Origin of the sequence: Streptomyces sp. P9-A4, from assembly GCF_036634195.1 — a bacterium.
Lineage (GTDB): Bacteria > Actinomycetota > Actinomycetes > Streptomycetales > Streptomycetaceae > Streptomyces.
Window position 1 is genome coordinate 574838 of sequence record NZ_JAZIFY010000002.1, and the last position, 56881, is coordinate 631718.

Below are 56881 nucleotides of genomic sequence, written 5' to 3' on the forward strand. Positions count from 1 at the left end.
TCGCAGATGCCGACGACCAGCCGGTCCCGCTCCGCCCCGGTCACCCCGGCGTCGAGCAGGTCCCGGAGACTGCACCGCGCCCGCTCCATGACCAGCACGATCGCACCGTCCAGGGACGGCTGCCCGGGGGAACGGAGCACGAGGGAGTCGAGGAGCCGGACGATCCTCGGATGTCCGGCCCGGCGGCCGAGTTCGACCTCGCGCCGGGCGGCCTCCGCCACACGGCGGGCCTGCAGGGGTGCGAGTCCGGCGGTCGGCATGACCTTGAGCGCGACCTCGGCGGGTGAGGCGGGCCCTTCGGTTTCAGCGGGTCGACCCGCGTAGACCGTGGCCCAGCCACCGGCACCGATCGGGCCGTCGACCACCCAGTCTCCCAACTGGTGTCCCTGGGGCAGCAGTTCCGTCTGTTCGCTGCCCCACGAGGTACTCCGGCCGCGTACCCGTGCCATGCCCACTACCGTCCCCGTACGGTCGGTTCGGCCCGGGGCGGTAACAGCGCGAGATGCTCCTCCCGGACGATGCCGAACCTCAGCGCGATGCCGACCACGGCCTCGCGCTTGCCGTGCCTGCGGTCTCCACGCCCGGCCTCGGCCGCGGCGGCGACGGCGACCCTCAGCTTCTCCTCGGCGAGGTAGTCGATGTGCGAACTCACCGCGCGGGCCGTCAGCCTGGCGCAGGCGGCGTGCCCCCTGAGCCGCTCGACGACCTGCGGGGTGGTGGGCACGGCGACCGGTGACTGGTCGCGCAGCCAGGGCTCGCAGAGCGCGGCGAGCACCAGGAAGTACGTGGCCGTCTCGTCGAGGGAGTACGCCGTGACCGTACGGCTCTCCCACGATCCGCCCGTGCCGTGCGGGTCCAGATAGACGTGGTCGGGCGCGAACACCTGGAAGGAGACGGCGGTGTCACGGCGGCTGGGCAGCACCACCCGGGAGAACTCGAACGGGATGGGCGCGCCGGCCCGCCGCGGCGGCACCCGCAGGTACTCCCCCGCGCCCTCCGGGTTCTCCACCAGATAGCTGTGGGTCGTGCTGTGGTTGCTCAGCTGCCAGTGGTCGTCGGTCACCCGGATCTCGCCCGCGAGCCGGGAGATGGCCGCGTCCGCGAGCCTCAGCTCGACCGGTGTCGTCGACGAGCCCCGCCCGAAACGCGCGCGTTCTCCCGGACCGAGCCTGAGGGTCACCGCGTCGCCGTACGGCTCTCCGTCGACGACGCCGCCGCTCCCCTGCGGAAGATGGACGACTATGCCGCTCACCGCTCCTCCTGTCCCACGCGTCGACAGTTGCCATGCACGCAGAACGCTACCGGTAGTACGCGGAGGTTTACCGTAGGGCATCGGTCACTTCCGCACCCGGCACGGCGGTGGGACAAGCGGTGGATCGGGTGGTGGAGCGGGGCTGTGAACGGTGGGCGGCCCTGCTCAGCCCGCCTGTGCGAACGCCTCCGCCAGCCGGGGGATGTAGTCGGCGAACGCGGCGGACCAGCATCCGTAGTTGTGCTCGCCGTTGCACTGCGGCGAGAGTGAACCGCCCCCGCCGTAGTTGACGAAGCGGCTCGGGATGCCGAGCTGGTCCAGGCGGTTCTTGACGTTCGTCGTGGCGACCGCCGTCCGGCTGTCGATCAGTCCCCGGTCGCCCGTGTAGAGGGTGACTCCGGTGTCGGCGAGCTTGCTCAGGTTGGCCGGGGAGGCGGGGTTGACCTCGTTCCAGATCCGGTCGTCGAACAGGGCGTACGGGGAGCCGAAGATCGCGTCGCTGTCCACCACGGGCCCGTAGTCGGCGCAGCCGGCGCCCGAGCCCGAAGTGCTGGCAGTGCACAGGGCGTTCGGCAGGTTCAGTTCCGTGGCGAGGACGACGGCGCGGATCTCCCAGAGGCCGAAGTCGATGCCGCCGGAGAGGGAGGCGACGTGGCCGAAGAGGTCGGGCCGGGCCTGGGCGTAGTGCAGGGCGCCGAAGCCGCCCATGGAGAGCCCGACGACCGCGCGGTGGTCGCGGTCGGCGACGGTGCGCAGATTGGCGTCGACGAAGGGGACGACCTGGCGGAGGTGGAAGTTCTCCCAGTTGGCCGCGCCCAGGGCGGTGTTCTGCATCTTCCAGTTGGCGTACCAGCTCTTGAGCCCGCCGTCGGGGACCACGGTGATCATCCGGTCGTCGTGCAGGGCGGGGGCCGCCGCCGCGTCGTCCACGTTGCCGGCTCCGCCGTGCAGGAAGTACGTGACGGGCCAGCGCTTGTCCGGGGCGGAGTAGTAGTCGCTCGGCAGGAAGATCCGGATCTTGTGACGTCCGGAGAGTTCGGGGGTGGTGACGGTGAGGGTGAAGTCCGTGGACGAGCGGACCTCGGTGGCCGTCGTGACCCGGGTCAGACCCTGTCCGTCGGTGAAGTCCGGGACGGTGGGGGTGTCGGCGGCTGCGACGGGGCCGGTGACGGCGGTCACCGCGACCGTGGCCGCCGCGGCGAGCGTCACCGCGGCCGTACGCAGCAGGGTGCGGACGCCTGTTCTGGACCGGATGGTTCTCATGGGGTGTGCCTCTCTTCGGGAACGTGTGTCGTCAGTACGCGGGAGCACCGGATCGGACCGGGGCGACCGGACGGTCGCCGAACGCGGTCCACGGGCCCCAGCCGCCGCTCGGCTGGGTCTGCACCCGGGTCCGGATCCGGCCGTCCGTGGTGACGGCGAAGACGTGCAGCCGCCCGGTGGCGTCGGCCGCCGCCGTCGGCGTGGCGGCGAGCGGGACGCCGGGCTCGCCGAAGTTCTCAGCGGGATCCCAGGTGCCGCCGGGCGTGTGGTGCCAGCGGTGGTCGAGGCGCGCGCCCCCGGGGGACAGCGAGAAGGCTTCGAGGCGGCCGTCGGCGCTGGGCGCGAGCCTCGGGGCGGCCGCCGCCCAGCCGAACAGCGGCTGCCAGTCGTCCCAGCCGCCGCTGGGCACGGTCTGCCGCCGGTGGAAGGCCCCCAGGCCGGACGGGCCGATCGCGACGACGGCGAGCCTGCCGCTGCCGTCGCGGGTCACGCGGGGCGCGGCGCCGGCCGCCGTACCGAACTGGTTCCACCCGCCCCAGGCGCCGCCCGGCGACAGCTGCCAGCGGTGGCGGATCGCGGCGCCGCCGGGCGCGAGGGCGAAGACCTCCAGGCGGCCGTCGGCATTGGCGGCGACGACCGGCGGGGCGCCCACGGGCCCGCCGAATCCGGCCTCCCACGGGTCCCAGCCGAGCGATCCCTGGGACCCTTGGCGCCGCCGGGCGACGGAGGCGCCGCCGGGGCTCGTCGCGAAGACTTCGAGACGGCCGTCGGTGTTGTGGGCGACGGCGGGGGCCGCGCCCGCCGGGCCGCCGAACTCCTCCCAGTCGTACCAGCCGCCGTCGGGCCGCTGTGTCCGGTGGTGCAGGTTCGCGCCGCCGGGGGCGAGCGAGAACACGTCGAGCCTGCCGTCGGTGTTGCGGCCGAGGGTGGGCACCGCTCCGGCCGGCCCGCCGAAGCTCTCCCAGGGCGACCAGGTGTCGGTGTACGGGTCGAGCTGGACGCGCCGGAGCATCGCACGGTCTCCGGCGTCGAGCGCGAAGACGTTGAGGCGGCCGTCGGCGTCGAGTGCGGCGACCGGGTTGTCAGGGCTCTGCCACGGCGGTGGGGTGTCCCGCCAGTCGAGGGGAGCCACGTACAGCCCCTGCCGGAACCATCCCGCCGCGCTCGCGTACCAGTTGTCGCCGTCCGCGAAGACCTCCACGGCGTGACCTGCGACATGACCCGCGTAGCCGCCCAGGTCGAAGCGGAAGGGGTCGCGCGAGGCCAGTACGTCGGTGCCCTCGTAGCCGTTGCGGGGCCCGATGAACAGGTAGTACCAGCCGTCCCGTTCGACGACGTACGGCGACTCGGTGACCGAGACGGTCGTGTCGGTGGCGGCGTCGGTGAACGCGACGCCCGGGGCGCTCCAGTGGACCAGGTCGGCGGACCGCCGGTAGGCGACGATGTGGTGGCCGCCGGTGCCGGAGACTTCGGTGTAGTACATGACCCACTCGCCGCCGGCCCGGACCACCATCGGGTCACGTGCGGCGAGACCCCTGAAGAGCGGGCCGGACGGCTCGCGGGTCCAGGTGAACAGATCGGTCGAGGTGGCGAGGTTGACGGCGGCGCCGCTCCGGCCGCCGGCGGCGTAGTACATCCAGTACTTTCCGCCCGCCTCGACGACGTGCGGCGCCCACAGGTGTTCCTCGCCGAAGTAGGAGGGGTCGACGGTGAGCGCGTCGGGGTGGGTGGTCCACGGCCCGTTCGGGGTCGGGGCGGAGGCGTGGGCGAAGGAGATCTCGGCCGTGCTGTCCGGGGCCTCGCCGGGCGGTGCGCCGTTCCCCACGATGCTGAACAGGTGCCACCGGCCCTGCGCCTTGATCAGCGTGTGGTCGTTGAGATAGCGGGGCCCTGCGGGGGTGGACGGGTCGTAGACGTGGGCGAAGGGGCCCGCGCCGATCCAGGAGGCGGGCGCCGTGCCCGTACCGGAAGCGGGCGGGGTGGCGGCGGCGGTTCGGCCGGTGCCCAGGAGCGGGAGCGCGCCCGCTCCCGCGGCGGCGCCCCGCAAGAGGTTCCGTCTGCTGATCGGAGGCATGCGTCTCTCCAGAGGGACCGCGCGGCCGGCCGTGCCGTACGGGCAGGGCCGGCCGCGGGTCGAGGACGGGTGGATGTCCGGGTGGTGGGTCAGTCGAGGGCGGGGCCCGCGGTGTTGTTCACCCAGCCCCAGTCGGACCAGGTCGCGAAGCCGGTCTGCCACTTGTGGAAGACACCGGCGTGACTGCTGCCGAAGACCTCGATCCGTCCGTCGGCGTTGGTGGTCGCGGCGACCTCGGTGCCACCGCCGCCGAACGTGTTCCAGCCGCCGTAGGCCGCGTTGACGCCGGTCTGCCAGGTGTGCGCGGCCGTGCTGCCGTTCATGGCGAACACCTCCACGCGGCCGTCGGGGGTGCGCTCACTGCTGAGCTGCGAGTCGGCGGGTCCGCCCGTCGGCTCCCATTCCGACCAACTCGTCGGGTTGGTCTGGTACTTGTGGAAGACCCCGACGGGTCCCGAGGCGAAGACCTCAAGGCGCCCGTCGGCGTTGTGGTCGACGGTCAGGTCGCGCCCGCCGCCACCGAAGTTCTCCCACGCCGACCAGCCGCCGCTGGGCGCGGTCTGGTAGAGGTGCTGGAAGGTGCTGCCGTTGAGGGCGAAGACCTCAAGGCGCCCGTCCCGCGACTTCTCCATCTCCACCCGGCTGTCGGCCGGGCCGCCGCCCGTGGCCTCCCAGTCCGACCAGCCGGCGTTCGGTCCCACCTGGTACTTGTGGAAGAGCCCGACAGGCCCGGAAGCGAACACCTCGATCCGACCGTCGGCGTTGACGCCCGCCGCGATGTCACGGCCACCCCCGCCGAAGGCCTCCCAGCCCGACCAACCACCCGACGGGGAGAGCTGATAGCGGTGCTGGAAGGTGTTGCCGTTGATCGCGAACATCTCCAGACGACCGTCCGCGTTCGGCGCGATGGCCAGCTCCGCGTTGCCCGGACCGCCCAGCGCCTCCCACGCCGACCAGTTGCCGTTCGACTCGGTCTGCCAGGCGTGGTGCACCCCGTCCGCCGCGGCGGCGAACACCTCCAGACGCCCGTCCGCCGACCGCGCCGACACCACCCGACCCGACTCCGCCGGGTACACCAGCGGACCGGGCCCGGGTTCGTGGTGGCCCAGGCGGTCCACCGCGGCACGGGCCTCGTCCATGTGCCGCCAGTGCGCGCCCTGGTTGTAGGTGGACCAGGGCTGCCAGTTGGTTCCCCCGGAGGAGATGTCGAACGCCGCGTTCGCGTTGCACTGGGGGTCGTAGGCGCAGGCGTCGCTGACCTCGGGGTGCCAGTAGTCGTTGATCTGCCACAGGCCCCGGTCGGTCGAGGGGGGCGTGTTGTTCGTGACGTTGTACGCCGACGGATTGCAGCTGGACTCCGCCAGGGCCACGGCGACGGCGGTCACCAGGCCGTCGCCCCGGAAGCCCGCGGTGTAGCCGGTCTGGGCGCACAGGTCGCTCGGCGCGGCGTACGCGGGCGAGGCGCCGACGAGGATGCCCGCCGCGAGGAGCAACGAGGCCAGGGTCGAAAGGATGACGCGATGCGGCGCTCTGGAGGAGCGCTGGGTTCTGCTCAACTGCTGTCCCCTTCGGAGTGGGTACCGGGTGGGTGCCGGGGGCGCCGGGGGCGCCCGTCTCTCGGGTCAGTTGACGGCGAGTCCGGTCAGTTGACGGCGGGGCCCGAGGTGTTGTTCACCCATGCCCAGTCGGACCAGGTCGTCGGCCCGGTCTGCCACTTGTGGTAGACACCGGCCTGACTCGTCCCGAAGACCTCGATCCGTCCGTCGGCGTTGACCGTGGCGGTGATCTCCGTACCGGCGCCGCCGAAGGTCTCCCACGTTCCGTACGGGGCGTTCACTCCGGTCTGCCAGATGTGCCGGGCCTCGCTGCCGTTGATCGCGAAGACCTCGACCCGGCCGTCGGCGGTCCGCTCACTGGTGAGCTGTGAGTCGGCGGGTCCGCCCGTCGGCTCCCAGCCGGACCAACTCGTGGGATTGGTCTGGTACTTGTGGAAGACCCCGACGGGTCCCGAGGCGAAGACCTCAAGGCGCCCGTCGGCGTTGTGGTCGACGGTCAGGTCGCGCCCGCCGCCACCGAAGTTCTCCCACGCCGACCAGCCGCCGCTGGGCGCGGTCTGGTACAGGTGCTGAAAGGTGCTGCCGTTGAGGGCGAAGACCTCAAGGCGCCCGTCCGGGGACTTCTCCATCTCCACCCGGCTGTCCGCGGGACCGCCGCCGGTGGGTTCCCAGTCCGACCAGCCGGCGTTCGGCCCCACCTGGTACTTGTGGAAGAGCCCGACCGGCCCGGAAGCGAACACCTCGATCCGACCGTCGGCGTTGACGCCCGCCGCGATGTCACGGCCACCCCCGCCGAAGGCCTCCCAGCCCGACCAACCACCCGACGGGGAGAGCTGATAGCGGTGCTGGAAGGTGTTCCCGTTGATCGCGAACATCTCCAGACGACCGTCCGCGTTCGGCGCGATGGCCAGCTCCGCGTTGCCCGGACCGCCCAGCGCCTCCCACGCCGACCAGTTGCCGTTCGACTGCATCTGCCAGGCGTGGTGGACACCGTCCGCCGCGGCGGCGAACACCTCCAGACGCCCGTCCGCCGACCGTGCCGACACCACCCGACCCGACTCCGCCGGGTACATCAGCGGCCTGGGCGGGTGACCGCCGCCGCCGGGCGTGCAGGGCAGCGTGATGCCGCCCTCCGCGAGGTAGACCTCGGGGTCGATGCCGTACGAGGCGGACGGGTCGCCCCAGATCCGCAGGTGCAGATGGGAACCGGTCGAGTTGCCCTCGGCGCCCATCAGGGCGATGCGCTGGCCGGCCACGACGTGGTCGCCGACGGACACGTCACGCTGGTACATGTGCCCGTACTCGGAGATCCGCCCGTCGGGGTGCTGAACGCGGATCCACTGGCCGTAGTCGCCGGTGTAGCCGGAGATGGTGACCTCGCCGTCGCCGACGGCGTAGATCGGGGTACCGATGTCGTCGGCGATGTCCACGCCGTTGTGACCGGCGTGGTAGGGCTGCGTGACGACTCCGGTGGTCGGGCACGCGGCGGCGGAGGTGGCGGTACGGGCGGCGGCCGGGGTCGCGGTCACCAGCCCCGGCAGCAGGGCGGCGATCACCGCCAGCACGCAGGTCATGGCACGTCGGGACAGTGGGGGCGGTCCGAGAAGCACGGGACGCTCCTCCCCTCGGTTCGGCTCGGGGTGGGTGGGACGGTCGTGGTACGCGAGGTGCGCGCGGGTCACGCCTTGCGGAGCCGCCCGATGATGCCGTCGATGTCGCGCTGCATCATGTCGTGACGGATGAAGTGGCCGCCGGGCAGTTCGTACCACTCGTGCGGAATACCCGCGTTGCCGAGGAGGGAACGGAACTCCCGCTGTCCACCGAGGACATGGCTCTCGTTGGCCGTGTCGAACCAGTTGATCGGATCCGGGCTGGTGCCCGCCACGAGGAAGACGCGCTTGTTGCGGTAGCTCTCGATCCGCTGCACCGGGTTGTCGGCGCTGACCCGGGCCTCGTCCCAGAGCGGCGCGCCGTAGATCGTGCCGCCGCCGAGGTCCAGGAGCGCGGAGGAGGCGTTGGCCCAGTGGGCGACGGCGCCGTTCTCGCGGCGCAGGCTGGCGGGGCCGGAGTGGGCGCTGACCGAGGCGAAGTGGCCGTAGTACTTGGCCGCGTACTTGAGCGCGCCGAAGCCGCCCATCGAGAACCCGGAGACGGCGCGGCCGTTGTACTCGGCGTAGGTACGGAAGTTCGCCTCGACCCACGGGAGCAGCTGGGCGATGTGGAAGTGCTCCCAGTTGCGGGGGCCGACGTTGGAGCTGACGGGGTTGGAGTACCAGCCCGCGTGGCCGCCGTCGGGCATGACGACGATGATCCGCCGGCCGGCCGTCCAGGCGCGGATTCCCTCGCGGTCGAAGGTGATGAAGTCCTGGTCGGTGCCGCCGCCGTGGAAGAGGTAGAGGACCGGGTAGGTGCGACCGCTGTAGTGGTAGTCGTCCGGGAGCAGGACGTTCACACCGGGGTTCCAGCCGATGGCGTCGGTCGCGAACCGGTAGTACCGCATCCGGGGGTCGCCCTCGTTGCGGTCCACGATGCGCAGACCGAAGCCGTCACCGACCGCGGAGGCCGAGGTCGCCCCCGCGAGGACGCCTCCGGCGCCCAGCGCCATCGCGGCCGAGAGCCCGCCGGCGGACCTGAGGATGCTTCTACGGGAAGGGTTCTGCGCGGTCAACGTGACCTCCTGGTGGGGAGCGTGACGGGAGGGATCCTGACCGTTGGGAAGCTAGCGACGGGCACCCGGCGGCGGCACCCGGAACGTTCCGGAGGGACAACCGGGGTCGCGGTGGGGTAGGGGTGACGTACGGGGCGGTAAGAGTCTGGTGGGACGCCCCCGGATCCCGGGCGCCCAGGGGTCGGTGCCCGGACACCGCCCGCCCTCGACAGCCGTTAGCGGCACGTTATCGAAACGACAGTCCGATGCGGGACGCTCACGAGAAACCTGAAATGCGTCAACGCTTTCTTGGAGACCTTACGTGCGACATCACACCGCGAAGAGAACAGGGCGGCGCAGAGTTGCCGCCCTGCTCACCACTCTCATGACCATGACGGGAATCCTCACCGTTCTGGCCCCCGGATCGGCATGGGCGCTGGATGACGACACGGACAACCCGGCATACCGGTCGCTGGGGAAGACGAACAATCCCGACTGGATGAAGGGTATCGACGGAGAGACGCCGCTCGGCTGGCTGTCCGTGCCCGGCACCCACGACACGCTGTCGATCCGCGGCGGCGACAGCACGTACACGCAGCAGAACGGCGGCCCCAGCGCCGAGACGCTCGCCGCTCAGCTCCAGGCGGGCATCAGGTCCATCGACATCCGCGTGCGGGCCATCGGCGGAAGCTTCACGATCCACCACGGCTCTGTTTTCCAGGACGCGAACTTCGGCGATGTCCTCAGGGTTCTGAACGACTTCCTGTCGGCGCATCCCAAAGAGACCGTCATGATGCACATGCGGGCCGAGTGCGACAACAGCAGTAATGCCGTCCAGGACTGCAATGACGAACCGAAATCCACGACCGAAGCGCAACGCGCCGATATCTTCCGTAATTACCTCGCCACCGACCCGAACGCCAAGAGGTTCTGGGATCTCTCGGTCAACGAGAGCGGTCAGGCGGACGTTCCCAAGCTGAGTACGGTACGCGGAAAGATCGTCCTGGAGCGCGTCCGCGGTATGGGCGATCTCAGCGGCAAGTTCGGCATAAAGGGCGACAAGCTCTCCATCCAGGACGACTGGAACGTGCCGACGATTCTCCCCGGTGACATCAACGCGAAGGTCAAGAAGGTCACCGACCACCTCACCGCGGCCGACAACGACGTCGACGCCCACCGCATCTACGTGAACCACACGAGCGGCTCCAGCGCTTTCGCCTATCCCAAGGCCGTCGCGGACCGGGTGAACGAGAAGGTTCTCGGGCCGCTGGGCGAAGTGAAGAACCGCACCGGCGAGATCATGATGGACTACCCCGGGTACGCCATGATCAATACGATCATCGCCGCGAACCGGCCGTGGGACGGTTTCACCTGGCAGGTGCCCCGGCTCACGGTCATGCCGCTGGGCGATTCGATCACCCTGGGCGTGGGCAGCTCCACCCGGACCGGCTACCGGCCCGCCCTGGCGGAGAGGCTCGTCAAGCGTTCGGGCGGCACGGTCCAGTTCGTGGGTTCACTGGTCGACGCCGATGGCGTGACGCATCACGAGGGCCATTCGGGCTGGCGCATCGACGAGCTGCAGGCGAACATCGAGACCTGGCTCGCGGCGGCGAAGCCCAATCTGATCACGCTGCACATCGGCACCAACGACATGAACCGCAACTACCAGGTGGCGACCGCGCCGCAGCGGCTGGGTACGCTCATCGACCAGATCCATACGGCCTCGCCCGACACCGTGGTCGTGGTCGCGACCCTGGTGCCGGCCACCGACCCCGCGGTCCAGGCCCGGATCAACACGTACAACCAGGCGATCCCGGGGATCGTCATGGACCGGTTCCAGCGGGGCTACAAGATCCAGCAGGTCGGTATGGACTCACTGACCACCGACGACCTCAACGACAATCTGCATCCCAACAACAGCGGCTACGCCAAGATGACGAACGCGTTCATGCGCGGCATCGGTGAGGCCGCCAACAAGGGCTGGATCAAGGAGACCGTCGAGGTCAAGCCCGCGCCGCCCCGTCAGGGAGCCACCTCCGGCGACTACGACGTGGACATCAACGGCGACGGCCGGGCCGACTACCTGGTGGTGGACGACAACGGTGCCGTCCGCGCCTGGCTCAACACCGCCAATCCCACCACGGGCGCCGTCGAGTGGACCGACCAGGGCTTCATCGCCTCCGGCTCCAACGACTGGTCGGCCAACCAGGTCCGCTTCGCCGACATCGGCGGCGACGCCCGCGCCGACTACCTGGTCGTGGACCCCGTCAACGGCGCGGTCCGCGCCTTCGTCAACACCGGCGGCGACGGCCGAGGCGGCTGGCAGGACAAGGGTGTCATCGCCACCGGCTCCAGCGGGTGGACCGGCGACCAGGTCCGCTTCGCCGACGTCGGCGGCGACGCCCGGGCCGACTACCTCGTCGTCGGGCCCACCGGCGCCACCCGCGCCCTGCTCAACACCACCGACGCCACCACCGGCGTCATCAAGTGGACCGACCAGGGCGTCATCGCCTCCGGCTCCAGCGCGTGGACCGGCAGCCAGATCCGCTTCGCCGACATCGGCGGCGACGCCCGCGCCGACTACCTCGTCGTCAGCGACCAGGGTGCCACCCAGGCGTACGTCAACACCGGTGGAAACGGCCGGGGCGGCTGGTCCGACCAGGGCGTCGTCGCCACCGGCTCCTCCACCTGGCTCGCCGGCCAGATCCGCTTCGCCGACATCAACGCCGACGGCCGCGCCGACTATCTCGTCCTCGACGACAACGGCGCCATCCACGCCTTCTTCCACACCCTCAGCCCGACCGGAACCGTGAAGTGGTCCGACCAGGGAGTGATCGCCACCGGCACCGGATCCCCCGGCTTCCGCGTCCGCATCTAGCACCCGCCCCCTCCATATGACTCGCCCCGCCGGCCGCCGGCGGGGCGAGTCATACTTCCCGGACGGAGACGCGAGCCGTGGAGGCGGCACGGCGTTGGCTTGCCGATCAGGGCGTCAGGCAGGTGCCTGACGGGTGGGTGAGCGACGCGAAGCCGGAGGCGCCGCTCACGGCCAACCAGCCGCGGCCTCCGGGCGAGCTTCCACGACCTCTACGGCGACCTGGAACCGGTCGCCTCCCTGGCCCTCCTCGACCGGCTGGATCTCCCCACGGACACCCAGCACCTCGCCGAACTCCGCCAGGTGCTCGCCGCGGGGCACAGCAACCACCACCGCAGTCCCGGCGCCTGGGACGAGGCGGTTCGCTCCTGCTCCTGAACCGTGGGCCCGGCAGACCGGCGAAGGACGCCGACGATGTGGAGTCGGGCCGGGTGGACGGTCACCGTCTTCCGGAAACGGTCCGGTCGGCACCTACAGAGAAGACCGACGCCGGGACCGCGCCGGCCACCGCCACCACGGCCGCGCGCCGGTGGTCCGTCCATTCGAGGAGTCGCAGACCGTCCTGGCCCGCCTTGAGGAGGGCCTCCCTGCGGACCCACAGCCGGAGCAGTGCCGGGCCGGGGTCCCGCTGCGCGAGGGCCTCCTCGATCTCGGCCTCCGGCAGCAGTCGCCGCAGCACCCGCGGGGAGCCGGGGCGGCGCGCGGAGGGCTCGACGTCGATGCCGACCGCGCCGGGGCCGACGGCCGCCGCGACGAGCCCGTCGGCATGGCTCAGGCTGACGCCGGCCCCGGGCCGGTCGCGGAGGTAGGGGCGCCCGTGGCCGTACCGCCCGCACGACGGGCAGAGCTGGGCCAGGGCTGCCCGGTCGGGCGGCAGCCCGGTGAAGCGGGCCACGCAGAGCCGTACGAGCAGCCGCGCCGCCAGGACGTCGTCACGGCGGTCCGGCACCCGGATCCCGTCCAGCCGCCGCCGCTCCCACGGGGCGAGCAGCCCTTCGTGCAGCTCCGGGTGGGCCAGTACCTCCGGGGTGGTCGCCACCACGGCCAGGGCGGTGGGTACGTCCCCGCCGGGCGCCGGGCCGCCGGTCACGGTCGGTGGCTCACCTGACGGCGCTCAGGAAACGTTCCTGGACGCGGCCGAGGGTGCGGAAGTCGTCGATGGTGACCTCCTGGAGGTCGATCGAGCTGCCGGAGAGTTCCTCCAGGAGGTCGATGAACTCCAGGAAGTCCATCGAGTCGATGAGACGGGCCTCGATGAGGTCCTCGTCGGTGTCGATCGGACCGTCGAGGCCGGGGTTCTTCTCGTGAAGCCACGCGGCGATGCGTTCCATGGGGAGGGGTCGCTCCTTGGTTGTCGGTTCGGTACGGCGTGAGCACGGCGGCGCCGGTCCGCCACGCTCAGGGGCGGGCGTCGTGGAGTCGGCCGCGCCCTAGCCGAGCGCGTCGTCGAGCCGTTCGAGGGCCTGCTCGGGGCTGCCGTGGGTGAGGATCATGGCGTGGACCCAGCGCTCGACGCCGAAGGCGACGCAGGCGCTGTACGCCGGTCCCTCCGAGCCCGCGCGGATGTCCAGCCGCTCGCCGAAGAAGTTGCGGTGCCGGTTGACGGACGCGATGGCCGTGCCGTCGGGCGCGCAGAACTCGTGCTTGACCGGGTCGAGGGCCATCAGCCGGGCCCGGGAGCCGCCCTTGTCGTAGAACGGGTCGTCGGCCACCGCCCGCTTCAGCTCCAGACCGAGCAGGCCGGCCGCCTCCATGATGAACTCGGCGCCCTGGTCCAGGTGCGCGAGCGAGCCCTGCTTGGTGCCGAGGTACAGGACTTCGCGCATGTGGAAGCCCCACAGGCGCCGCAGTCCCTCGTAGTGGGTCTCGTTGCGGAAGCAGCGGCCCGCGGCGGAGAGCCTGAGACCTTCCTCGCCGACGTCCCGGCCCTCCAGGGAGAGCAGCAGTCCGTAGCAGGTGGCGGACGGCAGCAGATAGCCGGTGGGGAGCAGCGGCAGCTCCCCCGGCGTCTCCCCGGCGGCGAGGCCGTCGAACGCGTCGGGGGCGAACCGCCCGGCGGACACGCCGAGATGGGGGAAGTTGCGGAAGAAGTCGAGCCGGGCGAGGCCTTCCGCGGACAGCAGCGGCGGCCCGACGACCTCGGGCGCGGACAGCCGGGCGGCCAGTCCGGTGAGCAGGTCGTCCAGACCGTGCAGCAGGGCGGTACGGACCGGATCCAGCGTGATCAGACCGGGACCGGGGCTCTTCAGGCCACCGTCCGGCAGGACCGTGGTACCGGGTGTGCTCATGGAAAACCGCTCCCTTTGAGGGTGGGCGAACAGTCAGGGGCGTCGGCCGGACGGGCGGAACGAATTCGCCGCGGGGGCACCGGGGTGCCACGTACGCGCTGCCAGGCGTCCGCGGGTCAGTGCGAACGTGCGGTCGTGTGGTCGCCGTTGACCGCGTGGCGCAGCGAGGAGTCCGGCTGGATCCCCGTCACGGGCCGGACCACGCAAGGGGACACTAGGCGAGCCCCTCGCTTGTTGTCTAGACCAAAGCCGCCGGGCCGGAGACCGCACCCCCCGCAGGCGTCTGATCTCGGCCAAAGCCCCGGTCCGACCCAACTCCGCATATCGAGATGACACTTGACAGCAGCTATGGTCTACACCAATTCTGCTGAATGACGTGGCCGACGCGCGTGCACCGCGGCACAGCCGTCCGTCCGTCCCGCCTGCCGTCCGCACCCCGGCCGCCGTCCACCGATCGCCGTCCCTACCGTCCGCCACCGGCCCCGCGCCGAGGGTCGCCGCGTGCTGCTCCGGGCGCCCGTACCCGACGAGCCGAACCCGCCTCCCCCGACTCCCGCTTTGGAGGGACCACATGATGACGACACCCGCTCCTCACCGCCCCCGCCGCCCCCATCTCCACCGGGCGGCCACGGAGCGGCCCTACTTCAGCGCGGACGGCGAGTCCTACCTCGCGCAGACGACGCTCCGCGAGCTGAAGAAGTCCCGGCCCCTGCGGGTCCTCTCCGAGGAGGACTTCGCCCACTGGCAGACGTACGGCTACGTCATCGTCCGGCAGGCGATCCCGGCGGAGGCCGCGAAGCGACTCCTCGACTTCACCTGGGAGTTCCAGGGCCTCGACCCGGACCGGCCGGACAGCTGGTACGAGGACCGTCCCTTCCGTTCCGAGCTGGACCAGCAACTGCACGTCTACGGCTTCGTGGAGGCGTACCACCACCAGCTGCTGTGGGACAACCGCCAGGCCCAGCGGGTCTACGACGCCTTCGTGGACGTCTGGGACTGCGAGGAGCTGTGGGTCACCCAGGACCGGCTCAACCTCAACCCGCCCAACACCGGGAACCGCGACCGCGCCCTGATCGAACCCACCGACCGGGGCTTCGACATCGACCTCCACTGGGACATCGACACCACGCTCGGCGTACCGCCGCAGCGGGTCCAGGGGATCATCGCGCTCAACGAGACCCGGCCGGAGTCGGGCGGCTTCCAGTGCGACCCGGAGCTGTTCCGGCGGTTCGAGGAGTGGAAGACCGCCCAGCCGGCCGACCGCGACCCGCTCCGCCCGGACGTCGACCGGACGGAGTACCCCGTCGTACGTCCCGATCTCCACCCCGGCGACCTGCTGATCTGGAACGGCCTCCTCGCCCACGGCGTGGCCCGCAACGTCTCCCGCGACCAGGTGCGCGCGGTCCAGTACCTCTCGATGATGCCGGCCCTGGAGGAGCACGAGCGGCTCAGGCGCTCCCGCGTCGACTCCTGGCGGCACCTGCGCACCCCGCGCTGGAACCGGACGCTGGTCGGCGACCCGGTGCTCCACGAGTCCAAGCGGTACCCGACGGCCACCCTGAACGAACTCGGCAGCCGACTCCTCGGACTGACCTCGTGGAAGGACACGGGCGAGACCGAGGCCAAGGGAACCGGCGTCGCGGCGGAATCGGGCAGCACGGCGGTCGCGAGCGGCGGGGACGCGGCGGGCGGCACCGCCGTCGTGGCCGGTCAGGGCGGGGAGCCGTCGTGCGCCGTGTCTGTCTGACCCTCCCCACCAACCGGGAATGCGCCGCGACCATCCGTGCCGTGGCCGAGGAGGCCGCCTACGGCGCCCGCCACTTCGGCGTCGAGGTGCGGCTGCTGATCCTGGACTCCTCCGACCCCGCCGTGCTCGCCGGACACCGCGCCGTGGTCGCCGCGCTGCCTCCGGTGCCCGGCGTGGTCACCCACCATCTCGACGAGGCCGAACAGCGTGGCTTCCTGCGGGAGGTGACCGCCGCTTCCGGCGTCGCGGAGCCGGACCGGGTGCTGGACCTCATGCTGCCGTCCGGCGTCTCGTACGGTGCCTGCACCAACCGTGCCTTCCTCATCGCGGAGGCCCTCGGCTGTGTGTCGGTGCACCGCCGGGACTCGGACAGCCGCTACCAGTCCCTGGACGGCGAGCCGGTCTTCCCCTTCCACCACGAACTGGCCGGGTTGGGACGGCGGGCCGCCGACCTCGCCGGGCAGGTGACCCGGAGCAGACTCGACCCGGCCTGCGCCGACCGGCCGGTGGCCATGGTCGGCGGCTCCTTCGTCGGTGAGATGTCCGTGGACGTCGCGGAGATCGAACAGCTCGACCCCGCCGTGTACGAGGAGGTCGTCGGCCTCTCGATCCCCGCCGGCTATCCGGAGATCTGGCGCAGGAACCTGATCGCGGAGTCCTTCCGGGGCGCCGGCGCCACCGCGTTCACGGGTGACCGCACCACCCTCACGGGCGTCAACCCGATGCGCGTGGACATGTGCAACATCGCCCTCGACCGCGAGGTGTACGCCCGGGTGCCGCTGCCGCCCGCCACCGACACCATCGGCAGCGACTACTTCCTCATCCATCTGGTCCACGACGCCCGGCTGCCCGGCATCCTGCACAACAGGCACATCGTCAATTTCCATACAGGAGAGCGGCGTTCCGATTCGGGCTTCCTCGCCTACCACGTGCGCCTCGCCAAGTACCTGCTTGCCGCACCGCACTTCAACGCCGTGTACGCCGACATGAAGGAAGCCGGTGGCGCGCTGCTCGACGACGAGGGACACGTCCGCCCCTCCGCCGTCGCCGGATTCGTCCGGGACAGCACTCGGCTCGACCGGGCGGAGAACGCCGAACGGCTCGACGTCGTCGACCGCTCCTACCGGAAGCTGGGCGGACGGTACGCCACCGCCGCCGACGTCCTCGGCGCCCGCCGCGAGCGACTTCTCGACGAAGCCGGGCAGGACATGACGGAGTTCGCCCGGCTGATCGACCACTGGGAGGCCCTGACCCGGGCCGCCCGGTCCCACCACTCCGGCTCCGCCGAACCCGGAGCGTTCCACGAGCCCGTGAAAGGCATCGCATGAGTGAGCGAGCACCCTCGCTCCCGAGGACCACCCACACCCTCACCGTCCGGTACTCGGGCGGCGAGGAGCGCCGGGGCCCCGTCACCATGGGGCAGGCCAACATGATCCGCTGCATGCTGCGGGACGAGCCCGCGCACATCAACATCCACGACGTGTGGCCGGTCCCCGAGGGGACCCGTACCGAAGCGGCGATCGACGCCCTCCGCGCGCTGGTGGTACGCCACGAGGCGCTGCGCACGACCTTCCCGCACGCGCCGGGCAGCGCGCCGGGCGAACAAGTGGTGGCGCCGGAAGGGGAGTTCACGGTCACAGTCGTGAACCACGGCCACGGCGACTCCACCGGCGAACCCGCGTCGCACGCCGAGTACGCCGAGTACGCCGAGTACGCCGAGTCACTGGCCCGCCAGGCCCGCGTCCACCGGTTCCGTCTGGACCGGGACTTCGCCCTCCGCGTCTCCCTGATCACCTTCGACGGCGCGCCCGTCTTCGTCGCCCTGGCGGCGAGCCACGCCCTGACGGACGTCAGCGCCCTCTCCGTGCTCAAGGAGGAGTGGCTGAGCCTCCTCGCGGGCGAGGAGCTTCCCCCGCTGACCTCCCTCGCCCCGCTCGACCTGGCCGCCGAGGAGGCGACCCCGGCCGGGGTCCGCAGGTCCGAGGCCTCCCTGCGGCACTGGGAGCGGATCATCCGTACCGGCCCCCAGGCGATGTTCGCCGAGCCGGGCGCCGAAGGGACCGAGACGCGGGTGCCACGGCTCACCCTGCGGTCGCGGCGCGCGGCGCGGGCCCTGGCGCTCGCGGCCGAGCGGACCGGCGGCCTGCCGTCCACCGTCCTGCTGACCGCGTGGTGCGCCCTGGTCGCGCACCGGGCGGGCCAGAGCGCCTGCGTGGCCGCCGTACCGACGTCCAACCGCTACCACCCGCGCCTCGCCCGCTCGGTGAACACGGTGTCCCAGGACGCGCTGCTCTCCCTGGACCTGCGGGTCGAGTCCTTCGACGCGCTGCTGCGCAAGGCGTGGGGAGCGGCGCTCAACGCTTACCGGCACAGCCAGTTCGACGCGCTCGGCCTGTGGGAGATGATCGACAGGACCACCTTCGAGCGCGGCAGCCGGTTCGCGCGCGATGTCGTCTTCAACGACGTCAGCACGCTGCCGTCGACCGTCGCGGACGCCACCGGCGCCCCCGCCTCCGCCTCCGCCTCCGCCTCCGCCTCCGACACCGAAGCCGACGCCGACGCCGACGGGCCGGAGCTGGAGCTGAGTTGGGGCCCGGATCAGGTGCTCCCGACCCGCGTCCTCACCTTCGTGTACGAGACCGACCCTGTCGTCCACCTCGCCACTTGGGCCGATCCCGCGCTGTTCCGCCGGGACGAGGCGGAGGACTTCCTCGCCGGGCTCGTACGGCTCCTGGAGGCGACCGCCACCGCCGACGTACCGCTGACGTCGCTCACGGACGTGACGGGGGTACGGCCGGCCCGGCGCGGGCCCGAATGGTGCCGGGTGGACGGCTCCTGGGTCTCGCCTCCCCTGGTGGCGGAGACCCTGGGCAAGGCCCTGCAGGGCCTGCCCGTCCATGTCGTCGCGGACGCTCCGGACGGGGAAGGGAACACACCGGCCCTGACGGCCTTCGTCGCCGCCGGGGACTCCCCCCTCACCCCGGCCGAGGCGCACACCGTGCTCATGGACGCCCTCCCCGGGCATCCGGGCGTACTGGCCCCGCACCGGTACGTGATCGTCCAGGACCCGCCGGCCGAGGCGGGCCGGAGCAGCGCGTGGCTCCGTCAGCAGATTCTCGTGGAAGGAACCGGCCGGGACCGGGATGTCACATGACCATCGATGGGGTAACCGCCGAGCGGGAGCAGAGCTCTCTTCCCAGCCCGTGGCGGTCGAGCCGCTTCCGGCTGTTCTTCACGGCCCGCAGCACCTCGCTGCTCGCCGACGGCATGCTGATGGTGTCGCTCACCACCGCCGTCCTCGGGGCGGGATACGGGGCGGCGGGCGTGGGGTACGCGCTGGCCGCGTGGATGGCGCCGATCGTGCTGCTCGTCCTCTTCGGGGGCGTGCTCGCCGACCGGTTCACCCCGCAGGTGATGATGGTCGGCGCCGATGTGGTGCGCATGGTCGCCATGCTGGCGCTCGCGGTGCTGCTGATCGGCACGGAGGTACGGCTCTGGCACATCATGGCGCTGCTCGCGCTCAGCGGGGCCGCGACCGCCATGTTCCAGCCGGGTCTGGCGAGCCTCGTCCCGCAGGTCGCCGAGGACATCCAGCGGGCCAACGCGCTGCTGCGGATCTCGGAGGCGATCTGCACACTGCTCGGTCCCGGTGTGGCCGGACTCCTGGTGGCCTACTGGGACGTCGCCGGATCCTTCGTGGTCATCGCGGCGGCGTACGCGCTCTCCGCGCTCGGCCTGGCGCCACTGCGGAAGCTCGGCACCGTCCGTGACGAGAGCGACGACCCGATCTGGCAGCGGCTCGCCACCGGCTGGCACGAGTTCCGGTCCCGTTCCTGGCTGTGGGGGGTCATCGCCGTCTGGGCGGTGTACGGCCTGTTCGTCTTCGGCCCGGCGCTGCCGCTGGGCGCGGCGCTGCTCACCGAGCAGCACGGGGCGAGCGGGTACGGGTGGATCGCCTCCGCCGACGGGGCGGGCACGATCGTCGGCGGCCTGCTCGGCATGCGGGTCCGCCCGCGCCGCCCGCTCGTCGCGGGGGCCTGTGCCATGTTCTTCTTCTCCCTCAACCCCCTGGCGCCCGCGCTGGGCTGGTCCTTCACGGTCACGGCGGTGACGGGGGTGGTGGCCGGCTGCGGCTTCGCCTTCTGGGGGGTGATGTGGGCGACGAGCGTGCAGTCCCACATCCCGCTGGCGGTGCTCAGCCGCGTGTCCGCGTACGACGTCGCGGGCTCGATCATGGTCATCCCCCTGGGCCGGGCACTGGCGGGCCCTGCGGCGGACTCCTTCGGCGCGGACCGGGTGCTGCTGTTCTCCTCGGTCATGGGCGTCGTGTGCATCCTGGTGATGCTCTCGATACCGGCGATCCGATCCTTGGGCCGAGCGCCGAAGGAACGAACGGGGGCGGACGGTCACGCCGGGAGCCCGGCGGGGGCCGGCTGACCGATACGGAAGGGCGGGGAGCGCGCGTCAGTCCGTACGCTCCCCCGGAGGCCGCTCACGCAGAAACCGTGCGGCCTCCTCGGGCGAGCGAGGGGGTGTCGACCCCGGCGAGCAGCGCGTCCAGACCCGCCTGGATGAGCCGGTCGGACCCGACGTGCCGCCCGAACGCTCTCTGGCGCCCGCGGTGGCTGAGCTGCTGGATCGCTTCGCCGTGGGTCATGGCGGGTCTTTCTCGTCGGTGGCCGGAAAGGCACCCTTCCACAGCGTCGAGGCCGCCACCACCGCGTTCCCGGCCCGGCCCCTCGTCGGGGCCGTGTGGTTGGCTGCTGTGCCGGAGGTGGACATGGGCGTGGGCGGGGAGCGTGAGGCGGCCGAAGGGGGCCGGGTGCCGGGGGCCGGGGTGGCGCCGCCCCTCGATGCCGAGGTCGGGCGCGTACGGGAGGGTGACCGGCGAGGGGCTCGTCAGTCGATCACCCCCGGCAATCTCGCCATGACGCAGGCGCGGGACGCCTCCGGGCGGCCTCGGCCCGGTGTCGAGGAGCTGCGCGACGGCGGTCGTTTCGACGTGGCCGAGCTACGGGTCCCCGGGCCGCCCGGCGCGCCCGAGGTCACTCTGGTGAGCGCCCGGCCGACGGGCCTCGCCGGGCCCCTGCCGCTGCTGTACTACCTGCACGGCGGCGCCATGATCATGGGCAACGCCTGGTCCGTGCTGCCGACGGTCCTCCGCGAGTGGGCCCACCCCCTGGGCCTCGCCGTCGTCTCCGTCGAGTACCGGCTCGCGCCCCACGTGCGCTACCCGGCGCCGCTGGAGGACTGCTACGCCGGGCTCGTCGGGGCCCTCGGTCACGCCGACCGGCTGGGCGTCGACCCGGAGCGGGTCGTCCTCGGCGGGAAGAGCGCCGGCGGTGGGCTGGCCGCCGCCCTCGCCCTGCTGGCCAGGGACCGGGGTGGCCCCGTACCGCTGGGGCAGCTGCTCCTGAGCCCGATGCTCGACGACCGGGGCACCTTCTCCAGCCACCAGATGTCGGGCCTCGACACCTGGGACCTCACCTCCCACACGACCGCCTGGCAGGCGCTGCTCGGTGACCGCCACGGGGCCGCCGACCTGCCGCCGTACGCCGCCCCCGCCCGTGCCACTGACCTGTCCGGACTGCCCCCGGCGTACGTGGAGGCCGGTTCGGCGGAGATGTTCCGGGACGAGGCCGTGGCGTACGCGAACGCGATCTGGCGGGCGGGCGGCGAGGCCGAACTGCATGTGTGGTCCGGCGCCTGCCACGGCTTCGACAGCCTGGCCCCGCACGCCGCCGTCACCGGCGACGCGCGCGGGGCCCGCACCCGCTGGCTCCGCCGCCTCCTCGCCCGGCCCGGTACGGGGGGTATGCCCGCCGGATGACGGGCGGCCGTCCGGCATACCCGGGGCGTTTCCCGGGAACAGGCGGAGAAGAGCCCCGGGCGCCATGACCGAGACCACCACGGCGACGGCATGACCCGGCGGCCGGACCGCTCGACGGGAGGCCGCCATGCACGACCCCAAGCTCACCCGCCAGGAACGGAAGATCCTCGAAGGCATCGAACAGGAGCTGCGGAGCGACGAGGCACTCGACCTGCGTGGCCTCGTCGACGACCGCCCTCGTCGGGGCCGCTCGTGGAGCGCGGCGCTCGGACGTCACCTCGGCCTGTGTACGGCCGGACTCGGCGCGATATCCGTACTGATGTTCGTCATCGCCTCGGCGTCCGCGTCCCCCGCACCGCTGTGGCTGTTCGCGGCGGTCTGGATGGTGACTGGCGTGTGCCTGATGCGCCTCCTGCTGGTCAGGGCGGGACGCTGGGCCGCGAGAAGGCAGCACTGAACGGCCTGCGACGATCACGCGCCCCGGCCGGGCGGTCACCCTCTTTCCCACATGCGCGGATCCGCCCCTGTGGACCGGCTACCCGGCGCCGACGGACGTACGCCTGGCATGATCCGCGCGCGTCGGGGCAGTAGCGCACCGAAGGGTGATGACTCGCCGTGAAGGACTTCGAACTGCTGGACCTCTCCCTGCACACCGAGGAGCACGGCCGCCTGGAGGTCCCCCTCCCGGATGCCGGTGGCCCCGGGGCTCCCCGGGCGGCGCAGCCCGTCGCGCTGCCGGAGGGCGCGGTGCTGAGCATCGGCCTCGTGTTCCGGCTGGGCCGGGAGATCGACGGGGTGACCTTCGAGGACACCCACCTCCGGGACGGGAGGGTGATCGCGGCCCGGACGACGGTGCTCGGCGGCTTCCGCGCCGGCGGCCCGTACGAGGTACGGCTGCCCCCGGAACGGCTTCCGGTGGGCCGGGCCCACTGCGGCGTCCACGAGATGACCGGCCGCTTCACCGACGCCGAGGGGCACGAGCTGGCCGTGGAGCACCACCGCCTCCGCATCGTGCACCAGCCGGCCGCGCACAAACGCTGGACCCCGGCCCCGGCGGCCCCGTCCGCGCCCCTGTGACCAGACGAGAGGAACCGATCATGCGCAAGAGCTCGGTGCAGAAGGGCAAGGGCAAGGTGAAGGAGACCGTCGGCAAGGTGATCGGCGACACGCGGCTGGAGAGGGAGGGCAAGACCGACCAGATGGCGGGCAGGGCGCGCGAGGCGATGGAGAAGGTGCACGAGAGCGCGCTGAAGGCCCGCGACGAGCTCAAGCGGCGGACCTCCCGCGACGAGCACAGGCGGCGGAGCTCCTAGTCCGTGTCCGGAAGGTCCCGCCTGGTCACCTAGCGATCCGGGTGCCACGCCGCCGGGACGGTGCCCGCCGGAAGGTCCGGGGTGCGCGCCTGCTCCCGTACCGCCCGGGGCGAGAGGCCGAACTCGGCCCGGAACACCCGGCTGAAGTGGCTGGCCTCGCCGAAGCCCCAGCGCGCCGCGAGGGCGTACGCGGGCAGGTGGGCGAGGGCCGGATCGACGAGGTCCCGGCGGATCCGCTCCAGCCGCCGCTGCCGTACGTGGTCCCCTACGGTCACGCCCGACTCCCGGAACAGGACATGCAGCTGCCGGACCGAGATGTGGTGCGCCGCCGCGACCGCGCCCGGTGACAGATCCTCGGCGAGGCGGTCGTCGATGTACGCGAGGATCCGCTCCAGGGTCCTCGTCGCCCCGCCCGGCCCCCCCGCCGTCGCCGTCCCGGCGGCGGCCGTCTCGCGCAGCAGTGTGCGCAGGATCCCCGAGACGTGCTCGCCCATCTCACGGCTGGCGAGTGGACCGAATCCCCGGTCGCGGGAGGCCAGTTCGCCGATCACCGCCGCCAGGACCCGGCCGCTCGGCGACCGGGGCAGTTCGGCGTTGGCGGTGAGGGCGCGGGGGGTCGAGAGGTCGGCGGCGCTCAGCAGTCCGGCCGTACCGGGGTCGAGGGAGAGCACGAAGTACCGATGGGCGGCGTCGAGCTCCAGCTGGAAGGGGCGCGCGCCCGTGTAGAGGACGAACTCGCCCGGGGCGAGGTTCGCCCGCCGCCCGTCCTGTTCGAGTGCCCCGCGCCCCGACACGAGGAATCCGAGGAGGTGGCCGGACCGGGGGGCGGCCGGGGAGGGCCGGGGCATGACCCGTACGCGCTGCTCGCCGCTGATGTGGCAGCCGCTCAGCGCGCCGAAGCGGCAGGGCCGCAGCTCGGCTGTGTAACCCTCCCGGCTTCCGCCTCCGATTCCGTTCCCGTCCCTGCTTTCCCGGTCACCACCGGAGCGACCGGACCCGCCGGAACCAGCAGCACCACCGGAGCCATCTGACCCACCTGCCCCACCGGCCCGGACCAGAACCGTGTCGAAGGCGCCCGCGCGGTCCTCCGACGTGGTGTCGAGGTACCCGAACACCAAGGTCCCGTCGTCCCGTCGTTCCAGCGGCATGCCGCATCACCCTCCGCTCCGTGCCAGGTCCACGCGCTACGGGCACAGAAGTCTGCGCTGCCGGACCAGTGTCCGCCGCGGGATTGCCAGATGCTCGCAGAGTCCCCGCCGACCCCGGAAGCACAGAGGCGATAACAGGTGGATGTACTTCTGGCAATTCTCGGCCAGTTCGGCCTATATGGGCTGCTCACCGTCGGTATCGCGGTGATCTTCGCGGCGACCCGTGTCGTCAATCTGGCCCAGGGCGACCTCGCCATGGCCGGCGCCTACGTCGCCGCCACCGTCACCGCGGCCCCCTTCGGCGTGCGCACCCTGATCGCGCTCGCGGTCGGTGCCCCGCTGCTGCTGCTCATGGAGCGGCTGCTGCTGCGGGGGGCCGTCCTCGACGGCCTGTCGTCGATGCTCGTCACCTGGGGTCTGGGCATGGCCCTGCGCCAGGGCGCCGAGCTGCTGTTCACCGGCACCTCACGGACGGTCGCCGTCCCCGTGGAGGGCACCGTGTCCGTCCTCGGCACCCCGTACCCCGCGTACCGGCTGGTGTGCGCGCTGACGGCGACCGCGGTCGTCTGTCTGGTGCTCGTCCTCGCCCGCCGGACCGGCTGGGGCCTGACCCTGCGTGCGGTCGCCGACAACCCGGACATGGCGGCGGTGCTCGGCACCGATCCGCGCCGGCTGCGGACCGCCGCGTTCACCGTCGGCGGCCTGCTCGCGGTCCTGGCGGGTGTCCTGTACAGCCCGGTCCTCGCCGTCAACCCCAGCATGGGTTTCGGTCTTCTCGTCCCCGTCTTCTTCGGCCTCCTGCTCAGCCGCCCGGGCGCGCTCGGCACCGCCGCCGGCGCTGCCCTGTTCGTCTCCGCGCTGTCGGTGCTGCTGCGCACCTGGCTCTCCGACACCCTCGCCGAAGCCCTGTTCTACGCCGTCGTCGTCGCGATCGCCGCCCTGCGCTCGCGTCCTTGGATCGGAAGGTTCTCCGCATGGTTCCGTCGTACTCCCGCGCCCCTCGGCACGGCCTGATGCGCGCGCCCCGGGCGGCGGCGCTCGCCCTGACCGGCGCCCTCGTCCTCGTTCCCTCGCTCACCGGATGTCAGGGGGCCGCCGTCTCCGACGACGCCCCGGCCGCGAACGGTCCGGTACGGATCGGGGTGATCGTGCCGCTGACCGGCCCGGTCTCCCAGGTCGGCACGGCGCTCCGCGACGGTCTCGAACTGGCCGTCAAGAAGGTGAACGCCGACGGCGGGATCGGCGGCCGGCCCGTCGAGTACGTCGTGGTCGACGACGCGGGCGACCCGGCCAACTCCACCCAGCTCGCCCGCCGGCTGGTCCGGCAGGACAAGGTGACGATGCTGTTCGGCACGATCACCGGCGACACGGCGGAGGCCGTCGGCCGGGTCGCCGACGAGGCCAAGGTGCCCTTCGGCACCGCGATCCTAGGCGACACCGAGCACTGCTTCCCGTACCAGTGGGGCTTCGGCGAGTCGACCCGGCAGATGCTGACCCCGGCGGTGCCCGCGCTGATCGCGAAGTACGGCAAGAAGGTCGCGGTCGTCGGCTCCGACTACAACTACCCGCGCTTCTACGCGGGCATCGCGGAGAAGCTGGTGAAGGACGCGGGCGGCACGACCGTCGCCTCCGAGTTCAGCCCGCTCGGCCAGACCGACTGGCAGCCCGTGATCAAGCGGATCGGCTCGGCCGACCCCGACCTCGTGCTCTCCATGGTCGTCGGCGCGGACGCCGTGACGTTCAGCAAGCAGGCGCAGCAGTTCGGCCTGCTCACCCCGGGCCTCGGCTACGAGGGCGCGCCGCTGGACGCCGACTTCTATCCGGCGCTCGCCCCGCTGGTCGAGGGCCGCACCCACACGGTCCGCTGGAGCGACGGCCTGGAGGACGCCGAGAGCCGCGCGTTCACGGCCTCCTACCGGTCCGCGTACGGCTGGAAGGCGCCGATCCCCGAGGTCGCGGGCAACGCCTACTTCGGTGTCCGCTTCTTCCTGGGCGCCGCGGCGAAGGCCGGCACGACCGACCCGCAGGCCGTCAACAAGGCGATCGGTGAGTTCCGCTACGACAGCCCGCTGGGCAAGGGGACCCGGTTCCACCCGGCGAACCACGTCCTCCAGGCCGACATGCAGGACGTCACCATCGGCGCCGGCGGTGCCTACAAGGTGACGAAGACCCACCCGATGGTCGCCGACGAGACCCCGAAGAAGGGCTGCTCGTGACCACCTCCACCGTGCCTCCCGCGGTGCCTCCCTCCGGCGCGGGGTCCGGTTCCCCGTCCGCCGCTCCCTTCGTCCCGCCCGGGGCGAAGGGAGCGGCGGGGGCCGGGGCCCGGGGCGAGCGGCTGCGGCGGATCCTGCGGGTCGTGCTGCCCGCCGCGACCGTCGCCGGCCTCCTGGCCGCTCCCTTCGGCCTCGACGCCTTCGCCCTCGCCACGCTGACCCTGGGCCTGTGCCACGGGCTCTTCGCGTACGGCCTCGATCTGAGCTGGGGCAGGGCCGGGCTGCTGAGCGTCGGACACGCCGCGTTCTTCGGTCTGGGCGCCTACGCGGTGGCCCTCGCCCAGGAGCACGAGCTGTCCGTGTCGCTGACGGTCCCGGCAGCGGTCCTCGCCGCGGTGGCCATCGCGATACCCGTCGTCCGGGTGGGGCTCGCCGCCCCCGTGCCCGACGCGCCGCTGATCCTGCTCACGATCGGCGTCGGTCTGCTGCTCCAGCGGGCCGCGACCACGCTCACTCCGGTCACCGGCGGCACCAACGGCCTGTCCGTCTCCGGGACCGACGTGGTCACCTCGTACTACTTCACCCTCGGCGCCGTCGCCTGTGTGGTGGGCGTGTGCGCGCTGTTCCTCGTCCGCGGCCGGTTCGGCGCCCGTCTCATCGCGGCGGCCCGCAATCCGGAACGGGCCGCGCAGAGCGGTGTCGACGGGCCCTGGGTCCGCTCGGTCGCCTTCGGTGCGAGCGCCGCCGTCGCCGCCCTTGCGGGTGCGCTGTACGCCCCTGTCGCCGGGCTCGTCTCGCCGACGGTCTTCGGCCTCGGTCTGTCGACGTCGGTGCTGATCTGGCTGGCGCTCGGCGGGCGTGAGTCCACGGTGGGGCCGTTCCTCGGCGCCGTCGCCGTCACCGTGGGCCAGCAGTTCCTGGGCGCCACCTGGCAGGGCTGGTACGTGCTCGCCCTCGCCGCGCTGTTCCTGCTGGTCGTCCGGCTCGCGCCGGGCGGGCTCACGGCGGCCCCGCGCCGCCTGCTCGCCGGCCCCGGCCCGGCTGTCCGTCTGCCGGCGTCGGCCCGGCGCGCGGGCAGGGGACGTACGCGGACGAGCGACGCGGAGGGCCGCGCGGGAGGCGGGGACGCCGAGTCCGCGCCCCCGCACTCCGAGGACGTGGAATCCACGGGTACGGATGCCGGGGTCGACCCGCTCGTCCTCTCCGGCGTCCGCAAGGCCTTCGGTCCCGTGGAGGTGCTCTCCGGGGTGGACCTGACGGTCGCCCCCGGGCAGTGCGTGTGTCTGATCGGGCCGAACGGCGCCGGGAAGAGCACCCTGCTCAGCGTCGTCGCCGGCCAGCTCGCATCGGACTCCGGCACGCTGCGGATCTTCGGCACCGACGCGGCCCGGCTGCCCGTCCACCGGCGGGTGCGGCTCGGAGTCGGCCGGATGTTCCAGATCCCCAGCGTCCTCGCCGAGCTGTCCCCGGCGGACAACCTCGACCTCGCCCGGATGGACGCCCCGGTCACCGCCGAACTGCCCGCCGAGTTCCTCGACCTGGCCGAGGACCGGGTGCGGCCCGCCGGCACCCTGCCGCTCGCCGACCGAAGACGACTGGAGCTCGCCATGGTGCTGGTCGCCGCACCCCGACTGCTGCTGCTCGACGAACCCGCCGCCGGACTCGGCCCGGACGACGCCCGCCGGCTCACCCGGGAACTGCGCGAGGTCAACCGCCGTACCGGCTGCGCGATGCTCGTCGTCGAGCACGACATGGAGATCGTGCGGGAGCTCGCCGACGAGGTCGTGGTCCTCGCCGGCGGCGGGGTCCTCGCCCGCGGCCCGCTCGACACGGTGGCCGCCGACCCGGCGGTCCGCGCCGCCTACCTGGGGGCATGATGAGCCTCGAACTGACCGCGCTGGCCGGCGGGTACGGACAGGCCGCCGTCGTCCACCCGACCGACCTCACCGTACGGGCGGGCGAGGTCACCGCCCTCATCGGCCGCAACGGCGCGGGCAAGACCACACTGCTCCGCACCGTCTTCGGTCTCGCCGACCGGCACGGCGGCACCGTCGTCCTGGACGGCCGGAAGCTGCCCCCGGGCCGACCGGACCTGCTCGCGGCGGCCGGAGGCACCCTGATGCCCGAGGACCGCGGAGTGTTCCCCTCCCTGACGGTCGCCGAGAACCTGCGGCTCGCCCGCCGCCGCGACTTCTCCCCGGCGGTGGACCCGTACGAGGTGTTCCCGCTGCTCACCGACCGGGCCGGACAGCTCTCCGGGAGCCTGTCCGGCGGGCAGAAGCAGCAACTGGGCATCGCACGGGCGATGCTGGCCGGCCGCAGCCTGATCGCGGTGGACGAACTCACCCAGGGCCTCCAGCCGTCCGTGGTCACGGACGTCCTGGACGCGCTCGGCGCGATCGCCGAGGCCGGGGTCGCCGTCCTCCTCGTGGACCAGCACGCGGGCGCGCTCCTCGACCGCAGCCACCACGCGGTGGCGATGGAGGCCGGGCGGGTCGTGCTCGACGCGCCGAACGGCCCCGGCCTGCGCGACCGCCTCGACGAGATCCTCGCGGTCCGCTGAGCCCCCGGGCCCCTCGCCCACCTCCCCTTTCTCTCCCCCCCTGCTCTCCTCCCTCCTCCGCACCCTCCCGCCTGGAGTCACCGTCATGGACCCCTTCTCCTCGGCCACCGATCTCGCGGCGGCCGTCCGTCGCCGCGAGTTGAGCCCCGTCGAGATCGTCGACACCTATCTCACCCGCATCACCCGTCACAACGACGAACTGGCCGCGTTCACCTGGATCGACGAGGAGGCCGTACGCGCCGCCGCCCGCCGTGCCGAACAGGCCGTCATGGACGCGGCCCGCGACGACCTGGCCGTCCTCCCCCCGTTCCACGGAGTCCCGGTCCCCGTCAAGGAACTGACCCAGGTCGAGGGCCAGCCCGCGACCTACGGCTCCTTCGGGGTCGACGACCGTCCCCGCGACCTCACCGAACCCGTGGTGAGCCGGCTCCTCGACGCCGGCTTCCTGCTGATGGGCCGCACCAACGCGCCCGACATGGGGCTCCTCTCGACCACGGACAACAGCCGGTTCGGCTCCACCCGCAACCCCTGGGACCCCGACCGCTCCTCCGGCGGCTCCAGCGGCGGCGCCGCGGCGGCCGTCGCGGCCGGGCTCGCCCCGGTCGCCCACGCCAACGACGGCGGCGGCTCGATCCGCATGCCGTCCTCCTCCTGCGGTGTCGTCGGGCTCAAGCCGGGCCGGGGCAGGGTCCCCCAGCACGTCCCGGGCTGGGAGCACGCCACCGTCGAGGGCGCCATCACCCGGACCGTCCGCGACGCCGCCGCGCTGCTCGACGTCATGTCCGTGCCCGACCGCCTCGCCATGTACCACGCGCCCGCGCCGGAACGGCCGTACGCCGACGAGCCGGGCCGCGACGGCGGCCGGCTCCGGATCGGGCTGCTCACCGAGGCGCCCACCGGCCTGCCCGTCGACCCCGAGTGCGTCGCGGCGGCCGAGCACACCGCCCGGCTGCTCACCTCCCTCGGCCACGAGGTCTTCCCCGCCTCGCCGTCCTTCTTCAGCGAGCGGGCCATCATCGGCTACACGCAGATCGTCCTGGACGCGGCGCTGTGGGCCGCCCCGTACGACCGTCCGGAACTGGCCGAGCCGCACCTGCGGTTCAGGATGGAGCGGGCCGCCGGCCGGCACTCCGGCGAGTACACCCGGGCGGCCACGCTGCTGGCCGAGGAGTCCCGCGCGGTCCGCGCGCAGTGGGGCCGGGACTTCGACCTGCTGCTCACCCCGACCATGGCCTGCCCGCCGCCGCCGGTGGACGCCCTGCTCAAGGAGGCCAACAGCGACCCGGGCGGCCCCCGTACCACCGAGACGCAGATGATCTCGTTCACCGCGATCTGCAACATCACCGGTCTGCCCGCCGTGAGCCTGCCCACCCACACCTCCGCGGACGGGCTGCCGATCGGCAGCCAGCTCGTCGCGGGTCCGTGGGACGAAGCCGCCCTGCTCCGGGTCGCGGCCGAGCTGGAGCTGCTCGACGGCTGGCCGGACCGTCACCCCGCGCGCTTCGCCGGCTGACACCGCCGCGAGCGCCCCTCTCGTCGGCGGTGGCACCCCGCCACCGCCGCTGCGGTTCCCCTCCCTCATGGAATCCCCAGGGAACCGTCCCCCCTTGGAAGGAGCCGTTCATGGCACGAACCGCACCGGCCCGCATGCTGCGCCGGATCGCCGCCGAGCACCTCTCCGCCCCGTCCCCCGCCGTCGGCGCCCCGCCCGCCGGCGGGCTCTCCCGCCGCACCCTGCTCGGCGGGCTCGCCGCGGGCGCGGGACTGGCGGCCGTGACGACGGTCGGGGCCGCCCGGCCGGCCGCCGCCACCACACCTCCCGTGGTCGCCGTCATCGGCGCGGGCATCGCCGGTCTGACGACGGCCCTGCGCCTCGCCGACCACGGCATCGCCTGCACCGTCTACGAGGCCGACAGCCGGGTAGGCGGCCGGATGTTCACCCAGCCGGCCGGGGCCTACTGGGCGGCCGGGCAGGTGTCCGAGTGGGGCGGTGAGCTCATCGACACCGGGCACACCCTCATGCAGCAGCTGGCCCAGCGGTTCGGGCTGCCGCTGGACGACCTGAAGGCCGCCGAGCCGGCCGGATCCACCGAGGTCTACCGCTTCGGCGGCGGCTACTACTCGTACGCCGCCGCGAGCAACGACTTCAAGGGGGTGCGCACGGCGATCCAGCGCGACCTGGCCTCCTTCGAGTGGCCGGTCGCGTGGAACGCCGCGAACAGCCCCGGTGCGGTCGCGCTGTCGAACATGAGCGTCTACGACTGGATCGAGACCCGGGTGCCCGGCGGTCACGGCTCCCGCTTCGGGAAGCTGCTGGACGTCGCGTACACCACGGAGTTCGGTACCGACACCCGCTCCTCCTCGGCGCTGGGCATCATCGGGATGCTCGGCTACCAGCCGGCGCCCAACACCTTCGCGCTGTTCGGGGAGAGCGACACCCGGTACCACCTGCGGGGCGGCAACCAGCAGCTCCCGCAGGCCATCGCCGCCGCCCTGCCGGCCGGCACGGTCCGCCAGGGCTGGCGGCTGAGATCCGTGACGGCCGCGGCGGGCGGCCGGCAGCAGCTGACGTTCACCGCCGACGGCTGTACGCGGACGGTGACCGCCGACCACACGGTGCTGGCGCTCCCCGTCGGCGTCCTCCAGCGGCTCGACCTGTCCGCCGCCGGTTTCGACAGCCGCAAGCTGGGCTCGATCAACGCGATGCGGATGGGCCGGAACGTCAAGATGTCGCTCCAGTTCGACGGCCGTCCGTGGAACACGGCCGGACCGTGGGGCCTGGCCAGCGGCAGCACCATGACCGAGACCGGGTACCAGACCTCGTGGGACTCCAGCCGGGCCCAGTCCGGTTCCCAGGGCATCCTGACGGTGTACGCGGGCGGCTCCCACGCCGACGACTTCACCCCGTCCACGCCGTTCCGTACGGCGGCGGACCCGCTGGTCGCCCAGTACGCGCGGACGGCCCTCGCCCAGCTCGAACCGGTCTTCCCCGGCATCACGGGGCACTGGACGGGACGGGCCACCCTGGCCGCCTGGCCGCTCAACCCGTACGCCTACGGCTCGTACTCGGGCCTGCCCACCGGGTACTCCCATGTGTACGGCGGCTACGAGGGCGTCCGGCAGGGCAACACCCACTTCGCCGGCGAGCACACCTCCGAGTACGCCGCGGGGTACATGGAGGGCGGCGCGGACTCCGGGATGCGCGTGGCGGACGAGGTCCTCACCGACCTGGGCGTCGTGCCGACGAGCTGACGGCCGCCCGATGACGAAGGCCGGGACCCCCTCGGGGGCCCCGGCCTTCATTCGTCCCTGTCTCTCACCGCGTGGCGGCCAACCGTCGCAGCAGCGCGAGGTCCACGTCCAGCAGACTGCGCACGACGGTCCGGCGCGGTGCCGGGGGGACAGGGGTGAGCGAGGGTACGGCGACCACATGGCAGCCCGCGGCCTCGGCGGAGGCGACGCCGGTCGGGGTGTCCTCGACGGCGACGCACGAGCCGGGGTCGGTGCCGAGGGCGGTCAGCGCGGCCCGGTACGGGTCGGGGAACGGCTTGGTGCGCGGGGTCTCGCCCGCGGCCACGGTGACCGTGAACCAGTGCCGCCCGAGCGTGTCGAGGACCGTGTCCACGACCGACCGGGGGGACGCGGACACCAGCGCCACCGGCACGCCCTCGACGCGGGCGGCGGCGAGGAGTTCCACGGCCCCGGGGAGGGGGACGACCTGCAGGCGGACGAGTTCGGCGAAGCGTCGTTCGAGGGACTCGCCGAGCAGGGCCTGCTCCGCGCCGCCCGGGGCGCGGTCGGCGAGGTGCGCGGCGCAGTCCTCGACGGCGCGGCCGAGGACGTACGAGAGGTCCGCTTCCGTCAGGGCGAGCCCGAGGGCGACGGCCTCCTCCTCGACCGTCTGGCGCCAGAGCCGCTCGGTGTCGACGAGCGTGCCGTCCATGTCGAAGAGGACCGCCTGGAGTTCGGTGTGCACGGGGTGTTCCTTCACTCCTCGGTGGCGCCGAGGTCGGGTGTGTCGCGCAGGTGGACATGGCGCGTGGCGGAGGCGTGGAGTTCGAGGACGGTGAGGTCGTTGGCTCCGGGCCTGAGCACGGGAGCGGGGACGTACAGGCTGGTCTGGGGGCCCCGGGACCAGTAGCGGCCCAGGGGGAAGCCGTTGATCCAGGCGAGGCCCTTGGTCCAGCCGTCGAGGTGGAGGAAGGTGTCGGCGGGCTCGTCCACGGTGAACGTGCCCCGGTGGAAGGACGGTCCGACCGGCGGCCTCGCGGGGTCGTGGGGCCGGTGGACGACGGCGTCCGGGTCGTCGAGGGGCAGGGCGCGGCTGTGCCAGACGTCCGGCGCCGTGCCGTTGACCGTGGTCCGTCCGAGCAGGCCCTTGCGGTCGCGGATCGCGGGTCCGTAGTTGACACGGCCCTGGTTCTCGACCAGGACGGACAGACGGGCTCCGGGGCGGGGCACGGTGAAGGCGAGGGCGTGCTCGTGGTTCTCGCGTTCCAGGACGCCTACCGGTTGTCCGTCGACGAAGACCTGGGCGCGGTCGTGGACCCGCTCGGCGTGCAGGAGCACCGGTCCCGCGGTGGGCAGGTCGGTCTCGTGGAGGACGAATCCGAAGGGGTGGCCGAGTTCTTCCAGGGTCAGCGGCCGGTCGGCGGTCCTGGGCGCGCCGAGGGCGTCGGCCTGTTCGAGGAGGCCGGCGGTGTGGGTGAGTTCCACGGGGCCGTACGCGGTCTTGGGGGCGACCGGGGGCGGGAGCTCCTCGGGCACGGGCGCGTGGCGGGCGATGACCTCGCGGAACGCGGCGTACTTGGGGGTGGGGTCACCGGCCTCGTCGAGGAGGGCGTCGTAATCGTAGGAGGTGACGGTGGGGCGGTAGGTGCCCTTGTCGTTGGCTCCGTTGGTGAAGCCGAAGTTGGTGCCGCCGTGGAACATGTAGATGTTGACGGAGGCGCCGGCGGCGAGGAGTTCATCGAGCGCGGCGGCGGCGTCGGCCGGGTCGCGGCGGGCGTGGATGCCGCCCCAGCGGTCGAACCAGCCGATCCAGAACTCCGTGCACATCAGGGGGCCCAGGGGCCGGTGGTCGCGCAGCGCGGCCAGCCCGGCGTCGACGCGGCTGCCGAAGTTGGCGGTGGCGAGGACGCCGTCGAGGCTTCCCCTGGCGAGGTCGGCGGGCTGGTCGCAGGTGAAGAGGGGCACGTCGACGCCGTGGCGGCGCAGCATGGCGGCGAGCTCGGCCAGATAGGCGGTGTCGTCGCCGTGGGCACCGTACTCGTTCTCGACCTGGACGGCGATGATCGGTCCGCCGTTGCTGCCGAGGTGGGGGCGGAGGGGCGGCAGGAGGGCGCCGAGGTACTCGTCGACGGCGCTCAGGTAGCGGGGGTCGTGGCTGCGCGGTACGAGGTCCTCGTCGGCGAGCAGCCAGGAGGGCAGTCCGCCGCCCTCCCATTCCGCGCAGATGTACGGGCCGGGCCTGAGGAGGACATGGAGTCCTTCGGCGGCGGCGGTGTCGAGGAAGCGGGGCAGGTCGAGGCCGCCGTCGAGGTGGAACTCGCCTCTGCGGGGTGCGTGGGCGTTCCACGGGACGTAGGTCTCGACCGTGTTGAGGCCGAGCAGCCGTGCCTTGCGGAGACGGTCGGCCCACTGGTCCGGGTGGACGCGGAAGTAGTGCAGGGCGCCGGAGATGATCCGGAACGGGCGGTCGTCTAGACGGAAGCCGTCGTCGGCGATCTCCAGTCGGGACATAGGGGTGGTGCTCCTAGGGGCGGATCGGTGGGTTCCGTCGGGGGCGTGGGGGGACATGGGGGGAGAGAGGACGTGCCGGTCAGGCCGCCGGGTGGCGGTCTGACCGGCACGACAGGTCAGGCTCTAGGCGAGCGGACGGCACAGCAGCGCGTCGGGGACGCCGCCGTGGTTCCACTTCCAGGTGAACGCGACACCGGCGATGTACTCGCCGTCGCCGCACTGGCCCTTGTAGTAGCCCGGCGCCCAGTCACTGGCGGTCGAGCCGCCGGTGGCGGGCCGGTTGTCGGCGCTGTTGAACCAGAGCGTGCGGCCGTTGGTGGGCAGGGAGGCCGTGGCGGGTGCGCAGAGCAGGGCCGACATGGCGTTGGAGCGCACGCTGTAGCCGACCGCGAAGGTGCGGTCGGGGCACTGGAGCTTGTTGTAGCCGCTCGCCCAGTCGCCTCCGGTGACGTACCGCTCGTCCGTCACGACGGTCCAGGGGCCGGTCGCCTTGGCCGGCTGGCCGGCGTCGGTGCACAGCCCTCGGCTGTCGCTGCGGGCGATGCCGACCAGGCGCTGGGTGTCCGGGCAGTTGCCCTTGCGGTTGCCCGGGGACCAGTCCGGCTTCGCCAGCATGGTGGCGGAGACGTTGTAGTCGGTGTGGTCGAGGTCGAGCATGTTCCAGCGGGAGACCGGGGCGACGGGTCCGGTCCTGCCGGTGGTGACGAGCCGGTTCCAGTCGTCGGCGCGCCAGTCGCCGCCGTCCTGGATGCCCTGGCGGGCGCCGTTGGCGCCGTATCCGATGAGGGCCCAGTTGTCCATCTGGGCGCCGGAGGCGTCGGTCCAGCCGACGAGCGGCCAGATCGCGAAGTCGGTGTCGTTGGCGACGAGGATGTCGGTGAACCGGTGGAACCAGGTCTGTTCCTTGGTGTCGGTCGAACCGCGGCCGGCCGCGCCGAACTCGCTGATCCAGACCGGGGCGGTGAAGTGCTGGCCGTCACGGGTGACGAAGATCGCCTCCGAGTCGACCACCTGGGCGAGCTGCTCGGGGGTGAAGTCCTCGTAGCGGGGGTCGCTGGTGGAGCCGGGGCCGCTGCCCGCGCCGGTGTTGGCGGGGCCGGTGTAGCCGTAGAAGTGGGCGGCGTACACGAGCTTGTCCGACCGGATGAGGGTGTGGGAGAGGTTGGCCACCGGCTTCAGCTGGGGACGGCCGTGCTCCACTCCGTCGAGCGGGATGCCGGACCAGTTGATGCCCTCCATGATGATGAGCATGTCCGGGTCGGCCTGGAGGATCTTGTTCCCGGCCTGCTCGTACGCGGCGTAGAGGTCGTGGTCGTCGTACCAGCCCCAGTTGGGGTTGTCCCAGGTGTCGCGGCGGACCTCGTTGCGCAGGTCGGCGCCGACGACGCGCTTGTTCGCCTTGTAGCGGTTCGTCAGGAACACCCAGTCGTCCACCCACTGCTGGGTGGTCTGGCTGCTGTTCCAGCGCTCGTTGCCGTCGAGTCCGCAGCAGAAGCGGGAGGTGGTGGTGTGGTTGTTGAGGATCACCGCGAAGCCGTCGGCGGTGAGTGCGGCGATGGCCGCGTCGAGCACCTGGAGGGGGGTCTTCCCCTTCAGCTGCGGGTTGGCGGCGACGGCCGCGTCCGGCACGGGGGTGGTGTTGTGGACGAGGGCGTTGGAGAACGGCAGCCGGATGCTGTTGAGGCCGAGGCGGTGGAAGTCGGCCATGATCGTGGCCATCGGGACCCGGTCGAGGCCGAGCGGCATGTCGTGGGCGTTGATGGCGTGGGTGTGGTTGGCGTCGTCGTTGATGTCGCCGCTGCCGTTCCAGGTGCCCTGGGCGCCTTCCCAGTTGCCCGACTTCAGCTTGAAGCGGTTGCCGTCGGCGTCGACGATCCAGCGGCCCCGGGTGCTGAGCGGTGCCGTCCAGGACGCGGCGAGCTGCGGCCCGGTCAGGGGGACGGGGGGTGCCACCGACTCGGCCGCTGCGGCCTGGAGGGGGGAGGCGGCGGCGGGGGTGCCGAGGAGCAGCGCGGACAGTACGGCCAGGGCCGAGGTCGCGCGTCGGAGCAGTGTGCGAGGTGGCACGGTGTCTCCTTGGTTGTGGAGGGGGGATGAGCTGTTCTCGTGGTGCGGTCCGATGGAGCGGCTTGGGGGCGTGGGGGGCCGGCCGCGGGGCCTCGGGCTCGCGCTCCGGCCCCGGACTGCCGGGGGGGTCAGCCCTTGAGGCCGCTGGTGGCGATGCCTTCGACGATGTAGCGCTGGGCGACCAGGAACATGACGACCAGGGGGGTGATGGTGACGACGGCCCCGGCGAACAGCCCCGGGAGGTTGATCGTCTGCGCGGTGAGGAAGGTGGACAGCGCGATCTGCGCGGTCCAGGCGGAGGGGTCCTGGCCGATGACCAGGGGCCACAGGAAGGAGTTCCAGCTGTCGATGAAGGACAGCGCGCCGAGCGAGGCCAGCATCGCTCCGGAGCTGGGCAGGGCGATCCTGCGGTAGAGGCCGAACCAGCCGAGGCCGTCGAGCCGTCCGGCCTCCTCGATCTCGGTCGGGAACTGCAGGTAGAAGTTGCGGAACAGCAGGACCGCGAAGGGGTTGAAGAGGCCGGGCACGATGATGCCCCAGAGCGTGTTGACGCCTCCCATGGAGCCGACGACGACGAACGTCGGCACGAAGGTGACCGAGCCGGGGATCATCAGGGTCGCCACCACCAGGGCGAGCAGGACGCCTCGTCCGGGGACGGGGATCCGGGCGAGGGCGTAGCCGGCGGCGGAGGCCAGGAGGGTGGAGACGGGTGCGGTGATGCCGGCGATCAGCAGCGAGTTGCCGAGCGCCCGGCCCATGGAGACGGCGGGGTCGCCGAACAGCTCGGTGAAGTTCTCGAAGTGCATGGTGGAGGGCCACCACGTCCACTCCGGAGCGGTCAGGCTCCGGGAGTCCATGAGCGAGTTGCGCAGCATCAGGTAGAAGGGCGCGAGGAAGGCCGTCATGAGCAGGCCGATGAGCAGGCCTCGGGTGAGGAGGCGGCCGGCTCGGGACAGTCCGGGCAGGGTGGTCATGCGCGTATCACTCTCCGCTCCTGCCGAATCCGGTGAACCGTCCCTGTACCAGCGTCACTCCGACGATGACGGCGGTGAGCAGGAAGGCTCCGGCGGAGCCGAGGCCGTAGTTCTGGCTGCCCATCGCGGTGTTGTAGAGGTGGACCAGTGGGGTCTGTACGGGGGCGGTACCGGCTCCGGAGAGCCCGATGCTGAACAGGTTGTAGAACTCGTCGAAGGCCTGGAAGGCGGCGATGAAGAGCAGCATCAGCACGGCGACGGAGGTGTTCCGCAGCATCGGCAGGGTGATCCTGGTCAGCAGTCGCAGTCCGGTGGCGCCGTCGAGCGCGGCGGCCTCGTTGACCTCTCGGGGGATGGCCTGGAGGCCGGCGAGGAAGAGCACCATGTAGAAGCCGACCTGGAGCCAGAGGCGCAGGGTGACGAGGACGACCCAGTAGAGCGGCGGCGATGTGGACTGGAGCCAGGCCACGGGCTCCGCTCCGAACCATCCGCCGATCGTGTTGGCGATGCCCGCCGGCAGACCGTTGAACAGCGACATCTTCCACAGCAGGGACGCGGCGACGTACGAGACGGCGGCCGGGATGAGGAAGGTGGTGCGCAGCAGGGCCCGGCCCCGCCGGACCCGGTGCACGAGGAGGGCGAGTCCGAGGGAGGCGGCGAAGGTGACCGGCACGATGAAGGCGGTGAACACCAGGATCTGGATCAGGGAACCCCTGAAGGCCTCGTCGGCGAGGAGCGTCCGGTAGTTCTCCAGTCCGACCCAGCTGCCGAGGGCGATGGTGCCGCGTGCGTCGCTGAGGCTGAGCAGGAAGCTCCAGCCGATCGCGACGTACTTGAAGACGCCGAGTCCGATCAGGGTCGGCGCCGTCAGCACCACGAAGGCGGTCCAGCCGGACCGTCCGACGCGGGGACGCGTCGGACGGGCGCCGCCGGAGCGGGACCGGCCGGAGCGGGTCCGGCCCTCGTGTGATCCGGCGGCGTCGGGTGACCCGCCGGCGTGTGGCGGACCGGAGTCCGCCGCCCTCCCGGGCTTCTGTGTCATGTCGGTCACCGGGTTCACGCGCCGCGCTGCTTGTCTATCTCGCCCTGGGCCTTCTTGACGGCGTCCGCGAGGAGGCCGGCCGGATCACCGTCACCGGCGACGATCTTCGCCGCGGCGGCGTTGAAGGTGCTGCTCACGGCGGTGTCCCAGGTGCCCGGGTAGTGCTTCCCGTACTTCTGGGAGAGCACCACGGACTCCTTGGCCGCGCCGGTGGAGAGCTTCTTCGCGGTGGCCGCGACGGAGACACGCGGCGGGACGTGGAAGCCGTAACTCTCGGCGAAGTCCTTCTGCAGGTCGGACTGCTGGACCCAGAGCCACTGGACGAACTTCTTGGCCGCCGCCATGTTCTTGCCCTTGGCGTTGACGCAGCTGGTCCAGCCGCCGACGCGGACGACGGGGGCCGCGCCGGTCTTGAAGGCGGGCCAGGGCACCACACCGAAGTCGTCGCCGAGCGCCTCGCTGATGGCGGGCATCGCCCAGAGGCCGCACCACTGCATCGGGACGACACCCTGGGTGAAGGCGGAGGGGTCACCCCAGTCCGTGGTGAAGCCGAGCAGCAGCGACTTGTCGTCGTGCAGGCGCTTCAGGCCGGTCAGCGCTTCGAGGGCCTGGGCCGAGCCGAACGCGACCTTGCCGTCGGGGGTCACGAGGTCGCCGCCGTTGGAGAAGACGGCGAGGGTCCCGGTGTCGCCGAGGCCGTCGTTGCCGACGAACAGGCCCTTGCTCTTCTTGGTGCTCAGGGCCTTCGCCGCGGCGACGAGTTCGTCGAAGGTGGTGGGCGGCTTGATCCCGGCCTTCGACAGGACGCTCTTGCGGTAGTAGAGCATCATGACGTCGTCGATCATCTTGACGCCGTAGAGCTTGCCGTTGACGCCGACCGATTCGACGGCGTTCTTGTTGAAGTCGCTCTTGGCGCTGCCGTACACGTCGTCGATCGCGGCGATCTGGCCCCGGCGGGCGAGGTTCTCGTTGAAGTCGCCGATCTCGAAGACGTCGGGGGCGGCCTCGGTGAGCAGGGTCGCGTTGAGCTTGCTCGAGTAGTCGCCGGGGACCCAGGTCACCTTGACGGCGATGTCGGGGTTGGCCTTGGTGAAGGCGGTGGCGTAGCGGAGCACGGCCTGCTGGGTGCCCGCCTCGCCGTAGGCGTGGTACCAGACGTTGAGGGTGGTCTTCGCCCCGGAGGCGGAGCCGCCGGTGGGGTCGGTGCTGCAGGCGGTGCTCAGGACGCTTCCGGCGGCGACGAGCAGAGATCCCGTGAGGAATCCTCGTCGGCTAAGCTCGGTTCTGCGTGCGCTCATGTCCCGTCCTTCTGTGAGGGTGTGTGCTGGGCGGATGTGCTACCTGGCCGGCGCCTTCGTCAGTGCTTGCCGGCAGAGGAGGGCGACGGCCAGGGAGTCGTACGTGACGGCTGTGGGGATTCAGCCGACGCCGACCGTGGGAGTGGCCGCGTACTGCGGGAAGAGTGCCTGGATGGCCACGGCCGCGCCGCCGCGGGCCCACTCCTCCCAGGGGAGCGGGCGCAGCGACAGCGGGCACCGGGCCGCGGTGCCGAAGACCTGTGCGGCGTACGCGTCCTGGATGTGACGGCCGACCAGGTCGTAGGCGTCGACCCCTTCACCGCTGACGACGACCCGTTCGGGGCCGACGACGTTGACCAGTGCGGCGATGCCGGCCCCGATGGCGTTCCCGGCTCGGGCGAAGGCCTCGCGCGCCGCCTCGTGGCCGTCGCGGGCCATCCGGACGACCTCGTCGAACGTGAGGTTCCCGTCCGCCGTGGCGCGGCGGACGGAGGCGAGGATCGCGTCGGTCGAGGCGATCGCCTCGACACAGCCGCGGGCCCCGCACCGGCAGCGAGGACCGGTCGGGTCGACGCAGATGTGCCCGACCTCACCGGCGACTCCGTAGGCGCCCCTGAGCAGGCGCCCGTTGACGACGAGGGCGGATCCGATACCGGCGCCGATGGTGACCAGCGCGAAGTATCCGGTGCCGATGCCTTCGCCGAACCAGTGCTCGGCGACGGTGAGGGCCCGGACGTCGTTCTCGACGGTGACCGACAGACCGGTGGCGGCGGTGAGCAGTTCGGCGAGCGGTACGTCCCGCCACCCGAGGAGTCCTGAGTGGCGGAGCCGGCCGCCGTCGCGGTCCACGTCCCCGTTGACCGCGACACCGAGGTGACGCGTACGGTCCCGGAAACCCGGTCCGCTGTCAAGGAGTTCGTCGACGAGCTCGGCGACGAGGGCGGCGACGGCCTCGGGGGTGCACGCGCCGAGGGGGCGTACGGCCGTGGCCCGGACGCCGGCCCGCAGGTCGCAGACGGCGCCGAAGAGCTGGTCGACGCTGATCTTCAGCCCGATGAAGTACTCCCGGTCGGGATCGACCGCGAGCGGGTTGACCGGCCGTCCCGCACCGGGTGCGGTGCGTTCCGGCGGCAGTTCGTACAGGTAGCCGTCGTCGATGAGGGGCCTGGCGGCCTTGGTGACGGCGGTCGAGGAGAGTCCCGTGCGCCGCGCCAGTTCCACTCGGCTGAGCGGTCCTTCGGCGAGGAGCAGGGCGAGCACCGCGGTCTCGGCGGGTGCGCTGACCAAGGGCTGCGGGGGAGGTCGAAACACGCTAGAAACGTAGAGCAAATAAATAACTTCTTCCAGTATTGATTTACGAGTTGGGTTCGCCCTACGCTCAAGGCCGCCTCCGTGCCCACTCCGGGACGCCGCCGCTCAAGGCGCCGTCATCGCCGCATACGGCCCCGGAACCAAGCCTGTTACTCCACCGCACGTCAGGGGACCATCCGTGCTCGCCACGCTCCCGCCCGTCACTTTCGACCCCGAACTCGGTCTCGCGGTCCTGCGTACCCCGAACAGCCTGTACGCGCTGCGCGTCGGCTCCGACGGCAGCCCCCGGCACCTGTACTGGGGTGCGCCGCTCGACACCCTCGCCCTCGCCGCGCTCCCCGAAGCGGTCTCCCCCGCCGACAGCAGCTTCGAGGCCGACGCCGCCCCGGACGAACTCGCGCCGCAGACCGGGGCGCGTTTCGGCCCCGCCGGGCTCCAGGTCCGCTTCGCCGACGGCACCCGCGGCGCCCAGTGGCGCTTCGCCGGCCACACCCTCGGCGACGGGGAACTCCGGCTGGTCCTGGAGGACCGGCACCGCCCCCTGCGGGCCGAACTCCACTACCGCGTACGGCCCGACTCGGACGTGGTGGAACGCTGGACGGTACTGACCCACACCGGGGAGGCGGAGGGCCCCGCGGACCCGGTCACCGTCGACCGGCTGGACTCGGCGTCCTGGACCGCTCCCCCGCTGCCCGACTACCGGCTCAGCCATCTGGTCGGCGGCTGGAACAGCGAGTTCCAGCTCCGGCGCGACCGACTCCCGGTCGCCGAGACCGTGTTGACGAGCCGGCGCGGGATCACCGGGCACCACGCGAGCCCCTGGCTGGCGGTCGACGACGGCACCGCGGCCGAGGACCGGGGCGAGGTGTGGAGCACCGCACTCGCCTGGAGCGGGAGTTGGCGCGTCACGGTCCACCGCGACCCGGTCGGCCGCACCACCTGGACCGGCGGCTTCGGCCACGAGGGGATCAGCTGGACGCTGCGGCCCGGCCAGAGCCTGCGCACCCCGACGTATGCGGGTCTGTACTCCCCCGACGGCTTCGGCGGGGCCAGTCGCGCCTGGCACCGGTACGTACGCGGGCACGTGCTGCCGGAACCCGAGCGGGACCGGCCGGTGCTCTACAACTCCTGGGAGGCCACCGGGTTCGACGTCGACGAGGCCGGGCAGATCCGGCTCGCGCACCTGGCCGCCCGCGTCGGCGCCGAACTCTTCGTCCTGGACGACGGCTGGTTCGGCACCCGCCGGGACGACCGCTCCGGACTCGGCGACTGGACCCCCCGCCCGGAGGCCTTCCCCAACGGGCTGCGTCCGCTCGCCGACGAGGTGCACCGCCTGGGCATGGACTTCGGGCTCTGGGTGGAGCCGGAGATGGTCAACCCCGACAGCGAGCTGTACCGGTCCCATCCTGACTGGGTCCTGAACTCCCCCCGGCTCGACGCGACGGAGCTCCGCAACCAGCTCGTGCTGAACTTCGCCCGCCCCGAGGTCGAGGAGTGGGCGCTGAAGACCCTGGACGGTCTGGTCACCGACTATGACGTCGACTGGCTCAAGTGGGACGCCAACCGGGCCTTCACCGAGGCCGGCTGGGAGGGCCACCCCGACCCCGACCGCCTCTGGATCGACCACACCCGGGCCGTCCACCGCATCATGGACCGGCTCCGCGCCGCGCATCCCGGTCTGCGCATCGAGGCGTGCGCGGGGGGCGGCGGGCGCGTCGACCTCGGCATGCTCGCCCGTACCGACCAGGCCTGGACCTCGGACAACACCGACCCGGTCGACCGGATCGGCATCCAGGACGGCTTCAGCCAGCTCTTCCCCGCGCAGGCCATGGCCGCCTGGGTCACCGACAGCCCCAACATCGCCACCGGCCGCCGGACTCCGCTGCGCTTCCGCTTCCATGTCTCCATGGCCGGCGCGCTGGGACTCGGCGGGGACCTCACGTCCTGGTCCGACGAGGAGCTCGCGGAGACCGCCGAACTCGTCGCCCTCTACAAGCAGATCCGCCCGCTCGTCCAGCGCGGACACCAGTACCGCGTCACCCCGCCGGGACCGGTGACCGCCGTCCACTACGCGGCGCCCGACGACAGCGAGCACGCGGTCCTCGTCTGGCGCCCCGCGACCCGTTTCGGCCACCGCCCCGTCCCGGTGCGGCTGCCGGCCCTCGACCCCGAGGCGCACTACCTCGACCTGGATCTCGACCGGGTGCACAGCGGAGCGGTCCTGGTCCGCCAGGGCATCGACCCGCGGCTTCCCTCGGGCGACTACGCCAGCGGCCTGATCCGGCTCCGCCGCGTCGCTCCCTGAGCAGGACGCCCGCCCACGGGTGTGCGGCGGCCGGGCCACCGGCCGCCGCACACCTCGCGAACCCCTGCCCCCGTAACGCCTCCCCATCCTCTCCCTACGACACTCTGGACCGGACCATGAACACCGCCACGGACACCGCTCGCGTACTGGTGATCGGCATCGACGGCGTACGCCTCGACCTGCTCCCCGAACTGGACACCCCCCACCTCGACGGCATCGCCCGCGCGGGGTTCCTCGCACCGGTCGAGGTGGACGCCGTGACCCCCACGATGTCCGGCCCGTGCTGGACCACGATCGTCACCGGCGTCGGCGTGACCAAGCACGGTGTGTGGGCCAACCGCCTCGACGGCAACCGGCTCGACGTCTTCCCCGACTTCACGACCCGCCTCGCCGCCGAGTGCGGGCTGCGGACCTTCGCCGTCGGAGGATGGGCGCCGCTCTTCATGGCGCAGCAGGGCGGACCGCTCTTCGTCGCCCCCACCCGGCTCGGCTATGTCGCTCCCCGCGAGGACACCCCCGAGGCGTGGGAGGAGGTCGACGAGCGGGTGACCGCCGAGGCGGAGCACCTGCTCGGCCTGGACGAGGAGCTGCACGCGGGCTTCGTCTACCTCGGCGCCGTCGACGAGACCGCCCACTTCCTCGGCTGCGACGTGGAGTACCGCCGGTCGATCGAGGCGGCGGACCGTCGTCTGGGACGCATCCTCGACGCGGTGCGCGAGCGCCCCGGCCACGCGGACGAGCAGTGGACGGTCATCGTGGTGACGGACCACGGCCACCGCGACGAGGGCGGCCACGGCGGACGCAGCGACGTGGAACGCACGGCCTGGATCGCCGCGTCCGGCCCCGGCCTGACGCCCGAAACGGCCCCGAAGACCCTCCACCACGCGGATGTCGCCGCGCACGTCTACACGGCACTCGGCATCGCACCGGACCCGCACTGGACGCTGGACGGCACCGCCTTCACGGCGTGACCCGCCGCTCAGGGCGGCCGGTGTCCTGACGGGGCCGGCCGCCCGCGACGGCGTTCCTCGGCGAAGCCACCGGAGGACGAGCGGCTCCACCTGTCCGAGAAGACGGTCAAGAGCCACATCTCATTCCCGGTCGGCGGGGAGCGGGACCCGCCATTCGAGGACCGTGCCGCCGGGTGGCCGGGGGCGCGTACGGACCGACAGGTCACCGCCGAGGCATCGGGCGCGTTCGGTCAGGTCGCGCAGCCCGCTGCGGGCTGCGCTCGGCGGCATGCCGACGCGGTCGTCGCTCACGTTCGGCCCTCCCCCGGTCGGCGGCGTTCGACGGATTGTGGTGGAGCGGGCGGCGCACCGCCGGGAGGGCGGCACTCGGACAGGTGCGCCCGTCGTCGACCGGGCGTCCGCGCCCGAGGACAGGACGGGACGGGACCCGTCCCGGTCCCTCCGCCCGCAGCGTCCACGAGTGCGCGCGGTGACCTCACAGACAGGACCGACTGTGTTGGCCGCCGCCTCCACCCGTACCCTCTGAAGTCGCTCGGCGAGCGATGCCGTGACCGCGCCGTCGAAGCACAACGCGCAGCCGTGGGCCTTCGTGCACCGCGCGGTCTCGGACGTCCTCGAACTGCACGGCGACCCCTCTCGCGAGATGCCGCGCGAGGACCCCGACCACCACGCGCTCCATCTCGGCTGCGGGGCCGCCCTCTTCGGCCTGCGGGTCGCCGCCGCGCACCGCGGGCTGCACGCGACCGTCCGGCTCCTGCCCGAACCGGAGGCCCCTTGGCACCTGGCACCTGGCACCTGGCACCTGGCGGACATACGGCTCATCGGCGCCCGCTCCGAGGAGTCGGCGACCGCCTGTTCACGCCCCTCATCGCCGGACGCATCGCAGCCGTCGTCGGCGTGGCCGGCCGCCACCCGTGTCGCGTGCGTCGTCGGCTTCACCGCGGCGCGGTACCGGCTGTGGGTGCGGCGCACCGCCGACCGGCCCGCCGAGGGCGGTGACACGGCCGCGCCCGTCGGTCGACACGTACTCACCCCACGGGCGCGACATCCGCCCACAGCGCGGAGGCGTCGGGTGAGAGGGGTGTGGCCGCTCGGTCCGGCGCGGCGTCGTCCGCGCCCCACCACATGCCCTGGCCGGCGGCCATGACCCGCCCCTCGGCCCCCGTCCGCCAGCGCCCGCGCAGTACGTGGAACACCCCGGCGTGCCCGACGGGCGGGTCGACCGGTCCGGCGACGCGCTCCACCCGGGTCGTCCAGCGGCCCCGCCGCACCATGATGTTGAGCACCCGGCATGCTCCGCCCGGCAGTTCGGCGGAGAGCGCGAGGTCGCCGGAGAACTCGAAGGGCTCGCCCGTGCGTACGAGCAGTCGGTCGAACGCGCCGGCGGAGGTCAGCCGCACGCCGTCGCCCGCCAGGAGGGTCAGCGTCCGGTCGACCCCGGGGAACTCCGAGAACGGCCCGCCCCGGTCGATGTCGGCGATGCTCGCCCGCCACTCGAACCCCTCGGCACCCACCGGCCACGAGACGATCTCCCGGGTGGCGCCCCCACCATTGCGCCACCGGCCCGCCGTCAGCGTCTCGACGTCGAAGTGGTTCATCCGGGGCTCCTGTGCTGCGTGCGATGGGGCGCGGACCCCACCCAGGCAGACCGCTTCAGGGGTGGGTCGCCCACGCCGGTGAGCGGCGGACGAAGTCTATGCGGCCTCGCCGAGGGCCGTGCCCCGCCGGGTGTCACAGGCCATGAGCGTCCTCGCGGGAGATCCGGTACAGCACACACGGGCGGAGCGGTCCCTCGGGCACGCTCGGATCCTGGAAGTCGTCGGCCGGGTCGCGGGTCATGCCGATCCGGCGCATCACCGCCTGGGAGCGAAGGTTGTGGACGGTCGTCGTCGCCAGCACCTCCGGCAGCCCGAGGGCCTCGAAGCCGAAAGCCAGGCAGGCCAGAGCGGCCTCGGTGGCGTAACCGTGACCCCACGCCGCACGCGTCAGTCGCCAGCCGACGTCCACCCCGGCGAACGGCATGTCCGTGCCCACCCGGTCGAGACCTGCGCGGCCGATGAACTCACCGGTCTCCCGCAGTTCCAGCGCCCACCACCCGAAACCGCGCGCCTCGAAGTCGGCCCGCATGGCAGCCACCACGGCATCGCTCCGCTCCCGGGTCAGCAGCTCCCCCAGGTGCTCCCGGACTTCGGGATCGGCGTTCATCGCCGCCCACGGTTCGCGGTCGGACTCCCGCCACCGACGGAGCAGAAGACGATCGGTTCGCAGCTCTGTCATGCCACCCAGCCAACCGGACCGGGATCAGCGTGTCGACCGAATACGACCGGCCGGAGGGTCAGCGCGCTCCCTCGCGCCTTCAGCTGGGTCGGCGGGACCTCCGGGGCGTCCAGCAGCTCACCGTCGTAGCCCTTCACCTCACCGAAGCGACCACCCGTCATCCAGGCCTCGCGCGCCACGCGGATCTCCTCGTCCGTGCGACCCACGAACCCTGACCGGAGATGCATAAAGGATTCATATAAAATCGCTATGCTTCAGGCATGAGTCGCCGAGACGCCGCGCACGGCGCTTCCGATGCCATCGGGTCAGCCCTCTACGGTCTGGCCACCAGGGCCGTGAGACGCCTTCCCCGCGACATGAGCCTGACGTCCGCCGCCACCTTGGCCACCCTGGACAAGACCGGCCCGCGACGGATCACCGATCTGGCGGTGGCCGAGGGCGTCACCCAGCCCGCGATGACCGTCCTGGTCCGGGTGATGGAGGAATCCGGGCTGGTCGAGCGGAAGGGCGATCCGTCCGACAAGCGGGTCACGCTGGTGTGCCTGACCGAGGCCGGCGCGTCGTACGTCCGGACGCGACGCCAGGCGGGCGTCGACGCGTACGCGCGGTTGGTCGACGAACTCACCGGTGACGAGGTCGAGGCCCTGGCAGCAGCCCTTCCGGCGCTGCTGCATCTGGCGGAGCTCGAAAGCCACGCCCGAGAGGAGTCGGACCGGTGACCGCGGCCCAGGCTCATGACCAGCCCATGAGCACTGCCCTGATACGTTCCGAGGCACGTCTGCTGGTCCCCGCCCTATTGTTCATCGCCCTGGTCGTGGCGGCAGTCGCCAGCCTCGGGACGCCGCTCATCACCAGCGTGGCGACCACGTTCCACGTCTCCCTCGACAGCGCGCAGTGGACGCTGACCATCGCCCTGCTCAGCGGCGCCGTCGCCACACCCGTCCTCGGCCGGCTCGGAGCCGGTCCGCACCGGCGGGCCACGATTCTCGCCACGCTGGCGATCGTCGTCGTCGGCAGCGCGCTCACCGTGCTGCCGCTGCCGTTCGCCTGGCTGCTCGTGGGCAGAGCGGCCCAAGGCGTCGGACTCGGTCTCACGGCGCTGATGATGGGCGTGGCCCGCGACCATCTTCCCGAGGAGCGCAGCGCGGCCACGATCGCCCTGATCTCAGTGGTGTCCATCATCGGAGCCGGCGTCGGCTACCCGCTGGCCGCGCTGCTCGCCGAGTTCGGCGGACTGCGGGCCGCCTACGGCCTCGGCCTGCTCGTCACCGCCATCGCCTTCGTGACCGCGTGGCGCTCCATGCCCGCAGCTCCCGAAGGCCGCTCCGCTCACGTGAACGTGGCCGGTGCGCTCGTCCTGGCGGGTGGACTGCTCCTCTTCCTGTTCCTGGCCGGCGAGAGGAGCCTGTGGAGCCGACACCTCGCCGTGGCGGTGACCCTTGCCGTCGCCGCCGTACTCCTGCTCTGCGTCTGGACCGTTTCCGAACTGCGAACCAAGACGCCCCTGGTCGACGTCCGGGCGGTACGGCACCCGGCCGTCGCCGGGGCGAACATCGCCATGTTCGTCGGCGGGAGCGGCATGTACCTCCTGCTCACGCTCATCACCCGCTACGCGCAGACGCCGCACAGCGCCGGCTACGGCTTCGGACTGACCACCTTCGTGGCGGGGCTGGTCCTCATCCCGTTCTCCGTGCTGGGGTTCCTCGCCGGCAAGCTCACGCCGCGGGTCCGCGAACGGATCGACGGCCCCCTGCTCCTGGCCGGCAGCGCCGCCATCGTCGGCGGCGGGTTCGTCCTGTTCGCCACCGCCCGGTCCAACCTGGCCGAACTGCTCGCGGCCATGGGCGTGCTGGGCTTCGGCGTCGGCAGCTTCTCGGCCGCCATGCCCGGCGTCATCCTGGCCGTCACTCCCAAGAGCGAGACGTCGAGCGCCATGAGCTTCAACTACGTCGTCCGCAGCGTCGGGTACTCCCTGGGCAGCGCCATCGGCGGTCTGGTCCTGGCCGCCGGCACCGCCACGGGCCGCCTCTTCCCGAACGACGACGCCTACACGACCGCGGCGCTGGTCGGCGTCGCCGCGATGGCGATCACGACAATGGTCAGCCTCGCCCTCGCCCTCCGACGCTCACCCGAGACCAATCCGATCACAGCCCCAGTCGGTGTCCCGGGCCTGGGCCGGTCGAGTCGAACCGGAACCTGAGGATCGAAGCCGTCCGACTTCGACGCCGTCTCCGTCGGCTCGCTGACCCACAGCGCGCCGGCCATGGATCTGAGCATGCCTCTGAGCATCAATTCCGAACAACACAGGAGGTACCGTGAGCAAGGGCTATTGGGTCAGCGCCTACCGCACCATTGCGGACCCCGACAAACTGGCTGCCTACAACAAGTTGGCTGGTCCAGCAGTCGAGGCCGCGGGCGGGCGGCTGCTCGCCCGCGACAGCCGGGTCGTCGCACACGACGCCGGAATCGCCGAGCGCACCGTCCTGATCGAGTTCGACAGCTTCGAACAGGCGGTCGCCGCACATGCGAGTGCGGCCTACCAGAAGGCGCTGGCCGCCCTTGCTGACGGCGTCGAGCGCGACTTCCGCATCATCGAAGGCCTCGACTGACGATCGAGGCCGCGTCAGCGACGAAGACGAACCCGACTGCGGGGATCACCCCGGCTCGTCAGCGCGCCGCACCGTCGCGAACAGCGTCAGGCCAGTGGCATCGGCGGTGCTGTCCAGTCCGGCGACGGTTCCCGGCGGCGCGGCGGCACGGACGTCGGCCTCGACGTCGGCGGGGGTGCGTTCGACGAGGTTCCAGCGGCCGATGTGGGTCATCAGGGCGGCGTGGGGGTTCGGGGTCGCGATGTTGGAGAAGCAGAACGTGCCTCCGGGGCGGGACGGAGTGGTGCGGATCAGGGCTCGGGCGAAGCGTTCTTCGAGGTAGCGGTCCCGATCTCCCCTCGCCGGGCAGCGAGTCGTCCGGTCAGGTACCGCAGGGTGCGACTGGACAGGTCGATCGACGACGGGGAGACAAGCACACGAAGCTCCTGGTGGCTGCGGGCGATCGTGGTCGAGAACCCGTCTACGAGAGAGCTTCGCCGTTCCGTAGATCCGTCCAACACGCGGCCAGAACCGTCAGGTCAGAAAAGGCTCAGGCTCCAGGGCGCGCTGTGGCCCTTGGGGCACAGCGCTCCGGGCTCCGCAGCAGTTCTCTGGCCTGCAGCAACAAGTGACGGTGTGACTCCATGAGCGGACTGCGGCATCCCGCTCTGGTTGGGGGCTGGTTGTTGCTGTCGGGAATCTGCCAGAGGATGGTGCCCGTTCCTGCTGGACTAGTGGTCACACTCTGCATGCGATGCCCAACTCAGGACGGGACTCATGTCCACAGCAACCACCACTTCTGTCCAATCTCCTGTACCGCCGGATCGCACGGCCTTGGCTTCTTGGCTGGCTGTGATTTCGGTGATGCTGGGGATCTTTTCGATCGTCACCACTGAAATTCTGCCGATCGGCCTGCTGACCTCGATCGGATCGAGTTTCACCATCTCGGACGGAATGGCTGGTCTCATGATGACCATGCCAGGATTCCTGGCCGCGGTTTCAGCACCCTTGGTCACGGTGGCCACTGGGCGTATCGACCGACGGGTCATGCTGGGTGTGTTCATCCTGTTGCTGGCGCTGGCCAATTTCCTGGCCGCCATCGCGTCGAACTATTGGCTGGTCCTGGTGTCCCGCGTCATGGTCGGGGTCACCATCGGCGGCTTCTGGTCCATCGGAGCCGGGCTCGCCGACCAGCTGGTGCCCGCCGAATCCGTAGGCCGCGCGACCTCGGTGATCTTCTCCGCGGTACCGCTCGGCTCCGTACTCGGGGTACCGCTGGGCACTTTCATCGGTGACATCGCGGGCTGGCGGACGGCGTTCCTCGTCATGGGCGGCTTCACGCTGGGCGTCCTCGCCCTGCTGCTCCTGGTCGTCCCGCCGCTCCCCTCCGCCCGGGCGACACGCCTCAACGTCCTCGGCGGCATGCTCCGGAGCGTCAACACCCGCTTCGCCCTGGTGATGACCTTCCTCGTCGTGCTCGCTCACTTCGGCACGTACACGTACGTCACCCCCTTCCTGGAGCAGGTGACCCATGTGAGTTCGGGTCTCATCACGGTCTATCTGCTCGTCTACGGAGCAGCCGGAATCGCCGGCAACTTCCTCGGTGGATCAGCTGTGGGGCGCTATCCGCGGGCCACTTTCACCGCGGCCGCCGCGTTGATCGCCGGTGCGACTCTGCTCCTCCCGGTCCTCGGCCGGTCGGACGTGGGAGCGGTGGCGCTGCTGATCGTCTGGGGCGTCGCCTACGGAGCCGTGCCGGTCTGCTCGCAGACCTGGTTCGCCAAGGCTTCGCCCGACTCCCCCGAGGCGTCCTCGGTCCTCTTCACCGCCTCCTTCCAGGCCACCATCTCCATCGGGGCCCTGGTCGGAGGGGCCGTCCTCGACCACTCCTCGCCCTCGACGGTCATGGTGCTGGGCGGACTGGCAGCCGGCCTGATGGTGCTGGTGGTCTGGGCCCACCGGGCGGGGAGGTTCCCCTGGCCCAAGGCTTCATAACCACACCGTGTCAGGTGCGGCCATCCTCCTCGGCACGTGACCCACGGCGTTTGCCCTCTCGTCCGGTCGCGCCCGCCTCGGCGGGCCGGCCCGGTGAACCCTTCGGGCGGCTGCTGCGGGCCTCGCCCGCATTGCCTGGTTCCACCCACGACCTGACCGCCGCCCGCACCCACGGCATCGTCGAAGCACTCACCGCGGTCGGCCTCGAGTGCTGGGCCGACAAGGCGTATCAGGGCGCCGGCGGTTCCATCCAGGTACCCATCCGGGGCCGTCGCCTCAAGCGGTGGCAGCGGTGGCACAACAGCACGCACGCCAAGATCCGCTGCCTCGGCGAGCAGGCCATGGCCACACTGAAGGGCTGGCGCCTCCTGCGGAAGCTCCGCCGCCGCACCAACCGCATCACCGCGATCGTCCAGGCCGTCCTCGTCCATCACCACGCGTCAGCGTGAGGTTGGAAAAGGCTCACAGAGCTCGCCCGCCCACCTGACCGCCGCCGTCCCGCGTCGGGCTGTCGGGACCGGCGCCGCCCGGCTTCATCGGCTCCCACCTCGCACACGCCCTCGTCCAGGCCAGCGCCATCGTCATCGGCGTCGACCGGCGCGACCCGGCCAACGACCCCACGGCCGCGGCCAACCTCGCCGCTCTGCAGGGCCTCCCTGGTTACATGCACGTCACCGCCGACCTGCTCAGCTGTGCGATCGAGCCGCTTCTCGTGGACGCGAACGCCGTCTTCCACCTGGCCGACATCCCCGGGGTACGCCCCTCCTGGGGACCGAAGTGCAGCGACTACGTCGCCTCGAACATCCTCGGGACCCATCGCGTCATGGACGCCGTCGCCCCCATGGGCGTTCCCCCGCTGGTGGTCGCATCGTCCCCCAGCGTCTACGGCGCCACCGACGGCGGTGCGAACGTGGGAGACGGACCGACCCCAGCCGGCGTCCCCGTACGCGGTCACCAAGCTCGCCGAGGAGCGGCTCCGCCTTGCACACTCCACGCAGGCCCACTGCCCGACCGGCGTCGTCGCCCTGCAGTACTTCACCGTCTACGGCCCCGGCAGCGGTCGGACATGTTCACACACCGTGCCCTCACGGGTGGCGCTCGTTCGACGACTCCGCCGGCACCGGGACAGCCCGGCACTGGGACAGCAGGACAGCCCGGCGTGGAGACGGTCGCCATGTGTGCGGCCCTCTTTGTGTGGGGCGGCTCCATGCCATGGGGTCGCCCCGCCCGCCTAGCGTGTGCTCACCCGGTGCCGGGACGGTATCGGGCGGCCGCGCTGAGGGCGCACGAGTGGGGAAGAGGCCGGAACATGGCCGGAAGACGGAGCCGGGGGCGGGGCTGGCGGGCGCGGGCCGCTCGGATCATGGCGGTGGCGGGGGTCGTCACGGCGGCCCTCGTGGTGCCGCCCGCCACTGCCAGCGGGCAGGAGAGGGGTGTCACCGCCAGTGCGCGGGCGGTGGGCGCCACCGTCGCGCCGCCCTCGTACCTCAGCCTCGAAGCGAGCTACGGAGCGGGGACCGTCACCAACGGCTGGACCAAGGTCGAGCGCTACGCCGACACGACCGCCGGATTCCGCACCGAGGGCTTCCCGGCGGACGGCCGCGGTGACCAGGACGGGGTGCGCGTCACCTACTTCGGCGGCGTCGCCCGGCCCTCCTCCGGCAAGTTCCTGCTCTACTCCGCCCCTGGCTGGGACACCGGCAGCCGCACCACGCCCGTGCTCCTCGTGCACGGCGCGAACGACACCGCGGACCGCGCCTGGGCCAACCCCGGCGAGTCCGGGGGCTACGGCTGCGGCGCCCTCACCTGCCCGTCCACCGGTCTCATGCAGTACCTGTCCGCGCGCGGCCACCGGGTCTTCGCCGTCGGCTTCGCGCACAAGCAGGGCGACAACCTCATGCAGGCGCAGGTCGTCGGCGACGCCGTCGCCGTCATCAAGGCCCGGCTGGGCGTCGCCCAGGTGGACCTGGTCGGCTGGAGCAAGGGCCAGATGTCGACCCGGGCGTACGTGTCGTCCGTGAAGCCGAGCTGGGGACGCGCGTACGCCGGTGACGTACGCCGGCTCGTCACCGTCGGCGGTCCGAACGGCGGCTACGACTACCCCTACGCCCACGGCTGGGCCCACGACTTCTCCATCTGGCCCGAGTGCGGCGGCAAGATCAACGCACCCTCCCCGCACTCCCACATGACCTGCTATGGCCTGTACACCGCCCACCCGGAGTTCTCGTTCACCCCCTCCGGCGGCCAGGACAACTATCCCGGCCAGCGGCAGATGCTGGCCCGCTGGGACGGTGCGTACGGAGTCGACGGCGCCGCCCAGGACTGGTACACGACCTACTACGGCGGCCAGGGCTTCTACACCGCGGGCGGCGGCATCCAGGCCGCCATCGACGCCGGGTCGCTCATCGCGCCATTGCACAGCGCCGGCGTACCCGCCGCCGTCACCACGTACCTGCTGGCCGGCGGGTCCGCCGACATCGTCGGCATCTTCAACGAGAACCGCGGCCCCAGCGACGGTGTCGTCTTCACGGCCAGCGCGCTCGACACCACCGGCATCCCCACGGTCGGCGGCAAGGCCACCATCGTGAGCGCCAACCACCTCGAGCTGGGCTGGAACAGCTCGGCCGCCGCCCAGATCGCCACCTGGCTGTCCTGAAGGACCCGACATGAACACACTCCGCACCCGCCACGTCGCCACCGCCCGGCTGACCCAGCGGATCACCGACGTCCGCGACGAGGGCGAGGTCGTCCTCTTCGTCCACGGCAACGTCTCGTCCTCCGCGTTCTGGCACACCACCCTGACCACGCTGCCGGACCGCTACCGCCCCATCGCCGTCGACCTGCGCGGCTTCGGCGGCACCGACCCGCTGCCCGTCGACGCCACCCGGGGCGTACGGGACTACGCCGACGACCTCGCCGCGCTCCTGGAGGCACTCGGTGTCGACCGGGCGCACCTGGTCGGCTGGTCCATGGGCGGCGGCGTGGTGATGCAGTTCCTCCGCGACCACCCGGCCGCGGTCCGCTCCCTGACCCTGGTCAGCCCGGTCTCGCCGTACGGCTTCGGCGGCACGCGCGGCGTGGACGGTGTCCTCAACTCGGCCGATGGCGCCGGTTCGGGCGGCGGCACCGCCAACCCCGAGTTCGTGCGCCTGCTCGCCGAGGGCGACCGCGGCGAGGACTCCCCGCTCTCCCCGCGCTCCGTCCTCGCCACCTGCTACGTCAAGCCGCCGCTGCGCCCCGCGCACGAGGACGCGTATGTCGAGGCCATGCTCACCACCCGCACCGGCGACGACCACTATCCGGGTGACAGCAAGCCGTCCGAGGCCTGGCCCGGCATCTCGCCCGGCACCCGCGGGGTGCTCAACTGTCTCGCCCCGACCCACTTCCGCGTCGACGACCTGCACCTGATCGGCCCCAAGCCGCCGATCCTGTGGATACGCGGTGAGGACGACGTCATCGTCGCCGACGCCTCGATGTTCGACCTGGCGCACCTCGGCGCGGTCGGCGCCGTACCGGGGTGGGACGGGACCCCGGCGCAGCCGATGGTCGCGCAGACGCGGCACGTCCTCGACCGGTACGCGGCGGCGGGCGGGAACGTGCGGGAGGTCGCCGTCGCCGGTGCGGGGCACTCGGTCCACCTGGAACGCCCCGAGGAGTTCGGCGCGGCGCTGATCGAGGTCCTGACGGCATGACCGTACGCACCACCCGGCAGGGCGCGGTCCGCGGCCGCGCCCTGCCCGACGGAGTCACCTCGTTCCTCGGCATCCCGTACGCGGCCCCGCCCTTCGGCGACCTGCGGTTCCGCGCGCCGGCCCCGCCCGAGCCCTGGACGGGCGTCCGCGACGCCACGGCGTACGGCCCGACGCCGCCGCACGCCCCCTATGCGCCCCCGTTCGACGCCCTCATTCCGGACGACGTCGCCGAGGGGGAGGAGTGCCTCAACCTCAACATCTGGACGCCGGACCCGGAGCGGGGCGCCGGGCTGCCCGTGATGGTGTGGCTGCACGGCGGGGCGTTCACCAACGGGGCGGGCTCGGTGTCCGCGTACGACGGCGGCGCCTTCGCCCGCGACGGCGTCGTCTGCGTCACCCTCAACTACCGGCTGGGCGCCGACGGCTTCCTGCGCCTGCCCGGCCGCCCCGACAACCGCGGCCTGCTCGACCAGATCGCCGCCCTGCGCTGGATCCAGGAGAACATCGACGCGTTCGGCGGCGACCCCGAACGGGTGACCGTCTTCGGCGAGTCGGCCGGCGCCATGAGCATCGGCGTGCTCCTGACCGACCCGGCGGCCCGGGGGCTGTTCCGGAGGGCGATCCTGCAGTCCGGCGCCTGCCACCACTTCCTGCGCCCGGCCTCCGCCGAGCTGGTCACGGCCCGGCTGGCGGCGAAGCTGGGCATCGACCCGACCCCGGAGGCCTTCGCCGCCGTCCCGCTGCCCGAGCTCCTCCCCGCACAGGCGGAGTTGCGCGGCGAACTGAACGCGCGCCCCGACCCGGCGCTCTGGGGCGAGGCGGCACTCAACATGATGCCGTTCGAGCCGGTGGCGCCCGGCCTCGCCCTCCCCGGACCCGACTGCGGGATCGACCTGCTCATCGGCAGCAACCGCGAGGAGTACCGCCTCTTCCTCGTCCCGACCGGGCGCCTGGACCTCGTCCCCGCCGCCACCCTCGACGCCCTCACCGCGGCCTACGGCCTCGACCCGGCCGAGGCCCTCCCCGTCTACGCCGCCGCCCGGCCCGGCGCCACGCCGGGCGAACTCCTCGACGCGGTGGCCACCGACTGGTTCTACCGCATGCCGGCCGTCCGGCTCGCCGAGGCGGTCCCGGGCTCGTACCTCTACGAGTTCTCCTGGCGCTCCCCCCGCTTCGACGGGGCGCTCGGCGCCTGCCACGCCCTGGAACTCCCCTTCGTCTTCGACCGCCTCCAGGACCCGGCCTACGCCCCCCTGCTCGGCGCCGACCCGCCGCAGGCGCTCGCGGACGCCCTGCACGGGGCGTGGGTCTCCTTCGCGAAGACGGGCGACCCCGGCTGGCAGTCGTACGAACCCGCGACCCGTACGGCGATGGACTTCACGATGCCGGGCCCCGCCCAGGTCAGTGATCCGCGAGCCCACGAACGGAGGCTGTGGGACGACGTGCGCTGACATGAATGCGCCCCGCAATGCGCGCGCCGCACGCCTTCTCTGCGCGGTCGCGCAACAAGGTGGCACAACGGACCCGTGCGCTCGCCGAATCAAGTGAATCCGGCGGCGCGTGTGTTGATAGGACTATGACGTCGGGGCACGCTCCCTCCCAGCGGTTCTCACCCGTTGAGAGGGATGGGCATGACGACCCAAGTCACCGAGTCCGAGCTGGAAACCCTGCTCCATGGCGCACTCCGCGCCAAGGGGGCGGGCGAGCGCTGGGCCACCGAGTCGAACGAGAGCTGGTGCCGGGTGGCGCCACGCTCCGGGACCGGGCCGGCCCAGGGCTGGAAGCTGCACGTGTCGGCGACGGCCGCCTCCGCCCCGGCGGTGCTCGAGAAGGCCCTGGACGTCCTG

At 72.2% G+C, this 56881-nt stretch carries 52 protein-coding genes and 3 pseudogenes (2 of these 55 cut by a window edge); 28 read left to right on the plus strand and 27 right to left on the minus strand.

Features of this window, described 5'->3' with window-relative positions:
- From V4Y03_RS33245 to V4Y03_RS33275, 7 genes are all read right to left on the minus strand, one after another.
- Positions 1-449, minus strand: partial view of a serine/threonine-protein kinase gene (locus tag V4Y03_RS33245; protein WP_332437668.1) — the beginning only. The gene continues 1060 nt to the left of window position 1, outside the view; 449 of the gene's 1509 nt are visible here — the first part of the coding sequence; the start codon lies at positions 447-449; its stop codon lies off the left edge, out of view.
- A 5-nt stretch (positions 450-454) separates the two neighbouring features.
- Positions 455-1252, minus strand: coding sequence for a serine/threonine protein kinase (locus V4Y03_RS33250; RefSeq protein WP_317877031.1), 798 nt, complete (start codon positions 1250-1252; stop codon positions 455-457).
- Positions 1253-1417: 165 nt separating this feature from the next.
- A complete protein-coding gene (locus V4Y03_RS33255; RefSeq protein ID WP_317877032.1) occupies positions 1418-2515 on the minus strand; it encodes an alpha/beta hydrolase in 1098 nt (365 codons plus the stop codon).
- Positions 2516-2546: 31 nt separating this feature from the next.
- The gene (locus tag V4Y03_RS33260) at positions 2547-4589 is read right to left on the minus strand and encodes a family 43 glycosylhydrolase (RefSeq protein WP_332437669.1); all 2043 of its coding nucleotides are present in this window, start codon (positions 4587-4589) and stop codon (positions 2547-2549) included.
- An 89-nt stretch (positions 4590-4678) separates the two neighbouring features.
- Positions 4679-6145, minus strand: coding sequence for a transglycosylase SLT domain-containing protein (locus V4Y03_RS33265; RefSeq protein ID WP_332437670.1), 1467 nt, complete (start codon positions 6143-6145; stop codon positions 4679-4681).
- Positions 6146-6231: 86 nt separating this feature from the next.
- Positions 6232-7719, minus strand: coding sequence for a peptidoglycan DD-metalloendopeptidase family protein (locus V4Y03_RS33270; protein WP_332437671.1), 1488 nt, complete (start codon positions 7717-7719; stop codon positions 6232-6234).
- 104 nt (positions 7720-7823) lie between these two features.
- Positions 7824-8750, minus strand: a complete 927-nt coding sequence (locus V4Y03_RS33275; protein ID WP_442809837.1) for an alpha/beta hydrolase — start codon at positions 8748-8750, stop codon at positions 7824-7826.
- Positions 8751-9183: 433 nt separating this feature from the next.
- On the opposite strand from V4Y03_RS33275, the gene V4Y03_RS33280 reads away from it, so the two are divergent.
- Positions 9184-11670 carry a phosphatidylinositol-specific phospholipase C domain-containing protein gene (locus tag V4Y03_RS33280; RefSeq protein WP_332437672.1) on the plus strand — a complete coding sequence of 829 codons (2487 nt, stop codon included), beginning with the start codon at positions 9184-9186 and terminating at the stop codon, positions 11668-11670.
- Positions 11671-11835: 165 nt separating this feature from the next.
- Here the strand turns inward: V4Y03_RS33280 and V4Y03_RS33285 are convergent, their stop codons facing one another.
- The 4 genes from V4Y03_RS33285 to V4Y03_RS33300 all read right to left on the minus strand — a co-directional run bounded on the left by V4Y03_RS33285 (position 11836) and on the right by V4Y03_RS33300 (position 13955).
- Positions 11836-11997 (minus strand): hypothetical protein, encoded by a 162-nt coding sequence (locus V4Y03_RS33285; RefSeq protein WP_332437673.1) that lies wholly within the window; start codon positions 11995-11997, stop codon positions 11836-11838.
- Positions 11998-12106: 109 nt separating this feature from the next.
- Positions 12107-12757 carry a 4'-phosphopantetheinyl transferase family protein gene (locus tag V4Y03_RS33290; protein ID WP_332437674.1) on the minus strand — a complete coding sequence of 217 codons (651 nt, stop codon included), beginning with the start codon at positions 12755-12757 and terminating at the stop codon, positions 12107-12109.
- Positions 12758-12767: 10 nt separating this feature from the next.
- A complete protein-coding gene (locus V4Y03_RS33295; RefSeq protein ID WP_317875852.1) occupies positions 12768-12998 on the minus strand; it encodes an acyl carrier protein in 231 nt (76 codons plus the stop codon).
- Between the two features lie 99 nt (positions 12999-13097).
- Positions 13098-13955: a hypothetical protein gene (locus V4Y03_RS33300; RefSeq protein ID WP_332437675.1), complete on the minus strand. Its 858-nt coding sequence runs from the start codon at positions 13953-13955 to the stop codon at positions 13098-13100.
- A 574-nt stretch (positions 13956-14529) separates the two neighbouring features.
- Here V4Y03_RS33300 and V4Y03_RS33305 point away from each other — a divergent pair.
- From V4Y03_RS33305 to V4Y03_RS33320, 4 genes are read left to right on the plus strand one after another with little or no spacing between them, the layout of a single operon-like run.
- Complete coding sequence (locus V4Y03_RS33305; protein WP_332437782.1) at positions 14530-15702, plus strand: phytanoyl-CoA dioxygenase family protein; 1173 nt, start codon at positions 14530-14532, stop codon at positions 15700-15702.
- Complete coding sequence (locus V4Y03_RS33310) at positions 15684-17030, plus strand: DUF6271 family protein (protein WP_332437676.1); 1347 nt, start codon at positions 15684-15686, stop codon at positions 17028-17030. The genes V4Y03_RS33305 and V4Y03_RS33310 overlap by 19 nt, the downstream gene beginning before the upstream one ends.
- Positions 17027-18856, plus strand: a complete 1830-nt coding sequence (locus V4Y03_RS33315) for a condensation domain-containing protein (RefSeq protein WP_332437677.1) — start codon at positions 17027-17029, stop codon at positions 18854-18856. Before V4Y03_RS33310 ends, V4Y03_RS33315 begins: the two co-directional genes overlap by 4 nt.
- Entirely contained in the window at positions 18853-20139 is a 1287-nt protein-coding gene (locus V4Y03_RS33320) for an MFS transporter (protein WP_332437678.1), read from the plus strand. The genes V4Y03_RS33315 and V4Y03_RS33320 overlap by 4 nt, the downstream gene beginning before the upstream one ends.
- Before the next feature lie 55 nt (positions 20140-20194).
- On the opposite strand, the gene V4Y03_RS33325 is transcribed toward V4Y03_RS33320, so the two are convergent.
- A complete protein-coding gene (locus V4Y03_RS33325; protein ID WP_332437679.1) occupies positions 20195-20359 on the minus strand; it encodes a hypothetical protein in 165 nt (54 codons plus the stop codon).
- Between the two features lie 18 nt (positions 20360-20377).
- Here V4Y03_RS33325 and V4Y03_RS33330 point away from each other — a divergent pair, with 18 nt between their 5' ends.
- From V4Y03_RS33330 to V4Y03_RS33345, 4 genes are all read left to right on the plus strand, one after another.
- Positions 20378-21532, plus strand: coding sequence for an alpha/beta hydrolase (locus tag V4Y03_RS33330; RefSeq protein WP_443079912.1), 1155 nt, complete (start codon positions 20378-20380; stop codon positions 21530-21532).
- Positions 21533-21659: 127 nt separating this feature from the next.
- A complete protein-coding gene (locus V4Y03_RS33335; protein ID WP_332437681.1) occupies positions 21660-21989 on the plus strand; it encodes a hypothetical protein in 330 nt (109 codons plus the stop codon).
- A 158-nt stretch (positions 21990-22147) separates the two neighbouring features.
- Positions 22148-22609 (plus strand): hypothetical protein, encoded by a 462-nt coding sequence (locus V4Y03_RS33340; protein WP_332437682.1) that lies wholly within the window; start codon positions 22148-22150, stop codon positions 22607-22609.
- 20 nt (positions 22610-22629) lie between these two features.
- Positions 22630-22845: a CsbD family protein gene (locus V4Y03_RS33345; protein WP_317875859.1), complete on the plus strand. Its 216-nt coding sequence runs from the start codon at positions 22630-22632 to the stop codon at positions 22843-22845.
- Between the two features lie 29 nt (positions 22846-22874).
- Here V4Y03_RS33345 and V4Y03_RS33350 read toward each other — a convergent pair whose 3' ends face one another.
- The gene (locus V4Y03_RS33350; RefSeq protein WP_332437683.1) at positions 22875-23993 is read right to left on the minus strand and encodes a helix-turn-helix domain-containing protein; all 1119 of its coding nucleotides are present in this window, start codon (positions 23991-23993) and stop codon (positions 22875-22877) included.
- A gap of 138 nt (positions 23994-24131) precedes the next feature.
- On the opposite strand from V4Y03_RS33350, the gene V4Y03_RS33355 reads away from it, so the two are divergent.
- The 6 genes from V4Y03_RS33355 (at position 24132) to V4Y03_RS33380 (ending at position 32024) form a co-directional block, all read left to right on the plus strand.
- The gene (locus V4Y03_RS33355) at positions 24132-25007 is read left to right on the plus strand and encodes a branched-chain amino acid ABC transporter permease (RefSeq protein ID WP_332437684.1); all 876 of its coding nucleotides are present in this window, start codon (positions 24132-24134) and stop codon (positions 25005-25007) included.
- On the plus strand, positions 24968-26209 hold the full coding sequence (locus V4Y03_RS33360) for an ABC transporter substrate-binding protein (RefSeq protein ID WP_332437685.1): 1242 nt from the start codon (positions 24968-24970) through the stop codon (positions 26207-26209). Before V4Y03_RS33355 ends, V4Y03_RS33360 begins: the two co-directional genes overlap by 40 nt.
- Complete coding sequence (locus V4Y03_RS33365; protein ID WP_332437686.1) at positions 26206-28086, plus strand: branched-chain amino acid ABC transporter ATP-binding protein/permease; 1881 nt, start codon at positions 26206-26208, stop codon at positions 28084-28086. Before V4Y03_RS33360 ends, V4Y03_RS33365 begins: the two co-directional genes overlap by 4 nt.
- On the plus strand, positions 28083-28772 hold the full coding sequence (locus tag V4Y03_RS33370) for an ABC transporter ATP-binding protein (RefSeq protein WP_332437687.1): 690 nt from the start codon (positions 28083-28085) through the stop codon (positions 28770-28772). Before V4Y03_RS33365 ends, V4Y03_RS33370 begins: the two co-directional genes overlap by 4 nt.
- An 85-nt stretch (positions 28773-28857) precedes the next feature.
- Positions 28858-30285 carry an amidase gene (locus V4Y03_RS33375; RefSeq protein WP_332437688.1) on the plus strand — a complete coding sequence of 476 codons (1428 nt, stop codon included), beginning with the start codon at positions 28858-28860 and terminating at the stop codon, positions 30283-30285.
- A 110-nt stretch (positions 30286-30395) separates the two neighbouring features.
- A complete protein-coding gene (locus tag V4Y03_RS33380) occupies positions 30396-32024 on the plus strand; it encodes a flavin monoamine oxidase family protein (RefSeq protein ID WP_332437689.1) in 1629 nt (542 codons plus the stop codon).
- 64 nt (positions 32025-32088) lie between these two features.
- Here V4Y03_RS33380 and V4Y03_RS33385 read toward each other — a convergent pair whose 3' ends face one another.
- From V4Y03_RS33385 to V4Y03_RS33415, 7 genes are all read right to left on the minus strand, one after another.
- Positions 32089-32748: an HAD family hydrolase gene (locus V4Y03_RS33385; RefSeq protein ID WP_317875766.1), complete on the minus strand. Its 660-nt coding sequence runs from the start codon at positions 32746-32748 to the stop codon at positions 32089-32091.
- Positions 32749-32759: 11 nt separating this feature from the next.
- Complete coding sequence (locus V4Y03_RS33390; RefSeq protein ID WP_332437690.1) at positions 32760-34514, minus strand: glycoside hydrolase family 35 protein; 1755 nt, start codon at positions 34512-34514, stop codon at positions 32760-32762.
- A gap of 123 nt (positions 34515-34637) precedes the next feature.
- Entirely contained in the window at positions 34638-36581 is a 1944-nt protein-coding gene (locus V4Y03_RS33395) for a glycoside hydrolase family 5 protein (RefSeq protein WP_317875768.1), read from the minus strand.
- Between the two features lie 128 nt (positions 36582-36709).
- Positions 36710-37555 (minus strand): carbohydrate ABC transporter permease, encoded by an 846-nt coding sequence (locus tag V4Y03_RS33400; RefSeq protein WP_317875769.1) that lies wholly within the window; start codon positions 37553-37555, stop codon positions 36710-36712.
- Between the two features lie 7 nt (positions 37556-37562).
- On the minus strand, positions 37563-38597 hold the full coding sequence (locus tag V4Y03_RS33405) for a carbohydrate ABC transporter permease (protein ID WP_332437692.1): 1035 nt from the start codon (positions 38595-38597) through the stop codon (positions 37563-37565).
- A 14-nt stretch (positions 38598-38611) separates the two neighbouring features.
- The gene (locus V4Y03_RS33410) at positions 38612-39895 is read right to left on the minus strand and encodes an ABC transporter substrate-binding protein (protein WP_317875771.1); all 1284 of its coding nucleotides are present in this window, start codon (positions 39893-39895) and stop codon (positions 38612-38614) included.
- A 120-nt stretch (positions 39896-40015) separates the two neighbouring features.
- Positions 40016-41206: an ROK family transcriptional regulator gene (locus V4Y03_RS33415; protein WP_332437694.1), complete on the minus strand. Its 1191-nt coding sequence runs from the start codon at positions 41204-41206 to the stop codon at positions 40016-40018.
- A 178-nt stretch (positions 41207-41384) separates the two neighbouring features.
- Here V4Y03_RS33415 and V4Y03_RS33420 point away from each other — a divergent pair, with 178 nt between their 5' ends.
- Complete coding sequence (locus tag V4Y03_RS33420; RefSeq protein WP_332437695.1) at positions 41385-43511, plus strand: alpha-galactosidase; 2127 nt, start codon at positions 41385-41387, stop codon at positions 43509-43511.
- Between the two features lie 116 nt (positions 43512-43627).
- Positions 43628-44482, plus strand: a complete 855-nt coding sequence (locus tag V4Y03_RS33425; RefSeq protein WP_317875774.1) for an alkaline phosphatase family protein — start codon at positions 43628-43630, stop codon at positions 44480-44482.
- Between the two features lie 120 nt (positions 44483-44602).
- Here the strand turns inward: V4Y03_RS33425 and V4Y03_RS33430 are convergent, their stop codons facing one another.
- The 4 genes from V4Y03_RS33430 to V4Y03_RS34035 all read right to left on the minus strand — a co-directional run bounded on the left by V4Y03_RS33430 (position 44603) and on the right by V4Y03_RS34035 (position 46938).
- Entirely contained in the window at positions 44603-44773 is a 171-nt protein-coding gene (locus tag V4Y03_RS33430) for a hypothetical protein (protein ID WP_332437696.1), read from the minus strand.
- A 737-nt stretch (positions 44774-45510) separates the two neighbouring features.
- Positions 45511-46080: a HutD/Ves family protein gene (locus tag V4Y03_RS33440; RefSeq protein ID WP_332437698.1), complete on the minus strand. Its 570-nt coding sequence runs from the start codon at positions 46078-46080 to the stop codon at positions 45511-45513.
- A gap of 133 nt (positions 46081-46213) precedes the next feature.
- Positions 46214-46759, minus strand: a complete 546-nt coding sequence (locus tag V4Y03_RS33445) for a GNAT family N-acetyltransferase (RefSeq protein ID WP_332437699.1) — start codon at positions 46757-46759, stop codon at positions 46214-46216.
- A complete protein-coding gene (locus tag V4Y03_RS34035) occupies positions 46756-46938 on the minus strand; it encodes a hypothetical protein (protein WP_443079913.1) in 183 nt (60 codons plus the stop codon). The genes V4Y03_RS33445 and V4Y03_RS34035 overlap by 4 nt, the downstream gene beginning before the upstream one ends.
- Positions 46939-47019: 81 nt before the next feature.
- Between V4Y03_RS34035 and V4Y03_RS33455 the strand changes: the two genes are divergently transcribed.
- The 3 genes from V4Y03_RS33455 to V4Y03_RS33465 all read left to right on the plus strand — a co-directional run bounded on the left by V4Y03_RS33455 (position 47020) and on the right by V4Y03_RS33465 (position 49368).
- Positions 47020-47478: a MarR family winged helix-turn-helix transcriptional regulator gene (locus V4Y03_RS33455; protein ID WP_317875205.1), complete on the plus strand. Its 459-nt coding sequence runs from the start codon at positions 47020-47022 to the stop codon at positions 47476-47478.
- A gap of 26 nt (positions 47479-47504) precedes the next feature.
- Positions 47505-48959 (plus strand): MFS transporter, encoded by a 1455-nt coding sequence (locus V4Y03_RS33460; RefSeq protein ID WP_332437700.1) that lies wholly within the window; start codon positions 47505-47507, stop codon positions 48957-48959.
- Positions 48960-49074: 115 nt separating this feature from the next.
- Positions 49075-49368 carry a DUF1330 domain-containing protein gene (locus V4Y03_RS33465; protein WP_332437701.1) on the plus strand — a complete coding sequence of 98 codons (294 nt, stop codon included), beginning with the start codon at positions 49075-49077 and terminating at the stop codon, positions 49366-49368.
- Between the two features lie 45 nt (positions 49369-49413).
- Here V4Y03_RS33465 and V4Y03_RS33470 read toward each other — a convergent pair whose 3' ends face one another.
- The 3 genes and pseudogenes from V4Y03_RS33470 to V4Y03_RS34045 form a co-directional block, all read right to left on the minus strand.
- Positions 49414-49581 (minus strand): hypothetical protein, encoded by a 168-nt coding sequence (locus V4Y03_RS33470; protein ID WP_332437702.1) that lies wholly within the window; start codon positions 49579-49581, stop codon positions 49414-49416.
- 110 nt (positions 49582-49691) lie between these two features.
- Positions 49692-49784, minus strand: a pseudogene (locus V4Y03_RS34040) (IS5/IS1182 family transposase); the annotation flags it as partial.
- A 294-nt stretch (positions 49785-50078) separates the two neighbouring features.
- Positions 50079-50372: a hypothetical protein gene (locus tag V4Y03_RS34045; protein ID WP_442809642.1), complete on the minus strand. Its 294-nt coding sequence runs from the start codon at positions 50370-50372 to the stop codon at positions 50079-50081.
- Between V4Y03_RS34045 and V4Y03_RS33475 the strand changes: the two genes are divergently transcribed.
- The 8 genes and pseudogenes from V4Y03_RS33475 to lanL form a co-directional block, all read left to right on the plus strand.
- Entirely contained in the window at positions 50272-51342 is a 1071-nt protein-coding gene (locus tag V4Y03_RS33475; protein WP_443079919.1) for an MFS transporter, read from the plus strand. The two genes, V4Y03_RS34045 and V4Y03_RS33475, sit on opposite strands and share 101 nt — an antisense overlap.
- A gap of 95 nt (positions 51343-51437) precedes the next feature.
- A pseudogene (locus V4Y03_RS33480) lies at positions 51438-51791 on the plus strand (transposase family protein); the annotation flags it as partial.
- 134 nt (positions 51792-51925) lie between these two features.
- Positions 51926-52201 (plus strand): annotated as a pseudogene (locus V4Y03_RS33485) (NAD-dependent epimerase/dehydratase family protein); the annotation flags it as partial.
- A 43-nt stretch (positions 52202-52244) separates the two neighbouring features.
- Positions 52245-52577 carry an NAD-dependent epimerase/dehydratase family protein gene (locus V4Y03_RS33490; RefSeq protein ID WP_332437704.1) on the plus strand — a complete coding sequence of 111 codons (333 nt, stop codon included), beginning with the start codon at positions 52245-52247 and terminating at the stop codon, positions 52575-52577.
- Positions 52578-52651: 74 nt separating this feature from the next.
- Positions 52652-53998: an esterase/lipase family protein gene (locus V4Y03_RS33495; protein ID WP_332437705.1), complete on the plus strand. Its 1347-nt coding sequence runs from the start codon at positions 52652-52654 to the stop codon at positions 53996-53998.
- 10 nt (positions 53999-54008) lie between these two features.
- Positions 54009-55034 (plus strand): alpha/beta fold hydrolase, encoded by a 1026-nt coding sequence (locus tag V4Y03_RS33500; RefSeq protein ID WP_332437706.1) that lies wholly within the window; start codon positions 54009-54011, stop codon positions 55032-55034.
- Positions 55031-56485, plus strand: coding sequence for a carboxylesterase/lipase family protein (locus V4Y03_RS33505; protein WP_332437707.1), 1455 nt, complete (start codon positions 55031-55033; stop codon positions 56483-56485). The genes V4Y03_RS33500 and V4Y03_RS33505 overlap by 4 nt, the downstream gene beginning before the upstream one ends.
- Before the next feature lie 180 nt (positions 56486-56665).
- Positions 56666-56881, plus strand: the beginning of a protein-coding gene (lanL, locus tag V4Y03_RS33510) for a class IV lanthionine synthetase LanL (RefSeq protein ID WP_332437708.1). 2505 nt of this gene lie beyond the right edge of the window; the window shows 216 of its 2721 coding nt (coding positions 1-216); it begins with the start codon at positions 56666-56668; the stop codon falls past the right edge of the window.

Bases quoted from the DNA above. Each gene is read 5' to 3' on its own strand.
- V4Y03_RS33255 (WP_317877032.1), bottom strand. From the start codon at position 2,515: ATGAGAACCATCCGGTCCAGAACAGGCGTCCGCACCCTGCTGCGTACG.
- V4Y03_RS33260 (WP_332437669.1), bottom strand. From the start codon at position 4,589: ATGCCTCCGATCAGCAGACGGAACCTCTTGCGGGGCGCCGCCGCGGGA.
- V4Y03_RS33270 (WP_332437671.1), bottom strand. From the start codon at position 7,719: ATGACCTGCGTGCTGGCGGTGATCGCCGCCCTGCTGCCGGGGCTGGTG.
- V4Y03_RS33275 (WP_442809837.1), bottom strand. From the start codon at position 8,750: ATGGCGCTGGGCGCCGGAGGCGTCCTCGCGGGGGCGACCTCGGCCTCC.
- V4Y03_RS33280 (WP_332437672.1), top strand. From the start codon at position 9,184: ATGACGGGAATCCTCACCGTTCTGGCCCCCGGATCGGCATGGGCGCTG.
- V4Y03_RS33295 (WP_317875852.1), bottom strand. From the start codon at position 12,998: ATGGAACGCATCGCCGCGTGGCTTCACGAGAAGAACCCCGGCCTCGAC.
- V4Y03_RS33300 (WP_332437675.1), bottom strand. From the start codon at position 13,955: ATGAGCACACCCGGTACCACGGTCCTGCCGGACGGTGGCCTGAAGAGC.
- V4Y03_RS33305 (WP_332437782.1), top strand. From the start codon at position 14,530: ATGACGACACCCGCTCCTCACCGCCCCCGCCGCCCCCATCTCCACCGG.
- V4Y03_RS33315 (WP_332437677.1), top strand. From the start codon at position 17,027: ATGAGTGAGCGAGCACCCTCGCTCCCGAGGACCACCCACACCCTCACC.
- V4Y03_RS33320 (WP_332437678.1), top strand. From the start codon at position 18,853: ATGACCATCGATGGGGTAACCGCCGAGCGGGAGCAGAGCTCTCTTCCC.
- V4Y03_RS33325 (WP_332437679.1), bottom strand. From the start codon at position 20,359: ATGACCCACGGCGAAGCGATCCAGCAGCTCAGCCACCGCGGGCGCCAG.
- V4Y03_RS33335 (WP_332437681.1), top strand. From the start codon at position 21,660: ATGCACGACCCCAAGCTCACCCGCCAGGAACGGAAGATCCTCGAAGGC.
- V4Y03_RS33345 (WP_317875859.1), top strand. From the start codon at position 22,630: ATGCGCAAGAGCTCGGTGCAGAAGGGCAAGGGCAAGGTGAAGGAGACC.
- V4Y03_RS33350 (WP_332437683.1), bottom strand. From the start codon at position 23,993: ATGCCGCTGGAACGACGGGACGACGGGACCTTGGTGTTCGGGTACCTC.
- V4Y03_RS33360 (WP_332437685.1), top strand. From the start codon at position 24,968: ATGGTTCCGTCGTACTCCCGCGCCCCTCGGCACGGCCTGATGCGCGCG.
- V4Y03_RS33370 (WP_332437687.1), top strand. From the start codon at position 28,083: ATGATGAGCCTCGAACTGACCGCGCTGGCCGGCGGGTACGGACAGGCC.
- V4Y03_RS33375 (WP_332437688.1), top strand. From the start codon at position 28,858: ATGGACCCCTTCTCCTCGGCCACCGATCTCGCGGCGGCCGTCCGTCGC.
- V4Y03_RS33380 (WP_332437689.1), top strand. From the start codon at position 30,396: ATGGCACGAACCGCACCGGCCCGCATGCTGCGCCGGATCGCCGCCGAG.
- V4Y03_RS33390 (WP_332437690.1), bottom strand. From the start codon at position 34,514: ATGTCCCGACTGGAGATCGCCGACGACGGCTTCCGTCTAGACGACCGC.
- V4Y03_RS33400 (WP_317875769.1), bottom strand. From the start codon at position 37,555: ATGACCACCCTGCCCGGACTGTCCCGAGCCGGCCGCCTCCTCACCCGA.
- V4Y03_RS33405 (WP_332437692.1), bottom strand. From the start codon at position 38,597: ATGACACAGAAGCCCGGGAGGGCGGCGGACTCCGGTCCGCCACACGCC.
- V4Y03_RS33410 (WP_317875771.1), bottom strand. From the start codon at position 39,895: ATGAGCGCACGCAGAACCGAGCTTAGCCGACGAGGATTCCTCACGGGA.
- V4Y03_RS33425 (WP_317875774.1), top strand. From the start codon at position 43,628: ATGAACACCGCCACGGACACCGCTCGCGTACTGGTGATCGGCATCGAC.
- V4Y03_RS33440 (WP_332437698.1), bottom strand. From the start codon at position 46,080: ATGAACCACTTCGACGTCGAGACGCTGACGGCGGGCCGGTGGCGCAAT.
- V4Y03_RS33445 (WP_332437699.1), bottom strand. From the start codon at position 46,759: ATGACAGAGCTGCGAACCGATCGTCTTCTGCTCCGTCGGTGGCGGGAG.
- V4Y03_RS33455 (WP_317875205.1), top strand. From the start codon at position 47,020: ATGAGTCGCCGAGACGCCGCGCACGGCGCTTCCGATGCCATCGGGTCA.
- V4Y03_RS33460 (WP_332437700.1), top strand. From the start codon at position 47,505: ATGAGCACTGCCCTGATACGTTCCGAGGCACGTCTGCTGGTCCCCGCC.
- V4Y03_RS33470 (WP_332437702.1), bottom strand. From the start codon at position 49,581: ATGACCCACATCGGCCGCTGGAACCTCGTCGAACGCACCCCCGCCGAC.
- V4Y03_RS33495 (WP_332437705.1), top strand. From the start codon at position 52,652: ATGGCCGGAAGACGGAGCCGGGGGCGGGGCTGGCGGGCGCGGGCCGCT.
- V4Y03_RS33500 (WP_332437706.1), top strand. From the start codon at position 54,009: ATGAACACACTCCGCACCCGCCACGTCGCCACCGCCCGGCTGACCCAG.
- V4Y03_RS33505 (WP_332437707.1), top strand. From the start codon at position 55,031: ATGACCGTACGCACCACCCGGCAGGGCGCGGTCCGCGGCCGCGCCCTG.